Origin of the sequence: Ruicaihuangia caeni, from assembly GCF_029952955.1 — a bacterium.
GTDB lineage: Bacteria > Actinomycetota > Actinomycetes > Actinomycetales > Microbacteriaceae > Ruicaihuangia > Ruicaihuangia caeni.
The window spans coordinates 169,513-227,183 of sequence record NZ_JASATX010000002.1 but is presented as its reverse complement, the minus strand read 5'-3'; the positions used below and the strand labels follow the sequence as shown (position 1 = coordinate 227,183).

Below are 57,671 nucleotides of genomic sequence, written 5' to 3'. Positions count from 1 at the left end.
CATCCGTCAGGGCGTCACCGATCGGGATCTCGACGGTTCCCGGCAATTGAGCGGTGCGCGATGCATTGGTGACCGTGAGATCGCCGACGGCGGCATCGCCCGCCACCACGCGCGCCGCCCGCAGCTCGAAGCGGATGTCATAGGCGCGCCCTCCCGCGAGGAACGGCAGGGCGAACAGCACGAGGGCAGCGCCGATGGCGCCGGCGACCACGAGCTCGGTCCAGCCGAGCCCGAGCCCGAGCGGCAGGAGCACGAACGCTCCCGACAGCGCCAACCAGCCGATAGGCGTCACCGTGCCCGCCACCCAGCGCCGCGCAGCGCCCGCGGCGTCACGCAGACGCTGCCACGTGCGCACGCCCCGCACCGCCGTCTCGACGAACGCGCCGGCTCGCGTGGTCGCGTAATGCGTGCGCGTCGAGCCGCCCGTCGAGGTCGAGGTCGACGTCGAGGTCGTCGATGAGGCGGTGCGGCCGAGGTCGCTGTCGGTGCGGGGGCTCACCCGATGTCGCTCCGACTGGGGGGCACCGTGTCCATGAGGATCTGCCCGATCACAGCGCCGGCCGTGACGCCGTCGAACTCCGCCTCGGGGTCGAGCACGATCCGGTGGGCGAGCACGTGCTCGGCCAGTCGCTTCACGTCGTCGGGCGTCACGAAGACCCGGCCGTGCGCGGCGGCCCAGGTCTTCGACGCCTTGGTGAGCGCTCGCGCCCCGCGCACGCTCGACCCCATGCGCACCTGGCGCGCGGTGCGCGTGGCCTCGATGAGGCGGGCGATGTAGTCGTACACGAGCGGGTGCACATACACGGCCCGTGCGAGCTCGGAGAGCGTGAGGAGGCCCTGGGGCGTGATCACCGGTTCGAGGTCGTGACGGATATCGCTGGTGCCTTCGAGGATGCGGATCGTCGAGGCGAGGTCGGGGTACCCGAGCGACGTCTTCATCATGAACCGGTCGAGTTGCGCCTCGGGCAGCCTGTACGTTCCCGCCTGCTCGATGGGGTTCTGCGTGGCGATGACGAGGAACGGCGACCCGGTTGACCGCGTGACACCGTCGACCGTGACGCGACCCTCCTCCATGGCCTCGAGCAGCGCTGACTGGGTCTTGGGGCTCGCCCGGTTGATCTCATCGGCGAGCACGATGTTCGCGAACACCGGCCCGGGGTGGAACTCGAACTCCCCGCGCTTCTGGTCGTAGACCGTGATGCCCGTGACGTCGCCCGGCAGCAGATCGGGCGTGAACTGGATGCGGCTGCTGGTGCCCTGCACGGTCTGCGACATCGCGCGCGCGAGCGAAGTCTTGCCGGTGCCTGGGAAGTCTTCGAGCAGCAGGTGGCCCTCGCTGACCATGGCGGTGAACGCGAGTTCGATGACGTGCCGCTTGCCGAGCACCGCCCGTTCGACGTTGCTCGCCATCGCGTCGAACGTCGACTCGAACCAGGAGGACTGCTCGTTCGTGATCGTCATCGGACTGGTGATGGTCATCGTGTGGGTGCTTTCTCGGTGGGATGGGCGATGCGGGTGCATGCCGTCAGGAGGTGAGAGGCGACGGGCGGGCCGGCCATGGAGGTCATGGTGCGCATGCGACCTCCGCTGCGATCGTGCCAGCCTTGTCATCGAGGCCCTGAACAGCGGCTGCGGTCCAGGCCAGGTTCCACTGGACGTTCCGCACTCGCGTGGCGCCCGCGGGCCAGGTCGACGCGTCGGTTCCCGCGACCCACGCTCCGCCGCCCTCGGCGTCGGGCACGTACGCCTCGAACGCGGTGAGGGTCGCGGCCGCGAGCGATGCCTCGCCGCCCGTGAGACTCAGGGCGATGCCGGCTGGGGCGCTGACGCGACAGGTGACGTCGACCTGCGGCATCCGCACCTGCCATGCGCGGTCCGCCTGCACGGGGGTGACGGCCGACGTCGGCCCGCAGCGGGTGAGGTCGCCTTCGAGGCAGTATTTGACGCGGATGCCGGGGTCACGACCCCAGACGGTCGAGCCGCCGTCGTAGTTCTCGAAGACCGCGTCGAAGCCCTGCGGCGGCGCGGTCGCTGCGGTCGGTTGATCGATGGTGTACCGGTCGCCTCGATCGGTCACGGTGTACCGGTACGTGCTGTCTCCCGGCGCGGGCGGCGCCACCCACGTCGTTGCGGTGCCGAGCGTCTGCTGCGCGACGCCGTACCCGTTCGAGTAGCAGGCGATCACCGTGTAGCTGCGGTGCTTCGCCAGCGACCCGATCGTTGGCGAGGTCGAGACCTGCCCGGCTGCCGTCGCCTGCAGCCCGGTCCCATCGCGCCCGACCGTGCAACTGGCGATCCCCGATTGCGTGGCGATGTAGCGCACCTCGTCGGGCCGGTCGCTGCTGTTGCGACCGAAGGTCACACCTCGAACCGTGATCGAGTTCTCGGTGGTCGAGAACGAGACCCCCGCGGCGTCGATCAGGGGCGATCCGACTGCCCGTACGGTGACGGTCGCGGTCGACGCCGATGGTGCACGCCCCGGCGGCAGGGGAAAGTCGCTCAGTGGCGTCACCGTCAGCTCGTGCGAGCCGGGCGCGAGGGTGAAGCGCACGGTCGTCTCGCCGCGGCGCTCGGCGCGCACTTCGGCAGGGGCGCCCGCCGCACCACTGATGGCGTAGCGGTCAGCGCGCGGCTCCGATTGGGCGATCCTGAGCTCGACCGAGCCCGACGACGCCGTGGTCGCCGAGGAGTCGTAGCGGGATTCGGCAGCGACTGCGCCGACCGTGGGTGCGACATACGTCCAGGCTTCGATCGCGCCCGTCGCCTGCGACTCACCGATCGCGTTCACGGCGCGGGCCGTGTAGCGCTGCCTGTTGTCGTACCGCTCGCCGGGAATCGGGTCGCAATTGCCCGAGGTGCTGCAGGTGCCCACCTGACGCGATCCGTTGTAGAGCGCGAAGCCCTGCAGAGCCGGGTACGCGGCAGACGCTTCGCCCGGCGCGACAGCGAGTGTGACGGTCGAGGCATCGAACCCGACCTGGCTGACGGATGCCGGTGCCTTCGGGTAGCCGAGCAGGTCGACTGTGACCGAGCCGTTCCGCTCGCCGGCGCTCACCTTGCCCTGCGCGTCGCGCACGACGAACGACGTCTCGCAGGTCGCGCCCGGGGCTCCCGGCATCCATGTCGCCTTCACCCGGCGGCTGTCGGCGACCGAGAAGGTGACGCCGGGGCATGTGCCGGGTTCCACCGACGCGAGCTGCAGCGGTGTCGAGCGGTAGAGGTTCGCCTCGCCCGGGGCGCCGATGACGTCGATGAGGCAACTCGTGCCCTCCGAGGCCCTGCACTCACGGGCAGTCGTCCCGCCCTTGGGGAGCTCTGTGGGTGCCGGCCCGACCTTGAGCGTGATGAGTGCGGGCGCCGCGGCCGGATGACTCGGCAGCCGCACCGCGACGGTGTTCTCACGACCGGGCGACGCGGTGTCGAGCGCCGAGAGCACGAGTGTCGCCCCGCGCTGCTCGACAGTGAACTGGTCGCCCGAGTACTCGGCGATGAACCGCAGCGATTGCCAGTCCTCGCGTCCGTTCCACTCCACCATCTGCCGCAGGTCGTACTCGATCGGGGTTGCGGCGGGGCTGTGCGTGAGCGACGCGGGTCGAAGCTCGGGCTGCGGCTCGGGCGGGACGACCGTGAGCGGCACGACCAGGTCGGTGTACTCGGTCTGTCCGTTGAGCCGCACCGGCACCGTGCAGCTGTCGCTCCAGGGAGCGCCTTGGCCGGCTCGGTACTCCACACGCGTGCCGCTGCTCCCCGCACACCTCGCACCGGCTCGCTGCCCTGACGGGCGCACGCCGTCGCGCGCGAGCTCTAGCCGCTCGCCAGCCGGGTAGGCGACGAGGTCGGCCATGTCGAAGACGAGCGATTCGCCCTCGTCGACCGTGAGCGGGGCGAAGTCTGACTTGAGCGCCAGCACGATCTCCGAGGTGGCGGCGATGCGCAGGAACCCGTACGTCGTCATTTCGGTGCCGTCGAAGGCCGTGCCGGTGACGGCGAACGGCAGCAGCAGGCCTTCGTCCGGTGCGGTGCCGCTGATTCGCCAGCCGTCGACTGCGACACCGGCCGCGTCGCCCGCGGCGGTGTCGAGCACTCGCAGTCGCAGTTCGGTCAGGTCACCCGCCGACCACGACACCTTGCCGCTCACGACATCGATGCCGCTAGCGAAATCGCCTCGCTGCTCGAAGGAGACCACCGTGTCGGCCACGATCGGGTACTGGGGCACCGCCTCACGCACCGCGCGCAGCACGATGAGCCCAGCAGCCACATCGCCCCGCTCGTTCTCGGCGGTGTAGACGAAACTGCGGATGCCGGGCGTCTCGCCCGCGAGCAGCTCGACGCGGCCGTCGTCGATCACCCCGAGTTGCGCGAGCGCCTGCTGATACTCGTCGGTGCCCATCGCCGCGTCTGGGACGACGCTGAGCAGCGTGAGCTCTCCACCCGTCGGGTCGAGGTCGTTCGCCGTGGGCTCGACGACGACCCGGTTGCCCTCGCCCGCAACGACTTCGTAGTAGTCGCTGAATGTGACCGGGCTCGGGTCGGATTGCTCGTCGAGCACGCCGATGCGGGCGATGGCCACGCCGGTCGCCCCGTGCCGGTCGCGCACCCGGTACTCGAACTGCACCTCGCCGCGCTGGCCCCGCACGCTCGTGTACCTGATCGAGGTCGCGGTTGGAGAGATGGTGGCTGTGCCGGCATCCGGCTGGGAGACGATGCGATCGAGCTTCACCGAGTCGCCGTCGGGGTCGACGCCGAACGCCGAGAACGGCAGCTCGACGGTCTCGCCGGCCAGCACTCGGCCGACGAGCGTGCGCGGCCGTGGTGCGCGGTTCTCGCCATGCGGCAGCACCGTCACGGTGACATCGGCGGTGTCGGCGAGGTGCGGGGCTCCGGCGACCGAGACGCCGTATCGCAAGGTGTAGGTGCCGGGCTCGGAAGGGGCCAGGTACCGCAGCGTCTCGCCCGCGGCGAAGGCGAGCCCCGCCGATTCCGGATCGCCCGAGCCACTGCTGCCGGAACCGTCTGCCCCGACGCGCTCGATCGACTCGGGGTGCAGCACCAGCACGTTTCCGTCGGGCGCGACGTCATTCGCGAGCACTCGGATATCGACCTGGGCACCCGCACGCACGGTGACGGCGTCTTCGACCGCGATGGGGGCCTGTGGCACCGGAGCCGGCAGCAGCACGACGGTCGCCTCGCCCTCAGTCGTGAACGCTGCGTCACCTGACCCGTCGGAGACGGTATAGCGCACGACGCCGAGCAGCCCCGGCTGACCGTCGGCGGTGCTGCCTCGCACGCGCAGCATCGCTTGGCCGACCACGTCGACATCGAGGGACGCCCCGGACGCGGTTTCGGTGACCGCCTGGCTGAGCAGCAGCACGCGCCCGGCGGGGTTCGACACTGCGGAGAACACATCGACGCTCGTGTCGGTCTTCGGGCGCACGAAGACGGTGACGGGCGCCGTCGTAAGGGCACCGGCATCCGCATCGACCGTGATCCGGGCCTGCGCGACCAGTTCGCTCACGCCGTCGCCGACCACGTAGCTCACCAGGTACGAGCCTGGTTCGCGGGCGGTGAAGTCGAAGGTGCGGCTGCCCCTGTTGACGGTGACGGATGCCGCCGCGGCAGCGCTGTCGGGCACGCTCGCGGAAGCGATCGCCACCGGACCGGACTCTCCGCTGATGTGGGGCATGGGGTCGACGGTGAGGGTGCGACCGACCACCGAGGCGAGGGCGAAGGGCTCGGCCGTCAGCTCGGGCACCGGGCTCACCTGCATCACGAGCGGCCGCTCGGCGATCGCTCCTCGCGAGTCGGACACCCGCACGACGATGGTCACCGAGATCGGGTCGGATGCCGAAGGGTCAGGATGCTGATAGACGACGCGCCCATCCGGGGTCGTCGTCACCGATCCGACCCCGCTCTGGTTCACCGCGGAGTGCAGGTACACCGGGTCGCCGTCGGGGTCGACCCAGCCGTGCAGTACGGGCACGCGCACGGTGCCCCCCGCGCGGAGTTGCGGCTCAGGCCAGTCGAGCAGGCACTCCGCGACTCCCGCCGCACCCGATGCCTCGGCCGATGCGCTGTCGACTCCGCACCACTGCGGAGCGCCGTTCTCCTCGTCGCCGCGCGCGTGCACCGTGACAGTGGCCGGCTCCGATCGAAGCCCATCGGCGCGCGTGCCGTCGGTGACGGCGTAGCTGAACGTCGCACTCCCCTGAGCGCCTGGCGCGAGCCTGAGCGCCACAGCCTGCTGGTCGGCCACGAGGCTCACTTCGCCGAACTCGGCGGGCAATCGGGTGAGCGAGTCGGCGGCGATGGTGAGCACATCGCCGTTGGCGTCGTGATCGTTGAGGAGGACCGGTAGCAGCGTCAGGCGCCCCGGTCGCGCCCCGAAGACATCGGGCTCCGCGACGGGCGGTCGCGGATCGGTGATCTCGGCGACCTGCTCGGCGTCGTCGGCGCGCTCCTCACGCTGATCGCTGTCGAGCGACCAGCGCTGCGAACCGGCGACGAGCCTTCCGTCTGGAACGGTCCAAGTCCAGCCGGAGCGCACATCGTTGAGCACAACGGTGCCGCCGTTCCGCTGGAACACCGGCGTCGGCTCGAGGGGCGGGGTGGCACCCGCGTAGTCGAGCCGCCGTTCGGCTCCCGTTCCACCCTCGCTCGCACTGGGCCGGCCTTGGGTGTCGCCTGTGCTCGGGCCGGCGACGCTCGACCAGAGGACGCCGCCGGCGCCTGCCATGGGCAGCCATGCCGCATACCGCTCGGCCCCGACCACGATGGGGGAAGCAGGCGCGCCCAGGCGCCCAGCGCCGCCGAACACGGTCGCCAGGGTGCCGCTGTCGAGTTGCACTTCGAGGAGCGAGGCGGTGTCGGCGACAAGCGCCCGTGCACGATCGGGCGACGCGTCTTGCAGCATCGCCCCGACGCCGAGGCCGGTCTCGATCGGTTGAGGCAACGTCGACACCCACAGCCTGGCGGTCGCACTGTCGAGCAGCAACCACCGGTCGCCCGCTACAGAGAGCTGCAGGCCGCTCTGGCCCGTCGGGCCTGCGGCACCTCCGTCGTCCGTGCCTTCAGCCGCGTCGGACCCGGGGATCGCCCCCGGAGCGTCGGGCACCGCGTGCTCGGCGACGACCCGCTCCTCGGCGATGTCGTACTCGAGCACGGCGCCGGAACCGGGCGAGTAGCTGAACAGCCTGCCGTTCTCGGTCACGGCGATCGCTGCGGCGCGGTACTGCTCCGTCGGCTGCTGCGGGTCGTCGGTGGCCGCGATCCCTGCGCCCGGGTCGACGGATGCCGCAGCATCCGCCGATCCATCGATGCGGCCGGCGAAGACCTGACCCTCAGCAGTGAGGTATCCGATCCATTCGCCCTCGGCGCTGATGGACGTCGTGCCGGACGGTGTGCCGGCGAAGGCGGCGTCGTCGTCGTTGAGATCGGCCGGCCTGGCCGGATCGATGCGCGCCACGCGTTCGTTGTTCTGTGCGAAGAGCAGCGCCGCATCGGCATGCTGGGCGAGCGCTGTCGGCCGTGGCGCCGTCTTCACCGCATCGAGCTCGCCGAGCGTCGTGTTGACTCGCGCGTAGCGGTTGCCGTCACCGCTCTGCAGCACCCACACGCTGCCGTCTTCGAGCGGGGTCTTCTTCACGTCGTAGCCGGTCGCGAACACCGCTGCGCCCGTGGCGACGAGCACGGCTGTGGCGGCGGCGACCGGCGCGGTGAGGCGGTGTCGCAGGAGCCGACCGAGGGCACCGCGGCGGGGAGGGGCGCCGCCCAGACGAGCTCCGCCCCCAGGCGGAAGACGGTCTCCGGGCATCATCCGCCCCCGGTGACGAGGGCAATGCCGGTGCCGACCGCTCCCGCGAGCAGCAGCCCGGCTGCGGCGTAGCCCGCCACCATCGCGCGTCGGCGTCGGCCACTGCGACCGGGCTCACCGCCGGTGCCGCTCTCGTGGACGTCTCCGCGATCACGCCGCGCCGACGCCCGCTGCGACCGGGGCCGTCGCGCCGAATCGACTTCGACCTCGGAGATGGTCGCGCCGCGCATCACGGTGTCATCGAAATCGATGGGTGCCGCGGTCGCAGCCCACTGCTCGGATGCGATCTCGAGAGGAGTCGGTGCGATGCCGAGCTCGTACTGCACGAGCTGCAGGGCGTGCGCGACCTCCAACATGCTTCCGGGCCGGGCTGCTGGGTCTCGCTGAAGCATCCGGCGCAGCAGGGCGTCGAGCGACTCGGGGACAGCGGCCCCGTCGATCGGTTGGTACCGCGCGCGGAGGATGCGCGCCCGAAGCTGATCGCGCGACAGCTTGACCCCGGGGGCTTCGAATGGAGTCCGCCCGGCGATGAGCGAGTACAGGGTCGCCCCGAAACCCCAGACCTCGCTCGCGACGGTGCCGCTCGTGCGCTCGTCGACGACCTCTGGTGCGCTCCACGGGAGCGACATGGCGATGAGCTGCTCCGATCGCCCGCCGGCGAGCGAAGTGGCGATGCCGAAGTCGGCGAGCACAGGGGCGCCGAACTCGGTGGTGAGGATATTCGACGGCTTGATATCGCGGTGCAGCAGCCCGGCCCGGTGAGCGGTCTCGAGCGCGCTCGCGATCTTCACGCCGAGATGCAGCGCGGCAGCCGGCGGCATCCGTTCCTGGCGGTACCGGGCTGCGGCGGAACCAGGGCAGTACTCCATGACCAGGTACGGACGACCGTCGGCTGAGATGCTCGCCGCGTGCACCGTGACGATCGAGGGGTGAGCGCTGAGCCGCGCCATCACATCCGCCTCGGAGTTGAACATGCGGATGACGTCGTCATCGACCACTTCGCGCAACAGCACCTTGACCGCGACCGATCGCCTGGGCATGTTCTGCTCGAACAGGAACACGTCGGCGAAGCCGCCGGTGCCGAGCGGCCGCACGTAGCTGAAGCCGGAGAGCACGGGCGGCGCCGACGGCATACGACTCGCCACGAGACCCCCCGGAAATACTCGTCGACCGTCTGCGGTGTGCGTTGCGCTTCGATGCCACTCGAGCGCCGGCACGGGCGCTGATCGCGCGCTGACTGCGTGGCGAATCGGCCTTGTTCGAGCCTAACTTTCGCTGCCTGAGGCGGCAGGGGGAGGTGGAGAGCGCCGGTCCCCCAATGCGGGGTACAGGCGTGCGCCGTGCCAGATGCTCAGGCGACGGACTCGGCGTAACCGAGCTCGGCGCCGGAGCGCCACGAGTTGAGCGCGACGATCGCGGCAGCGACGGTCGAGAGCACCGCGACGAGGGCGAACACGAGCACGGCGGTGTCGTCGAGCGGCTGACCCGAGGCATCCGCGTCGCGCCAGAGCAACGGGAGCGCACCTGCGAACCCGAGCCCAGCGAAGCCCAGCCAGCTCTCGGCTCGGAATTGCGCCGAGACGAGCCGCCAGAATCGCTGAGCGGATGCCGGTCGATCGGGCGTAGCGTGCTGACGCGGCGAACGGTCCGGCGCGAACAGGGCGTATCCGAGCTTCTTCAGCAGCGATGCCAGCATGACGCCGAGTGATCCGGCTGCGACGAAGCCGTAGAACGCGGAGAGCACCCAGAAGTCGTCGGAGGCGTCGGCCACCCACGCCGCCGGCCCGTCGTCGGCGAGCGCGCCCAGCACCGGCGCGAGCACGATGAGCGACCACACGCCGACCGGCACGATGAGCCCGACGAGGTGCACGGTCAGCGGAACCGGACGCAACTCGAACGACACCGAGCCGCCTTCGAAGAAGCCTCGCTCGAGGTGCAGTTGCCACGCGGCCCGACGGAACATGATGCCGAGAAACAGCAGCACTCCGCCCAGCAGGAAGAGCACGCCGGGCAGTGCGATGGCGTTGTTGAGGAGCTTCGACGCATCGCCGGTGGTGAGCGCATCGCCTCGGAGTCCGGCGAATGCCGCGATGATGAGGGCCACCGTTCCGAGTGCCAGCAGTGCGATCCCACCCCAAATGAACGGGCCTGGCTTCGGCAGGGTCGCGGCACCGCTTCCCTGCTTGCGACGTTGCGCCTGCTTCGACCTTGCCGCGATCTGCTCGCGACGGCGCTTGGCCTCGCTCATCGTTCGACCGGTTCGGGCTCGGCTTCGGGCGCGGCGTTTCGGCCGGGCGCTGAACTGGGGGCGGCATCCGCTCGGTACCAGCGGATCGAGTCGACGATGGCGTCGAAGAGCGCCACGAGCAGTTCTGGGTCGCACTCGACCGGCACATCGGCGACCAGCTGCAGCAATTGCGTGCCGTCGGCAGTGGGCAGCAGGTACTCGAGCTTGAGGTCGGGCACGGGCTCCGAGCCGGGGCGCAATTGCACCGAACGCCAGGTGCGCGCAGTCGGGCCGGGCTCGAGTTCGAGCACCTCGGCGCCCGGCAGTTGCTTGCGCAGGGCATCGCTCACCCGGTCGTCGGGTGAGACGGCATCCGACCACGGGACGAACTTCATGATCATGGATGCCGGGAACGGCACATCGGGGAGGATCTCGAGCGACAGTGCCAGCTGCATCGCACCGTCGGCGCGGGCCCGCTGCACGACGTCGCGCAACTGATCGCGAGCCTGTCTCCGCGCTGTGGCGAGACGATCGTCGCGGCCGACCCGTTGCTTCACGAGCGCGACGACCGCGCGATCGGCCGCCTCGGCATCGTGGAGGGGAATGCTCGCCCACGTGCCGGGCAGCACGATCGTGAAATCGGCTTGCCCCACCGTCACCGCTCGCGTCATTCGAGCGCCCCGAGCCGGAAGGTCACCGTGTCGACGATCGCCTGCGTCTCGGCGCGCATATCGCCGAACGTCGCGAGGTCGGAGACGGTGAACGTGAAGTGAAGCATGTCTGAGGCGCCGTCGGGAAAGACGCCGAAGACCGTGCGCTGCTCGAGATGCCCTTCCGCCTGACCGGGCTCGAGGTATTCGAGGCGCTGCAGCATGCCCACCACCTCGCGATCATCACCGCGCAGGCGCCAGAAGTCGGCCTCGCGCGAACGCGTGCCGAGCGGCATGGTCTCGACCGACTCGGCGAGCGCACGCTCCAGCTCGTCAGGCCCGTCATCCGGTTCGAGTTCGAGCTGCTGCACCGTGATGAGGCACCCGATCGTCATGGTGAACTGCGCTCGCACCGAAACGACGGCCGTGAACAGCGGGTTCGCGCGGCTCAGCAGCCGGTCGCGGAGCTCGGCGAGCGACTCGATGATCTGGCCTGTGGCCCCGGCATCCGCCCGCTCGCGCACATCGTCGATGACCGCGCGCGCCCAGCGCTCGGAGTCAAGGTCGTCGTGACCGAACAGCGGGATCGGGTAATAGTCCTCCGGCACATCGAAGTCGAAGTCGAGGATCTCGAGGCGGCCGGGGGTCACCGTTCTCTGATCCGGTTCTCGATGCCGACGCTGATGTCCTTGAGGATCGAGTCGGGCTTGAGCGAGACCTCGAGCGGCGTGAGCGTATTGATGAGCGTCTGCCCTGTGCCGAGCACCTTGCGCCCGTCGATGATGGCGAGCGTGACCTGGCCGCCACGCGACAGCGACTTCCAGGCTTCGCCGGTGAGGTCGAGATCAAGCGTCTTCAGGCCCAGCGGGTTGCCGCGGAAGCTATGCCACCCCGTGGCGAAGCCGTCGGAGAAGCGGGCGCTGAACGTGCTGCCCTTGCCGAGGCCGAGCTTGAACGGGTTGAGGCCGTCGCTGAGGAAGGTCTTGAAGCTGTTGCCGTTCTTGAACAGGTTGCGGTACTCCCCGCTCTTGAAGGAGTTCTTCGACGCGCCGAACACCTTCTTGAAGGCCTTGGAGTTCAAGAAGTCATCGCCCTTCGTCATCACCTTGTTCATGGCGTTGAACTTCGCCAGCTTGCCGAAGTAGCTGAAGATCTTGCCGCCGAACGCCGCGAGCACGAGACCGACAGCGGCGAACACGACATCCATGATGCCGCCTTCGCCACGGGTGAGCTTCACCACCGCGTCGATCATGGCCATGATCGCGCCGAGGATCGCGAGCCCCACGAGCACCGCCCCGAGGATCGGCACCCACGAGAGGAAGATCGCGAGCACACCGGCGATCTCGCAGATGATCTTGAGCACATCGCGGATCTTGCCGATGTCGTCCCACCAGCTGTCGTTGAGCTGATCGCCGACCTTGCCGTTCACGACATCGTTGATGTCTCGGCTCGCCGCTTGAGCTGCGCTGTCCTTGTCGCGCTTCGCGGCGTGCCACTTCTGCAGAGCGGTCGTGACAGCGCTGCGCTTCCGGCTGACATCATCGGCGGCGTTCTGTGCGGCGGTCTTGGCCGCGGCATCCGCTTCGGGGTCATCGGCGGCGCGGTCGGCGCGGCGCTGAGCGGCTTCGGCCGTGTCGAGCGCGGAGCGAGCGGCACTGATCTCAGCGATGGCCGCATCGGCGTCGTCTTGCGCGTGCTTGAGCTTGCTCGAGTAGTCGAGCAGCGCAGTGGCAGTGAGGGCGTAGCGCTGCTGAGCCTTGCCGATATCGCGCGATACGTCGCTCAGCGACCCACGGAGCGCCTCGATCGCCTTGCTGCGCTGGTCGTCGGCATCCGCGAGGCGGTCGAGCGTGTTGAGGGACCGCGTGATCGCGTGACCGATCTCCTGGTAGTGCTGCGCCTTGGTGCGCACGAGGGCAGCGTCGCCGGTCAGCGGCTGCCCCTCGTAGTCTCTGTTGCTCACTCCCCCGCCTCTCGTTCGCCCCTGGCGACCTGATCCATTCTCGCCGCGGTGCCTCGGCGGCGCTCACGTCTTGCGTGTCTCGCTGCTGCGTCGAGGCCGCGTGTCATGCCGCTGCCCGCGCCGTCGTCTTCGATGTCGATCACGCCGGCACGGCGCTTGGGGCGTTGGCCGCGGTCTCGGCTGCTGCTTCCTCGAGCGCCCGCACGAGCTCCTGGTCGACGGCATCCAGGTTCTCGCGGATCGCCTTCACCTGCTCATAGAGCGCCTTGACCTGCTCGGTCATGTTCTTCCGCCGGTCGTTCCACTTCCGCGAGAACTCGCGCACACGATCCTCGAGGCCGTCATCGCCGACGGCAGCAGCGACCGAGGCGCTGAAGTCATCGGCGTTCTCGTACTCAGTGGCGATCGCGAGCAGGTCGTCCTCGAGCTGCTGCAACAGGGCGGTCTGCACCTGCAGGTCTGCCATGTGGTCCCCCTGGTGTTGTCTGAGCTGTTCAGTGGTGCGCGGTTGTGGTGGTGCGGTCGGTGGGTGGTGCGGTCGGTGATGCGGCGGCCGTTGGTGCGGTCGGTGGGCGGTGCGCGGTCGTGCCGCGTTCTGTCGTGCGGCGCCGGTGCCGGAGGCTGCGGGCCGGCGCCGGCAGCGGGTGCGTTGCCGCCGAGCGGATGCAGCACGGTCGGTCGGCGGATGCGTGCGGCCGGCCCGCGGATGCGATGCGCCGGTCAGCGCGGTGATCGTGAGGTGCTGCGGCCGACCGTGTCGCGCCTCGGCCCGGTGTGGGACCGGTGTCGCGGCTGGCGGAACTGCGCCTCGGCCCGGTGTGGGACCGGTGTCGCGGCTGGCGGAACTGCGCCTCTGCGCGGTGTGGGACCGGTGCCGCGTTGGCAGACGCCGCGAGCGGGTGCAGCGGCGGCGCAACGGCATCGGGATCGGCATCGGCATCGGCAACGGCAACGGCAACGGCAACTCACCGCGGCCCGCACGCGGCGACCCGCCAAGCAGACCGCATCCGCACCGCCTCGAGGCGCTGGTCCCGGCGCTGCGGCCGCGGCCGCCCGCGAAGCCCGCTGCGTCAGCCGCTGATGGCGCGGCCGAGCTCCTCGTCCACGTTCTTGAGCGCCTCTGCGGCCTTGATGAGGAACTGCGACATGCCGTCGAGGCCGCCGACCGTCTCGGTCGCGCCCTTGGTGAACTGCTCGTACGAACTCTGGAACGCGCCCGATGCGGCATCCGTCACGAATCCCGCGTTCACGAGGTTGTTGATGAGCACCTGCAGCTCGTTGAGCTTCGAGGTGAGCTCCTCCTTGCCGGTGGTGAGGCGGCCAGCGGCGTCGTTCATCTCCGAATAGGTGACATTCATGTTCGCCATATGCAAACTCCTTCGCTTCGCGGCAGGCCCCCTGACCCGGCCGATCGTCTTCCACGCTAGCGGGATCTCCCCAACCCGCCCATGGGGAGGACTCCCCATGCTGACTGGCCCCCTCAGCATCCGTCGCCCGCCTCGAACATGTCTGCGCCACTTACGGCCAAGCGCGCCACGTATACCTGGCGCGAATGTCCGCTGTTGGCGCAGACGTACGCTTTCCACCTCAGCGCGCAACTCTTGGCAGCCCCGCGGCCTCGAGTTTCGCGCAGAGTTGCTCGGGCTTCATCACATCGCGCCATCCCCAGCGCACCACGCGGAAGCCAAGGGCGCGCAGGCGATCCTCTCGGTACTTCTCATCGAGCACGACTTGCTCGACCGAGCGCCCGCCGCGATACCTCTCGTCGAGGTACTTGAGCTCCCCGTCCGCCTCTCCGACAAGGCGATGCTGTGGCCACGCGAAGTCGGGGCGGCCGATCAGCCCCGCGCCGTCGCAGAACTCGCGCTGCAAGTCGGGAAGTGGAAAGCCACATTCGATGATCACCACGCGGCTCGCCGATTCCAGCGGGCTCTCGGCACAAGTCCTCGCAAGCTCGATCATTCGCGCCACGCGGCGGTGTGCCCGCATCGGCCCGCGCCGCGCAAGCGCTTCGAGCACCTCACCAGCGGTGCAGCGAGCCTCACCACGGCCGACGAACAGAGCGCTATCGGCCATAGCGACACCGGCGGCGAGCGGCAGCACCGCTGCCATGTCGACGAGCGTTCTAGGAAGCGAGGTCAAGCGCAGCCCGTCGATCGTGGTGATGTCTAGCTCACTGATCGGCGCCACATGCTCAACTACACCGTTTCGCGAGCGTCCGCTGCGACTCCTGCTCAGAATGTGGACCTCGGTTGGCCACGTGCCGATCAGAGGGAGCCCATGGAGCGCTGCGGCCGACCAGTGGCTCATGACCACGTCGGAAGCGCGGGTGCCCGCGACCGCTCGCGCCCGGAGTTGCTGACGGTCGCCCTCCGGCATCCGTTGCCACACATCGCTGATCACATAGGCACCGCGTCGCACCCGGTGTCTCTCTCCGCGGGCGACCGATCGCGCGAGTTCTCTTGCAGTCATAGCGGGCGAAAGAAGCGTTGAATCGCGAACGAGCAAGAGCTCCGGATGCTGGGTCATCCGTACAGCGTCGCTCGCGATCGAGCGGTCGCAGGCGAGTGTCTGCCCAGGCGTAACCAGCCGTTCGGTGCGCGCGTTGTGGAGGGCGAGCGCAGCCACTGGCGGGAAGTGAACGCGCCGCGTACGGACTTCCGCGCCAGGTACACGTGGCGCAGAAGTCCTTACATGGCGCAGTCGCCGGTATGCAAGACGAGGGGCGCAGCCCCGCAGCCCGCGCGGTGCGGCGCGGCGCGGCGCGGCGCGGCGCGCGGCTACCCGGGCAGCGGGAGCTGCACGCGGCTGGCCTTGCCCTTCGCGACGAACATGCCGCGGCCGGGCGGGAACTCGGAGCGGGCGATGCGCGGCAGCGCCGTCTTCAGCAGCGCCTCGCCCTCGATGCTCTCGGGCTGCAGCAGCAGTCCACGGCGGGCGTTCTTCACCTCGCCCATGAGCGGCCACGACGAGCTCCACGCCGAGGTCTCGGCCTCGGCGATGAGCAGGTGCTCGCTACGCTTCGCGGTCTTGATCAGCTCGACGAGCGGCTGGTCTGCCGCTGACTGCAAGAAGTCGTTGATCGCCTCGACCACGACGACGATGCGGCCTTCAGTGTCGGCATCCGACATCGCCTCGGCGAGCACCTTCGCGAGTGAGGCCACCTCCTCCACAGTGGTCGCCGTACCGGTCCAGTGGTCACCGCTACCGACGACGGAGCGCGGGTTTCCGAAGTAGTACAGCCGCGTCTCCTCGTCGTGCCGGCGCAGGGCCGCCGTGAGCGTCTGCAACGCAGTTGTGCGCCCGCTCGCAGGTCCGCCCGCGACCAACAGCACTCCCTCAGGCTCGAGGGTCGCCGGCTCGAGCTCATCGTTGATGCCCACCACCGGAAGGCCGTCGATGTGCGTCGGCAGCTCGGCCTGCGCGAACTCCTTCGGCAGCGAGCCGATCGCGGCCGCCTCGGTCACGCCCGCCCGGCACATCGACTCTGCCAGTTGCTGCAGCGCGGCCGACTGCTCAGCCACACTGGCGCTGCCGCCGAGCACCGCGAGCTGGGTCTCGGTGCAGTCGATGATGGCGCGCCCGGGCGGTGACTTCGGTCCGAGCACATCGCCCGGCACGTCGAGCTGCGCGTACCCCGACTCGTCGGCGAGCCGCAGCACCACCTTGCGAGGGATGCTCGAGGCGATCGACGACGGCACTCCCGAGGCGCGGTCGGCTGTCAGCAGCACGTGGACGCCGAGGCGTCGACCGTCGGAGAGGATGTCCTTGAACACGTCGAAGTGCGCCGACCGCCCGCTGCCGATCTCCCAGCCGTCGCGGAACGACGGGAACCCGTCGATGAGCAGCAGCAGCCGCGCCTCCTCGGGCCGCCCGGCCAGCCTGCGGTACTCGGTGATGCTGCCGGCGTTGGCCTCAGCGAACAACGGGCCGCGCCGATCGAGCTCGTCCTTCAGCATCCGGAACAGGCGCACGATGCGTTCGCTGTCGTCGCCCGAGACGATCGACCCGACGTGCGGCAGCTCTTCGAGCATGCGCAGGCTGCCGGCCGCGAAATCGAGCCCGTACACCTGCACTGGTCCGCCGCGAGGGGTGATGCCCGCAGCCGCGGCGAGCGTGCGCAGCGCCGCACTCTTGCCCGAGCCGCCGGTGCCGTAGAAGGCGAGGTGGCCGTCGGCATCCGGTTCGAAGTACAGCACCCTCTGGTCTTGCACCTGCGGCATATCGGCCACGCCGAGCACGAGCTGCGAATCGGTGCGCTGCTTGAGCTTCACCAGGTCGTAGACCGGCGCCAGTTCGTCGAGCCAAGGACGGCGCGGGGCCGGGATGCCGGCGCCACCGGCCGCTGCCACGATCGAGCCGACGAGGCGCTGCTGGTCTGTCGGTCCGAGGTCGCGCAGCTCTTCGACCACGCCGCTGTCGGGTTCCGTCCAGCGCTGCTCCGACCCGAAGCGCAGCTCCGCCACCTCGATGCCCGCGCGCTCGGGCTCGCGGGTGGTCCAGCCGCCCGCGTAGGCCGATTGGAAGAGCGCGAGTCGCCCCGGCCCGGTCTTGGCGACGCCGCGGCCGGGTAGACCGGGGTCGAAGTGCGCGGCATCCTCGACGCCCACGACGTCCTGGCTGTCTGACTCGTCAGCCATGCGCAGCGCCACGCGGAGGTTGGTATTCGCGCGCAGGTTGTCACGGATGACGCCCGCGGGTCGCTGCGTGGCCATGATGAGGTGGATGCCGAGCGACCGGCCGCGCTGGGCGATGTCGACCACGCCGTCGACGAACTCGGGCACCTCCCCCACGAGCGCTGCGAACTCGTCGATCACGAGCACGAGCGCCGGCGGGCTCTCCGGGTCGCCGCGCTTCTCGAGCTCAAGCAGGTCTTTGGCCTTCTTGCGGTTGAGCAGGTGCTCGCGGTGGTGCAGCTCGGCGCGAAGGCTCGTGAGCGCGCGACGCACCAGGTGCGGGCTGAGGTCGGTGACGAGGCCGACGCAGTGCGGCAGCGAGACGCAGTCGGCGAACGCCGAGCCGCCCTTGTAGTCGACGAAGAGGAACGTGACCCGGTCGGGGCTGTACTCGGCTGCCATGCCGAGCACCCACGCCTGCAGGAACTCGCTCTTGCCGGCGCCGGTCGTACCGCCGACGAGCGCGTGAGGGCCCTGCGTGCGCAGGTCGAGGTGCATCGCGTCGACTCCGGCCGACCCCACCGTCGCGCGAAGCTTGCCGGCGCGCCTGGGCTTCAACGCGCGGCCCGGCGTGCGGTCATGAATCGACTCGTTCTGACGCCAGCGGTCGATCACGGCGTCGCTCGACTCGACGAGGTCATGGCCGAGCAGCGTCACCAGCGAGACCGAGCGCGGCAGGTCACTGGAGTCTTCGACCAGCGCCCCCGCATCGATGACCGGGGCCATGCGGCGGGCGAAGTCGAGCGCCTGCTCCGGCGACACGACCTCGGTCACGACGTCGGTGATCGTCTCGCCGAGCCGCACGAGGCCGACGGTGGCGTGCTGCCGCTCGGGCTCGATGTGCAGGTAGGTGCGGCAGACGGCGGGAAGCTCGTGCACGTCGGCGGCGAGCCAGACGGGGTAGACGCCGGCATCCGCCGCCGACTCGGCGAGCTGCACGAGCCTGGCGCGGTCGAGGTCCGCGTCGTTCGAGATGAGCACGACGACTGCGGGCACTGGGGACGGCGTGCCGGTGGATGCCGGCGAGCTCGACTGACCGACCTCGTTGCCCCGGTCGAGGGCCGCGCGCCGCTGCTCCATCGCCCCGCGGCGTTCAACCTTGTGTCCGGCGAGGCGCTGGGCGATGAGCCCTTCGATCGCGGAGAGCACGGCCGCACCGCTCGCGGCGCTGTCGGCGAGATGCGGCGTGCTGCCGAGGGGACTGTGCGCCGACGAGGTGTGCGGCATCCACTTGAGCCATGAAAGGGGTTCCGACCACCGCGGCGTGACGATGGTCGCGACTGCGAGCTCGGCGGGCGAGTGCAGCGCCGTGAGCTGCACGAGCACCGAGTTCACCGAGCCGATCGCGGTGTCAGGTTCACCCGCGACACCGAGCGCGCCGGCGTCGTAGAGGTTGTCGATGATCGGCACGCCGGGCACCCGCTTGGTGCGCTCGACGAGGGCGTCGAGCCGCTCTTGGAACTCGGGCAGCATCTCGGGGCTGTCGTGCGAGGCGATGCTGTTGCGCGACAGCATGGTGCCGATGCCCAGCCGCACGTTCAGGAACGACCAGTGCTCGGGGCGGCGCGTCCACAGCAGCGGGCTGCGGCGCACGGCAGCTTCGTATGCGTCGTAGGTCGAGGGCGATTCAGCGAGCCGCGCGGACTGCTCGACGACCGCCTCTTTCGACATGAGGCCTTCGAGGCTCTCGATGCGACTCTCGAAGCGCTCGATCATGCGCTTCTGCTTGCGCTTCTCGCGCTGCTTCTGGGTGAGGTGGTTGCCGAGCAGCATGAGCGGCGCCATGAACACGAAGAGCAGCGAGAACACGCGGCCGGTGAGCGCGAACATGCTCAACCCGAGCAGCACAGGCGCGATGAGCGCCAGGTAGGGGAACGGCTGCTCCTCGGGCTCGGTGGGCACATCGGGGGCGGCGAACTCGCGGCCCCGGTAGCGCTGCTCCACCTTGGGCGATCGGTTGAAGAAGACCGGACCGGCCTTGGTCGCGGCGGCGGCCGAGACGTGCTGGAGCACCGTGATGAGCACGCGGGTGTCGCCGAGCAGCAGCGTCTCTTCGCGCTCGACCCGCAAGCGGGTGACGATGCCGCCATCGACGACGACCCCGTTCGCGGACCCGAGGTCGACCACGCCGACCGCGTCGCCCACCTCGAGCCGCAGGTGGCGCTTCGAGACCAGCTTGTCGTCGAGCACGATGTCGCAGTCGGCGTCACGGCCGAGCGTCCAGCTGCCCGATGCGAGCGGAACTGTTCGCCCGGCGTCGGGGCCGTCGAGGATCTGCAGCGTCGCGACTGCCGGGCCCCGGCGGCTCTCGGCGGCCTCGAAGTGGTGGCCCGCGCGTGTGAGGGTCACGGTGGCGCCCGAACCGATCCAGGCTTCTCCGACCGGAGCGTCGGCCGGCAGCAGCATCGGCTCGGCGAGACCCGGGATGGTGGCACGCAGCGTCAGGTCGGTGTGCTCGAGCGGGGTGGCGAGCGGGTCGACCCGGTTGATGGTCTGCGCCACCTCGTTGATGGTGGCCCCGGCATCCGTGGTCACCACGATGTCGCTCGACGAGCCGGACGGGCGCGACAGGGTCAGCTTCAGACGCACCGTTCTACCCTACTGAGCGGGGTGCGATGCGGATGCCGGAGACCGGCCTGCGCTCACCGTGGCGCACGCCGAGATGACACAAAGCGCGATCGGCAAGCGCTTGACGCGTGCACATTGTGTCATCTCGACGAGCGAGCTGCGGATGCCGGCGAAGGGCGCACACCGGCGGATGCCGGGCGGCGGGGAGCGGGCGGAGTGATGGCGGATCCGGGGCGGGTCCGGATGCCGGGGCGCGCATCAATCCGCGGCGAGCGCCTCGATGGGTGACACGCGCGTCGCCCGGCGACTGGGCGCCCATGACGCGACCACGGTGAGCACCGCGCTGGCAAGCACCACCGCAGCGATCACGATCCACGGCACACCGGGCATCACGATGCCGGGACTTCCGTTGACCGACCCCATCATCGATTGCGCGCCGATCCACCCGTACACTCCGCCGAGCAGCAGACCGATAACCAGCGCCGCCGCGACGAGCTGGGCGCTCTCGGCGAGGATCATGGCGCGGATCTGCCGCGCCGAGAACCCCAGCGCGCGAAGCAGCCCCAGCTCGCGAGTGCGCTGCAGCACGCTCAGCGAGAGGGTGTTCACCAAACCCACCGCTGCGATCAGCGCACTGAAGCCGATGAGCAGCGAGACCACGCCTACGACCATCGCGAGCACCTCGGAGATGCCCTGGTAGAGCTCGGGCTCCGCTTCCATCGCCGCGCGAGTCATCTGCTCGAAGCTCGCCACCGCGACGCCGAAGGTCGTGACGAGGGTCACGCCGATGACGAGTCCCACGGTGGACCGAGCGCTGCGCTGCGGGTAGCGCAGCGCGTTGCCTGCCGCGAGTGATGCTGCAGGGCGGGAGCCCAGGAGACGGCCCATTAGACGCAGCACGGGCGGGATCACCGCATCCGCTGCGAGTACGACACCGGTGAACGAGATGATGCCGCCGAACAGGCCCACCAGCACCGCGAGCGGCGTGAGCAATCCGAGCAGGAGCGCACCCGCGAGCAGCACACCGCCGATCACGACCAGCGTGACCGCGGCGGCGTTGCGGCCCCGCCTGCCCGTGACCTCCTCGTGCCGAAGCTCGGTTGCGTTCGAGAGCGCCTGCAGCGGCGTGACGGTGAGCACGCGTCGGCACCCGATCCACGAGGCCAGCCATGTCGTGAGCAGCACTCCCACGATGGGCACGGCGAGCACCGGCCGTGCATAGGAGAAGCCGACATCGGGCAGGAATCCGGTGGCCACGGCGGTGCGGTCGAGCGCGACGGCGATCGCGGTGCCCGCCACCGCGCCCGTCAGAGAACCGATCACGCCGACTGCGAGCCCCTCGCGCGCGATGGTGTTGCGTTGAGCGCTCGCGGTCGAGCCCAGCAGACGCAGCAGGGCGATGGACCGCACCCGTCCGGCGACGATGGTCGCGAACGTGTTCGAGGTGACGACCGCTCCGACGTAGGCGGCGATCACGATGAACACGAAGGCGAGTAATTGCAGCATGAACGCGACAGTGCCGCTCTCGCCGGCGACGTCGTCGGCCGCGACCACTGCAGACAGCAGCCCGGTGATCTGCAGCAGGCCCACTCCGAAGGCTGAGGCGATGGCGGCAACAAGGATGCTGGCGCCGTGGCCGTGCATCGCCGAGGCTCGCGGTGCCCTCCGCGGCCGGCGAACTTCGGGACCGCGGGGCCGGTCGTGCTCAACACGCGCACGGCTCACACGGCGACCCCCCACGCGGTCGCCGCGCTCACCGATCTCATCGTGGAGAGCGAAGGCGCTGCGCCCGCTCATGCCGGAACCTCCATCGAGAGCATGAACTCGCTGATCTGCTGCGCCGGCATCCGCTCCCGATCGGCCACGAGCCGGCCATCGGCGAGAAAGAGCACCCGGTCGGCATAGGCGGCGGCGATCGGATCGTGGGTGACCATGGCGATGCTCTGGCCGTACCGCCGACTGGCGTGCTGCAGCAACTCGAGCACCTCACGGCCCGTACGCGAGTCGAGGTTGCCGGTGGGCTCGTCGGCGAAGAGCAGCGCCGGGCGGGTTGAGAGCGCGCGGGCGATTGCGACGCGCTGCTGCTGCCCGCCGGAGAGCTCGTGGGGGCGGTGCGCGAGGCGGTCGGCGAGGCCGAGCGTCCGCTCGAGCTCGGCGATCCAGGCGGCCTCGGCATCCGTCGGCCTGCGCCCGTCCAGTTCGAACGGGAGCCGGATATTCGCCCGCACGTCGAGGGTCGGCACGAGGTTGAACGCCTGGAACACGAAGCCGACGCGGCGGCGGCGCAGCAGGGTGAGCTGCGAGTCGCTCATGTCAGTGATCTCATCGTCGCCCAGCCAGCTGCGGCCGTCGGTCGCGGAATCGAGGCCGGCCATGATGTGCATGAGCGTCGACTTGCCCGAACCGCTCGGCCCCATGATCGCGGTGAACTCCGCCGCCCGGATGCCGAGGCTGATGTCGCGGAGGGCGTGGACTCGGTTCGGATCGCTGCCGTAGCTCTTGCTGAGATGCTGCACCCGGGCGACGAGGCCGAGGTCCGTCGTGGTGATTTCCATGCTTCGACGCTACGAAGCGGCTTCGGGCGGCGTCGTCATGCTGCGGTAGCGATCGCATCATCCTCGAGGATGATTCGCGCTCGGGCGCCGGTGCGCGGTCAGACGACCAAGCGGTGCTCGTAGGCGAAGACCACCAATTGCACCCGATCACGCAGCGCGAGCTTCGCCAGCACTCGACTGATGTGCGTCTTCACGGTGGCTTCGCTCAGGAACTCGCGCTCTGCGATCTCGGCGTTGCTCAGCCCCCGCGCGGCGAGCAGGAAGATGTCGCGCTCGCGCGAGGTCAGCGTCGAGAACGTTTTCGGCGGCGCCGGAGCGGTCGCCCGCGAATCGAAATGACGGAGGAGCTCACGGGTGGCGCCGGGCGCGACCACCGCAGCGCCCGCGTGCACGGTACGGATCGCCGCGAGCAGGAACTCCGGAGCGGCATCCTTCAACAGGAAGCCGCTCGCTCCACCACGAATGGCGCGCGTGGCCGCCTCGTCGAGGTCGAACGTCGTGAGCACGATGACCCTCGGCAACTCGCTGCCCCGCGCGCTGGCCGCCGCGACGATGCGCTCGGTCGCTTCGATGCCGTCCATGACCGGCATCCGGATGTCCATCAGCACCACATCGGGACGCGCCCGCTCGACAAGGTCGACCGCCTCGCGCCCGTCGGAGGCTTCGCCAACGAACTCGAGGTCGGGTTGCGAGTCGATGAGCATGCGGATGCCGGCTCGGAACAGCGCCTGGTCGTCGACCAGCACGACTCGGATCGGTGCACGGGTCATGCGGCACCGCCTGGGACGTGTTGCGTGGCGCCGAACGGGAGCCAGGCGCGCACGACGAAGCGCTCGCGCTCCGGCTCGGCGGTGAGGCTGCCGCCGACGAGCGCCATGCGCTCGGTCATGCCGGGGATGCCGTGACCTCGGTGGATCGCGAGGCTGTGCGAAGGGTAGGACTCTCGGCTCTCGCGAGCATCGCGACCGTCCCGAGCATCGCGACCGTCCCTGCCGCTGTGAGCGCGAAGCGAACTGGCGATCGTGATGGTGAGCCCGTGCGTCGCCCAGTCGAAGCGCAGCAATACCGGCTGGCCGGTGTCGGCATGACGCAGGGCGTTGGTGAGCGACTCCTGGACCACGCGATACACGGCGAGCTGCTGCACGATCGTCAGCGTTCCCGGCGCACCCGTCACCTGACGTTCGACCGCGAGTCCTGCGGCCTCCACCTGCGCGAGCAGTCGGTCGAGGTCGCCGAGTCCGGGCTGAGGGCCTTCGGCCTGGCGGTGCCGCAGCTGCTCGAGCAGCACGCGCACATCGGCCAGCGCCTCTCGCGACGTTGACGCGATGGTGGCGAGCGCGGTGTCGACGGCAGCGGGGTCGGATCGACCGACATAGCGTGCTCCATCGGCCTGCGCGACGACCACAGCGAGCGAATGAGCGACGATGTCGTGCATATCGCGCGCAATCCGCGTCCGCTCCTGCTCGATGGTCATCTCGCGCGCTGCAAGCTCGGCCTCGACGCGGTTCTGGCGGGCACGGCGCCATGTGCTCGCGAGGATGCCGAGCGTCCACGAGAGCAGGAACAGCGTCAGCGATCCGCCGAAGAGCAGCAGCGCCGGCACCACCGCGGAAGCGATTCCCGCCGCGCTGCCCAACTGCTCGGAGAGCGTCGCCACCGCCTGCGGCAGCGCGAGATGCACCGTGACGATGGCGGCTCCGACGAAGGCGGATGCGAAGCCCATCCACCGGGTCACTGTCGTGCCGTACGCGGCCGTCGAGTAGAGCACCACGAGCACCGCGATGTTCGCCGGATGGGGGCCCATGCCCGCGAGCACCTGGGCCAGACAGACGAACCAGGCGGCCAGCAGCGCGATCAGCGGGTTCAGCCGACGCACAGTGGCCGCCGACGCCATGCCGAGCAGCACCAGCACAGAGCCAACGCCGCCGAACCCGGCGATCGGCGCCGCCAGGAGCGCAAGTGATGCAGGAACGACGATGTCGACCACGAGCTGGGCGGTCGTGAGCCGTCGCGACGCGAACACCGACGATGGGTGTTCGGCCACGGCATCCGAAGCGGCTGAGAGGCTCACCCTCTCACGCTACGGCCCGCGCGACCCCTGGAACGTCGTTCGGCCCGCGGCGAGTGCCGACTCAGCGCGAAATCATCCTGCAGATGTAGACGCAGGCGCCACGCGCGAGCGCCGAGATGTCAGGTTCTGCATTCGTCAAGCGCTTTGAGTGCGCGAAAAGTGTCATCTCGACGGTGTACTCACGGCGTTCGCCCCACCGGAGGCGGTGAGGCCGCTCGGAGGGCGTCAGTGCGCCGGTTGCGGCAGGGCGGTGATTGGAGCGGATGCCGCGGGGTGCAGCGAGGCAGCTCACACGTCGTCGGGGTTCTCCCACGGCCAGCGCGGTCGGCCGGTGCGGTCGATGCGCAGCGTGAGCACCCACTGGTAGAGCACCGTGATGACGAACGCGCTGAGGCCCACAGTAATCGCGTAGGGGCTGATCAGCGTCGCGCCGACGAAGAGCACGAACGCCAGGGGCTCCCCTGTGCCCGTGGCGGTGAGCAGACCGCCGACGAGCACGTACACCGCGATCGCGGCGATACCCATCGCGAACGCGAACGGCACGGAGAGCCGCTGCTGGTCAGCGGGCGTGTTCATGCCGTTGATCATCAGGAAGACCAGAAGCACCACGGCTGAGAGCCCCACCATGAGCGGTCCCACGATGCGGCCGACATCGGGATCGCTGATCGGGTCGGTTCCCGAGTACAGGCTGATCAGCCCGAACGCGGCCACCACGATCGCCACGTGCAGCACGACCGCGAAGACCGCGAGAAACCCGGCGTACCGACGGTAGGGGTCCATGCCTCGAGCCTACGCCGAGCCCGCGAGCGCGAAGACCGGGCGCAACGTCGCAGCCGCAGCGCGACGGCAGGGACGCGTCGGGGCGCACTCCCGAGTTCCGAGACCGAGGCCGGAACGAACGAGGGCGCACGAGGGCGCCGAGGGCGCCGCCGTGACCACGCGGCGACGCGGCAACGGGGCGACGCTTCGCGCAGACGCGAAGAGGCCCCCGGCGTGGTGCCGGGGGCCTCTCGCTGAGTGCGACGACTCAATCGATCGAGCGGGGTCAAGCGGATCGACCCGCTCGATCGACGGATGCCGCTACTGCACGTTGTCGCTCGGGAACTCCTCCGACGTGAAGCTGTCGAAGTCGACGAAGCTGAGGTCCGCGTCGCTGAAGCCGCCGTCGTCCGCGAAGATGCGGTTCGGGTAGCGCTCGGCGCGGGCTTCCTCGGTCGGCTCGACCGTCACGTTGCGGTAACGCGACAGGCCGGTGCCGGCCGGGATCAGCTTTCCGATGATCACGTTCTCCTTGAGGCCGAGCAGCGGGTCGCGCTTTCCTTCCATGGCCGCCTGGGTGAGCACCCGGGTGGTCTCCTGGAACGACGCGGCCGACAGCCACGACTCGGTCGCGAGCGACGCCTTGGTGATACCCATGACCTCGGCGCGTGCCGACGCGGTCTTCTTGCCCTCGACGAGCGCAGCCCGGTTGAGGGTGTTGTACCGCGAGCGGTCGACCAGCTCGCCGGGCAGCAGCTCGGTCTCGCCGTGATCGATCACGGTGACCTTGCGCAGCATCTGGCGAACGATGACCTCGATGTGCTTGTCGTGGATCGGCACGCCCTGCGAGCGGTACACGCCCTGCACACCCTCGACCAGGTGCTGCTGCACGGCACGCTCACCGCGGACGCGCAGCACCTCCTTCGGGTCGAGGTTGCCGACGTGCAGCTGCTGCCCGAGCTCGACATGCTGGCCGTCTTCGACGAGCAGCGTGGCGCGCTTCAGCACCGGGTAGATCACAGGCTCATCGCCGTTGTCGGGCGTGAGGATCAGGCGGCGCTGACGCTCGGTGTCCTCGATCGTGATGCGGCCGGCGGCCTCGGCGATCGGGGAGGCACCCTTCGGGGTGCGCGCCTCGAACAGCTCGGTGACACGCGGCAGACCCTGGGTGATGTCGTCGGCGGATGCCGAACCACCCGTGTGGAACGTACGCATCGTCAGCTGCGTGCCGGGCTCACCGATCGACTGCGCGGCGATGATGCCGACGGCCTCACCGATGTCGACCAGCTGACCGGTCGCGAGCGAACGCCCGTAGCAGGCGGCGCAGACGCCGACAGCCGACTCGCAGGTGAGGACCGAGCGCACCTTGATGCTGCGCACGTCGGCGGCGACCAGCGTCTCGATGAGCACGTCACCGACGTCGGCACCGGCATCCGCGATCACTTCACCGGCCTCGTTCACCGCGGGAGCGGCGAGCGAGCGGGCGTACACCGAGTTCTCGACGTTCGGGTCGCGCGTCCAGGCACCGGTGTGGTCCTGCACGGCGATCGGCAAGTCGAGGCCCTTGCTGGTGCCGCAGTCGTCCTCGCGGATGATGACATCCTGCGAGACGTCCACGAGACGACGGGTCAGGTAGCCCGAGTCGGCGGTACGAAGCGCCGTGTCGGCCAGACCCTTACGCGCACCGTGCGTGGCGATGAAGTACTCCGCCACCGACAGGCCCTCGCGGTACGAGTTGATGATCGGGCGCGGGATGATCTCACCCTTGGGGTTGTTCACCAGACCGCGCATACCGGCGATGTTGCGCACCTGCAGCCAGTTACCACGAGCGCCCGAGGTCACCATGCGGTTGATGGTGTTGTCTTCGGGGAAGTGCTCACGCATGGCCGCCGCGACCTCGTCGGTCGCCTTGGTCCAGATCTGGATGAGCTCCTGGCGGCGCTCGAGGTCGGTCGTCAGACCCTTCTCGAACTGGTCCTGGATCTTCTGCGCCTGCTGCTCGTACTTGGCCACGATCTCGGCCTTGTTCGGAGGCGTGATGACGTCACTGAGGGCGACGGTCACACCCGAGCGAGTGGCCCAGTAGAAGCCGGCGTCCTTGATCGCGTCGAGCGTCGCGGCGACGGTCACCTTGGGGTACCGCTCTGCGAGGTCGTTGACGATCTGCGAGAGGCGGCCCTTGTCGGCCACAGCCTCAACCCACGGGTAGTCAGCGGGCAGCATCTCGTTGAACAGGGCGCGACCGAGGGTCGTCTCCTTGAGCACGCGCTCGCCGCCGACCTTCTCGCCCGACATGCGGATCTTCACGAGGGCGTTCAGGTCGAGAGTGCCCTGGTCCTTCGCGAGGATCGCCTCGGCGACCGAGGAGAACGCGCGGCCTTCGCCGGTAGCGCCCGCCGCGACCGAGGTCAGGTGGTGCAGGCCGATGATCATGTCCTGCGAGGGCAGGGTCACCGGGCGGCCGTCGGACGGCTTCAGGATGTTGTTCGAGGCGAGCATCAGGATGCGGGCCTCGGCCTGAGCCTCGACCGAGAGCGGCAGGTGCACCGCCATCTGGTCGCCGTCGAAGTCGGCGTTGAACGCAGCACACACGAGCGGGTGGAGCTGGATCGCCTTACCCTCGACGAGCTGCGGCTCGAACGCCTGGATGCCGAGACGGTGCAGCGTGGGCGCACGGTTCAGCAGCACGGGGCGCTCGCGGATGATCTCCTCGAGCACGTCCCACACCTGCGGACGCGAACGCTCCACCATGCGCTTGGCGCTCTTGATGTTCTGCGAATGGCCCAGGTCGATCAGTCGCTTGATGACGAACGGCTTGAACAGCTCGAGCGCCATCTGCTTGGGCAGACCGCACTGGTGCAGCTGCAGCTGGGGGCCCACGATGATGACCGAACGGCCCGAGTAGTCCACGCGCTTACCGAGCAGGTTCTGACGGAACCGGCCCTGCTTGCCCTTCAGCATGTCGCTGAGGCTCTTGAGCGCACGGTTGCCGGTGCCGGTCACGGGGCGACCACGGCGGCCGTTGTCGAACAGCGCGTCGACGGCCTCCTGCAGCATCCGCTTCTCGTTGTTGACGATGATCTCGGGAGCGCCGAGGTCGAGCAGACGACGCAGACGGTTGTTGCGGTTGATCACACGGCGGTACAGGTCGTTCAGGTCACTCGTCGCGAAGCGACCACCGTCGAGCTGCACCATCGGGCGCAGCTCCGGCGGGATCACCGGAACGACGTCGAGCACCATCGCCGCCGGCGAGTTGCCGGTCTGCAGGAACGAGTTGACGACGCGCAGACGCTTGATCGCGCGGATCTTCTTCTGGCCCTTGCCGTTGGCGATCTGGTCGTGCAGATCTTCTGCCTCGGCCTGCAGGTCGAAGCTCTGGAGGCGACGCTGGATCGCCTCCGCGCCCATGTACGACTCGAAGTACTGGCCGTAGCGGTCCTGCAGCTCCTGGAAGACGCTGTCCTCAGGCTTGAGGTCTCCGACCTTCAGGTTGCGGAAGTCGTCCCAGACGCGCTCGAGCTGGTTGATCTGCTCGTCGTAGCCCTTGCGGAGCTGCGCCATCTCCTTCTCGGCGGCGTCCTTGGTCTTGCGCTTCTGGTCGGCCTTCGCGCCTTCCTCTTCCAGCGCGGCGAGGTCGTCCTCGAGCGTCTTCATGCGCTCGGCGATGCGAGCGTCACGCTGGCTCTCGAGCGTCTTCAGCTCGAGACGCAGCTCGTTCTCGAGGTCGGGCAGGTCTTCGTGGCGCCCCTCCTCGTCGACCGAGATGACCATGTACGCGGCGAAGTAGATGACCTTCTCGAGGTCCTTCGGCGCCATGTCGAGCAGGTAGCCGAGGCGGCTCGGCACACCCTTGAAGTACCAGATGTGCGTGACCGGAGCAGCCAGCTCGATGTGGCCCATGCGCTCGCGGCGCACCGAGCTCTTGGTGACCTCGACGCCGCAACGCTCGCACACGATGCCCTTGAAGCGCACCCGCTTGTACTTGCCGCAGGCGCACTCCCAGTCGCGGCTGGGGCCGAAGATCTGCTCGCCGAAGAGGCCGTCCTTCTCGGGCTTCAGCGTGCGGTAGTTGATGGTCTCAGGCTTCTTTACCTCGCCGTAGGACCACTTGCGGATGTCGTCGGCCGTCGCGAGGCCGATCCGCAGCTCGTCAAATGAGGTTGCGTCGAGCAATGTTCTCTCTCTCATGAAAAACGTCGAACGTGTCCAGTGGTCCCGGCTCAGATCTCGTCGACCGACGAGGACTCGAAGCGGGCGGAGATGTTGATGCCGAGTTCCTCAGCGGCGCGGAAGACCTCGTCATCCGTGTCCTTGAGGCTCAGCGTGGTGCCGTCGGCCGAGAGGACCTCGACGTTCAGGCAGAGCGACTGCATCTCCTTCATGAGCACCTTGAAGCTCTCGGGAATACCGGGCTCCTGGATGTTCTCGCCCTTGACGATCGCCTCGTAGACCTTGACTCGGCCGAGGATGTCGTCGGACTTGATGGTGAGGAGCTCCTGGAGGGCGTATGCCGCGCCGTATGCCTCGAGCGCCCACACCTCCATCTCACCGAAGCGCTGACCACCGAACTGCGCCTTACCACCGAGCGGCTGCTGGGTGATCATCGAGTACGGACCGGTCGAGCGCGCGTGGATCTTGTCGTCGACCAGGTGGTGCAGCTTGAGGATGTACATGTAGCCGACCGAGATGGGGTCGGGGTACGGCTCACCCGAGCGACCGTCGAACAGGCGTGCCTTGCCGGTCTGGTCGATGAGACGCTGGCCATCGCGGGTCGGCAGAGTCGAGTCGAGCAGACCCGTGATCTCGGCCTGCGAGGCGCCGTCGAACACGGGCGTCGCAACCTTCGTGCCGGGCGCGACCTCGCGGGCACCCTCGGGCAGGCTCGCGGCCCACTCAGGGTTGCCCTCGATCTCCCAGCCCTGCTTGGCCGCCCACCCGAGGTGGATCTCGAGCACCTGGCCGAAGTTCATGCGGCCAGGAACGCCGAGCGGGTTGAGGATGACGTCGACCGGCGTGCCGTCTTCGAGGAAGGGCATGTCTTCGACGGGGAGGATCTTCGCGATGACGCCCTTGTTGCCGTGGCGGCCCGCGAGCTTGTCACCGGCGGTGATCTTGCGCTTCTGCGCGATGTAGACGACCACGCGCTGGTTCACGCCCGAGCCGAGCTCGTCATCGTTGTCAGCGGAGAACTCCTTGACCGCGATGACGGTTCCCTCTTCACCGTGGGGCACCTTGAGCGAGGTGTCGCGCACCTCACGGCTCTTCTCGTTGAAGATCGCGCGGAGCAGGCGCTCCTCGGCGCTCAGCTCGGTCTCGCCCTTCGGGGTCACCTTGCCGACGAGGATGTCGCCGGGGCGGACCTCGGCGCCGATGCGGATGATGCCGCGCTCGTCGAGGTTGCTCAGGAGGTCGAGCGACACGTTGGGCAGGTCGCGAGTGATCTCCTCCTTGCCGAGCTTGGTGTCACGGGCATCCACCTCGTACTCCTCGATGTGGATCGAGGAGAGGGTGTCGTCCTTCACCAGGTTCTGGCTGAGGATGATCGCGTCTTCGAAGTTGTGACCCTCCCACGGCATGAATGCCACGAGCAGGTTCTTGCCGAGTGCGAGCTCGCCGTTCTCGGTCGCGGGGCCGTCGGCGATGACCTCGCCGGCTTCCACGCGGTCACCGGCGTTGACCACCACGCGGTGGTTGTAGCTCGTGCCCTGGTTCGAACGGTCGAACTTGCGCAGGTAGTAGTACTGCACGCCGCCCTCGTCGAGCTGCACGCTGACCACGTCGGCCGAGACCTCGGCCACCACACCCGGCTTCTCGGCGGTGATGACGTCGCCCGCGTCGATCGCGGCGAAGCCCTCCATGCCGGTGCCGACGATGGGGCTCTCGCTGCGCAGCAGCGGAACCGCCTGACGCTGCATGTTGGCGCCCATGAGCGCACGGTTCGCGTCGTCGTGCTCGAGGAAGGGGATGAGCGAGGTGGCGACCGACACCATCTGGCGCGGTGACACGTCGATGTACTCGACGCGGTCGGCGTCGACGAACACGACCTCGGAGCCCTTCGGGCGGGCGAGGACCTTCGACTCGGCGAAGGTGCCGTCGGCGTTCACCGGGGTGTTCGCCTGCGCGATGAGGTACTCGTCCTCTTCGCTCGCGGTGAGGTAGTCGATCTGGTCGGTGACCTTGCCGTTCTCGACCTTGCGGTACGGGGTCTCGATGAACCCGAACGAGTTGATGCGCGCGAAGGTCGCGAGCGAGCCGATCAGGCCGATGTTCGGGCCTTCAGGCGTCTCGATCGGGCACATGCGGCCGTAGTGCGAGGGGTGCACGTCGCGCACCTCGACGCCGGCGCGCTCACGGCTCAGACCACCCGGGCCGAGCGCCGAGAGACGGCGCTTGTGGGTGAGGCCCGCGAGGGGGTTGTTCTGGTCCATGAACTGCGAGAGCTGCGAGGTTCCGAAGAACTCCTTGATCGCGGCAACCACGGGGCGCACGTTGATCAGGGTCTGCGGCGTGATCGCCTCGATGTCCTGCGTGGTCATGCGCTCGCGCACGACGCGCTCCATGCGGCTGAGGCCGGTGCGCACCTGGTTCTGGATCAGCTCGCCCACCGCGCGGATGCGGCGGTTGCCGAAGTGGTCGATGTCGTCGACGTCAGGGGTGATCTCGACCTTCTTGCCGCCGCGAACGCCGGTGATGGTCTGGTTGTCGTGCAGAGCGACGAGGTACTTGATCGTCGCGACGATGTCGGAGACGGTGAGCACCGAGTCGCTGATCGGCGCGTCGAGGCCGAGCTTCTGGTTGATCTTGTAGCGACCGACCTTCGCGAGGTCGTAGCGCTTCGGGTTGAAGTAGAAGTTGTCGAGGAGCGCACGCGCCGCCTCGGCCGCCACCTGCTCGCCCGGGCGCAGCTTGCGGTAGATGTCCTTGAGCGCGTCTTCCTTGGTGAGGATGGTGTCCTTCTCAAGGGTCAGCTCGATCGAGGGGAAGCCCTTGAACTCGTCGCGGATCTCCTCAGTGGTGAGACCGAGGGCCTTGAGGAACACCGTGACCGACTGCTTGCGCTTGCGGTCGATTCGCACGCCCACCTGGTCGCGCTTGTCGATCTCGAACTCGAGCCAAGCGCCGCGGCTCGGGATGATGCGCGCCGAGAAGATGTCCTTGTCGGACGTCTTCTCCTGCGTGCGCTCGAAGTACACGCCCGGGCTGCGGACGAGCTGCGACACGACGACGCGCTCGGTGCCGTTGACGATGAAGGTGCCCTTTTCGGTCATGAGCGGGAAGTCGCCCATGAAGACCGTCTGGGTCTTGATCTCACCGGTCTGGTGGTTCATGAACTCGGCGTTCACGTAGAGAGGCGCAGCGTAGGTCTTGCCGCGCTCCTTGCACTCGTCGATCGAGTACTTCGGCTCTTCGAGCTCGGGGTTCGCGAACGAGAGCTGCATCGTCTCGGCGAGGTCTTCGATCGGGCTGATCTCTTCGAAGATCTCCTCGAGCCCGGACTGCTGCCCGGCGTCGCCGACGCGGGCGCGCCAGGCGTCGTCGCCGATGAGCCATTCGAAGCTCTCGGTCTGCAGAGCGAGCAGGTCAGGAACCGCCAGCGTGTCGGAGTATTTGGCGAACGAGAGCCGTGATGCGGATCGGCCGTTCTTGAAGGACTTGGACTTATCAGGTGATGCGTTGCGCGCAGCAGCCAAGGGAAATAACCTCCGGAGGCCCAATGGGCCGTGGCATGTCGGAAAGGAGAATGCTCATCTCAGATCCACCCCGCCGCTATACTCGGGGTGCGCTGCCATCCGCAATATGACGGCATGAACGATCATGGAGCGCAAACAACTACTATAGGTCGGCTCGGCTCGCCGTGTCCACTTCGTTCTTGACCTTGCTGCGTTCCTGGGGTATTTAGGGGCTCACGCTCAGGAAAGAATAGGACCGTGCCCGCCACAACTCTCAAGCTGAGCGGCCTCAGAGCCGAGATCGCGCCGGACCGCTGGGTACCCGGCGCGTACCAGCTGGTGGTCGACGGCACCCCGCAGTCCCACGTCAATCTCGACGACCCGACGCAGCTGTTCTTCGAGTATGTGCAGCGCATCGGCCATGTCATCGACCAATTGCCGCCCGGACCGATCACCGCCGTCCACCTGGGCGCGGGCGCTCTGACGCTCCCCCGGTACGTCGACGCGACCCGGCCGGGCTCACGACAGCAGGTTATCGAGCTCGAACCCGATCTCATCGACTTCGTGCGCGAGACGCTGCCCCTGCCGCGAGGCGCGTCGATCCGGATGCGCTACGGCGACGCGCGGGAGGTGCTCGGCAAGCTGCCGCAGGGGCTGCGTCAGAGTGCCGATCTCGTCGTCGTCGACGTGTTCAGCGGGTCGCGCATTCCCCCGCATGTCACGAGTGTCGAGTTCTACCGGCTCGTCTCCGAACTGCTCACGCCCGACGGCATCGTCGTCGTGAACATCGCCGACGGTCCCGGGCTCGCCTTCGCACGCGGCCAGGCGGCGACCATGGCGGCGGTGTTCGCCGAGGTGGCGGTGCTCGCAGAACCACAGATCTTGAAGGGGCGCCGGTTCGGCAATGTGGTGCTCGCGGCATCCCGTTCGGAACTGCCCGTCGAGTGGATGCCGAGGCTCCTCGCAGGCGGGCCGCACCCCGCGAAGCTCGTGATCGGCAAGGAACTGCGCCACTGGATCGCGGGCGCGCGAATCGTGACCGACGCCACGGCGGTGGCCTCCCCTTCCCCCGCCACCTCGCTGTTCGGCCAGAAGCGGCCAAGCGACAAGCGGTCCGACGAGAAACGGCCCGGCGAGAATCCCGAGGACTGAACCGTGCGTCAGGCGAGACCGGGCACAGCCACCGCGAGAGCAGCGGCAAGATTCCTCGGAGCCGCCCTCGCCCTCGCCGCGCTCGTCGTGACGGGCTGCGCCCCGGCCGGCAGCGGGCCGACCTCGGACCCGAACCCGACCGACCCATCCTCTACGGTTCCGCCTACTGCGCCGTCGGCCCCGAATGGCGCGCAGCTGCTGCAGCCGGCGGGCGCGCCCCGGGACCTGGCGACGAGGCTCGAGGTGCCGTGGTCGGTGATCTCGCTGGGCGACGGAGCGGCGCTGATGAGCGAACGCGATACGGCCCGCGTGCTCGAGTTGACGGCATCCGGTGACGTACGAGAGGCAGGTGTCGTCGCCGGCGTCCAAGCCGGTGGCGAAGGCGGTCTGCTCGGCATCGCGCTCTCGCCGCTCGGCGATGAGCTGTACGCCTACTTCACTGCCGTAGATGACAATCGCGTGATGCGGATGCCGCTGCTCGGCGAGTCCGGCGAGCGCTCGCTCGGCGCGCCGACGCTCGTGCTGAAGGGCATCCCCAAAGCAGGCAACCACAACGGCGGGCGCCTCGCGTTCGGCCATGACGGGATGCTGTACATCACGACGGGAGACGCCGGTAGCACCGAGCACGCACAGAACCTCGATTCCCTCGGCGGCAAGATCTTGCGCGTCACCCCGGAGGGACGCGTGCCCGACGACAACCCCTTCGGACACAGCCCGGTCTTCTCATATGGACACCGGAACGTGCAGGGCATCGCGTGGGACTCCACCGGGCGGCTGTGGGCATCGGAGTTCGGGCAGAACACCTGGGACGAGCTCAACCTCATCGAAGCGGGCGGCAACTACGGATGGCCCGCTGTCGAAGGCCGGGCGGATTGCGCCGAGCCCGGGTCGCCCGCGTGCGAGTCGGCGCGATTCATCGACCCGGTGCTGCAGTGGCGCACTGACCAGGCGAGCCCCAGCGGGATCGCGGTCATCGGCGGCACGCTCTTCATCGCCTCGCTCAGGGGCGAACGCCTCTGGACGGTTGATGTCTCGGGGTCCGCGATCGGCGAGCCGCGCGAGTGGTACCGAGGCGAGTACGGCCGGTTGCGCGATGCGGTGGCCGGCCCGGGCGGCACGCTCTGGCTGCTCACGAACAACACCGCACGCGGCACGCCGCGCCAGGGTGACGACAGGCTGATGGAGGTGCGGCTCGATGTGAGCGGCCGGGGTTAGCCTGTGGAAGCACCACACCGGTAGGGACACATCGTGAGCATTGTTTTGGGGTACGACCCGGTCACGCTTCGAGAGAAGGTCGACCTGCAGGCGCTGGGCGCTCGGCTCGAGGAGATCGGCGAGCTTCGCAGCACGTCGGCACTCAATGAGAAGGTCGGGCTGCTGCGTCTGGCCGGCCAGCTCGACGAGGCGCTCGACGTGGCGAACGCCGCCGTGCGTCTCGCTCGCTTCGGCGGCGACCGTGAAGAGCTCGTGCTCGCACGGGTGCGCCGCGCTCAGGTGCAGCAGTATCAGGGCAAGTACGAGACGGCGCTCGTGGAGCTCACCGACTGCGCCAACGAGGCGAACGCGCACGACTGGCCCGCCGCAGAAGCCTTCGCACTGCAGCATCGCGGCAAGGTATGGTTCGACCAGCGCGAGTACGAGAAGGCGCTTCGTGATTTCCGTGAGGCGCTCACCATCCGGGTGCGCATCAAGGCGAGCGCGAACCAGATCGACAGCTCGATGGTCGCGGTCGCGGTCGCGGAGTCATTCGTCGCGCCGGAGCTAGTGCAGCACGGACGGGCGGATGCCGCCGGCGCCGGCACTGCCGCTCCCGACCTCGAGCACGTTGCGCCCGCGCACGCCGGTAGCCTTGCGCCGGTCGACATGAGCGCCGCGGCATCCGCCTTGCATGAGGGCGACGTCGCCGCGTCGATCGACGCCGTCGAAGGCGTGCGCCCTCGCGGAACCGACGCGCTGGTGCCGCGCACCGGCGCCGCCTCGGCGAGCGCTGGTATCGGAGCCGGCGGTGGACTCGGCGGTGGAGTCGGCGGTGGCCTGTGGTCAGCGGCCTCGGCGCCCTCGAGCGGCGAACCCGCTGCCGTCATCGATGCACCCGCGGTGGACCCCGCGAGCACCGACACCCCGCTCTTCGACCTGCGCGACGCCGACGGCCAGCGCCTCGACCAAGGAGGCGCTTCCGAGCGCGGAGCGCAGTAGTGGCCGAGCTCGACCGCGTGCGCCGGTGGGCAGAGGCATTGATCCGCTTGCACCTCGATGACACCTGGCGTTTCGAATTCGACCACGCCAAGCGTCGCGCCGGCGCGTGTCACTACGGCGACCGCCGCATCACGGTCTCGCGCCACCTCGCCGCCAAGTTCGACGACGATGCGATTCACCAGGTGCTGCTGCATGAAGTCGCGCACGCTCTCGCCGGGCCGGGCGCGGGTCACGGCAAGGAGTGGAAGCGCATCGCGGGTGAGCTCGGCTACGTCGGCGAGCGCACGCACGACGGCCCCATCGCTGACGAGTTCGCGTCATGGATCGGCACGTGCCCGCGCGGTCACCGGCACTACCGATACCGCCGGCCGAAGTCGAAGCTGGCGTGCGGCATCTGCTCACGCCGCTACGATCCCGCGAACACCATCAGCTGGCTGCGCCGCGAGCGCGCCGCCTGACACTGCACTGCTGACACCGGGCTGCTGGCCCACGCGCGCTGACACCGCGTGTCGGCATCGCATGTCGGCACCGCATGGTCGACATGCAGTGTTCGCACCCGCCGTCGGCGACGCACTTCCCGATTTCTTCATGGGCCGTCGTGGTCGTACGCTCACCGTATGAGCACCAACGTTGTTGTTCGACCTGTCCGCACCACCGATGCCGAGGCGCTCGGGCGTGTGCACGCCGCCTGTTGGCACGAGACCTACGACCAGCTCGTGAGCAAGGCCGCTCTCGAGAACCTCTCACCCCGTCGCATGGCCGAGCTCTGGAACCATTGGGCGAGTCTCGGCGACGAGTACAACCAGTTCGCAGCACTCGTCGAGGGTGAGATCGTCGGCTTCGTCGGCTCGGGACCCGCGCGGGATGAAGACGCCCCGCGCGAGCGCGAGCTGTACTACATCTATCTGCTGCAGCAGTATCAGGGCACCGGAATCGGTCAGCAGCTGTTCGACGCGGCGTGCGGAGACCGGCCCGGCTACCTCTGGGTGCCCAAGCAGAATGCTCGTGCGCACAGCTTCTACCGTCGCAACGGCATGGTCGCCGACGGCGCCGAGCGCATGGAGACGCTGCTCGGCGAAGAGATCTGCGAAGTGCGCTTCGTCCGCTGAGCCGCCCACGGCGGCGCGTCGATCGGACCGGCGCGCAGATCACCGGGGCGCACTGATCACCGCGGCGAGCGCAGCACCACCACGTCGTCTGATGGCGTGAAGTCGACCGTGGTGACGCCGTGCTCGACGACGGACGCCGAGTTCTTCACGAGATGCTTCATCGCGCCGCGCAGTCCCGTGTACGCCGCAGCCGCAGCCGCCGCCTCGGGCGAGCAGTGGTCGAGACCCACGGCGGTGAGCGCGTCGACGACCGCCCCCGCCGCGAACAGGTCTTCGACGGCGAAGCGAGGCTCCGCGGCATCCGTCTCCCCACCGGCGTCAGGATCGCGGGCCGGAACGACTGCGCTCACCGCATGACCCGCGGCGACCACGGCGACGGTGAACCGATCGCCGCGTTCCTCCTGACGCGCGAGCACCCACTGGGCGACGGCGACCGCGTTCTGCAGGGAGCCCTCGACGACAAATGGCGTGAAGGCGCTCGGCGAGCCCGCGGCATCCGTGCGCACCTGATCGACCCAGACCGTCACATCGGCGCCGTCTGCGATGCGAGCGGCGCCAGCCCCGCCCCAGTCGAAGCGCACCTGGTAGCGACGCTGACCGGCCCACGGGTCGGAGCTTGTGGGGAGAGTTTCGTCAAGGCTCACGCCGCGATGCTAACCGCGTCGCCGTGCCCACCCTGGAGTGTGACGCGACACTACGCGAATGTGCACAAGCACCGGTTCGGAGTGGTCATTCACGTAGTCTCGCCGCCGCCTCTGCTGGCCAGGCGGCTGCCCGGTTCGGGCGCGCGGGCGAGCGCCCAGCTTCGTGCCGCTAGACTTGAACCACTCTGAGCGCGATTCTGCGCTCGTGCGTCGCGAGCGCTTCCCTCACGGGCCCGGCCGATTCACTCTGATCCGGCCCGTTCGACACTTTCTCTCGGCGAACGAATATGCCGTCGGCATCTTCGCCTATCCGCTCTCGCGACCGGCACTGATCGTGCGCGAGGGTGCAACGAATCAGGAATTCCTCTTTGTCTATTACTTCACCGGCGACCGCTGCGTCGTCAACGTCCTTCCGCGCGCTCGGCGTGCCCGCTCCCCTCGCCTCGGTGCTCGAGGCCGAGGGCAAGACCTCAGCCTTCCCGATCCAGGCCGACACGCTGCCCGACAGCCTGAACGGCCGCGATGTGCTCGGCCGCGGCAAGACCGGATCGGGCAAGACGCTCGCGTTCTCGATCCCCCTCGTCGCCCGACTCGGCACCTCGCTCGCCGGTGGCAAGCGCCGCGCCGGGCGTCCGCTGGGCCTCGTGCTCGCACCGACCCGCGAGCTCGCCACGCAGATCGCCACGGCGATCGAGCCGCTCGCGAAGGCATACGGCCTCGTGACCACGACCATCTTCGGCGGGGTCTCCCAGAACCGCCAGGTCACCGCTCTGAAGGCCGGTGTCGACATCGTCGTCGCCTGCCCTGGACGGCTCGAAGATCTGATCCAGCAGGGCTTCATCAGTCTCGACGCGGTCGAGATCACCGTGCTCGATGAGGCCGACCACATGGCCGACCTCGGCTTCCTCCCGGGTGTCACGCGCATCATGAACGCCACCCCGGCGGGCGGCCAGCGTCTGCTGTTCAGCGCCACGCTCGACAACGGCGTTGACAAGCTCGTGAAGCGGTTCCTTCGCAATGAGGTGCTGCACTCCGTCGACGAGGCCAACTCGCCCGTCGCCGCCATGACGCACCACGTGTTCATGGCAGAGACCGCCGAAGCGAAGACGCAGCTCGTGCGCACGCTCGCTTCGGGCACCGGCCGCCGCATCCTGTTCATGCGCACCAAGCACCAGGCCAAGAAACTGGCCCGGCAGCTGACGCAGTCGGGCATCCCGGCCGTGGATCTGCACGGGAACCTTTCGCAGCCGCAGCGAGACCGCAACCTTCAGGCGTTCGGCAGCGGGGCGGCACGCGTGCTCGTGGCCACTGACGTCGCCGCCCGCGGCGTGCACGTCGACCATGTCGAACTCGTCGTGCACGTCGACCCGCCGGCCGAGCACAAGGCGTACCTGCACCGTTCCGGCCGCACTGCGCGGGCCGGTGCGGAGGGTGATGTCGTCACGATCATGCTGCCCTCGCAACGCGACGACGTGCGGATGCTGTTGAAGAAGGCGGCCATCACGGTGAGCCCGCTCGCGGTGCACCCCGAGTCGCCCGAGGTGGCGGCGCTCGTCGGCGAGGTCGCGGCGTATGTCGCGCCCGCCCCGGCCGGAGCCCCTCAGGCGGCTCAGCAACGATCGTCGACGCGCAACTCGAACTCGAGTCGCGATGGCGCTGCACCCGCACGCAGCCGCAGTGGTCGTGGTCGCCGCCGCGGAGGCAGCGCGGCGGCCGGCGCCAACGCCGCCACATCGAGCGCTTCCAGCACTGTCGGCGGCCAGCGCGGCGGAGCCACCGGACCCGCACGCTCCACCGCCACGAGCGGTCGCGCAGCATCCGCCGGTCAGCAGCGCGTTGCTGCGCCGCGGGTCGAGCGCCGTCCCGGCCGCCGCGCACAGGGCTGATCGCTCGAGGTGGTCGGCGGCGATCAGCTGTCGACCACCGATCGATCGGCTGGCTGGCGCGCTGGCTCGCTGGCTGCGGAACTGAACCGCACGTCGGCCGACCCCTCGCCCAAACGTGCGCGCTCGGCGAACTCGCGCCCGTTGCGCCCGGCCCTCGGGTAAGAATGGAACATGGCTTCCGTGGGCACTCCAGACCCCAACTCGGCGTGGCTCTCTGACGATGAGCTCGCGATGTACCGGCGACGGATGCCGGTGCTCTACGTCGAGGCCGTGCCGGTGCGGGTCGACGGACTCGGCGTAGTGACCGAGGTCGGCCTCCTGATGCGCGCGAACTCGGAGGACGAGATCACGCGCACCATCGTGTCGGGCCGCGTCATGTACGGGGAAACCCTGCGCGACGCGCTGTTCCGTCACCTGGAGAACGATCTGGGGCCGATGGCCTTCCCACAGTTGCCGGCGTCGCCAGTGCCGTTCTCGGTGGCCGAGTACTTTCCCCTGCCGGGGCTCACTCCCTATATGGACAGCCGCCAGCACGCGGTGTCACTCGCCTATATCGTCCCGGTCACGGGCACGTGCGATCCCCGTCAGGACGCCCTCGAGCTCACCTGGTTCACTCCAGAAGAAGCGGCCTCGCCGCGCATCGTCAGCGAGATGGAGGGCGGCCGCGGCACCCTGCTGCGGGCAGCGCTCGCTTCGGCCGGCGTGCTGCCCTGAGGTTTCGCGGCTGACTCACGGCTGAGTGGCGCGCACTGCTCCCTCAGCTCTCGGGTGGCCTCGGCGTCGGCTCGACGTCGCCGGCATCCTTCCGGAACGCCGAGATCATGCCGTTCGGCTCCAGGTAGGCCACGCGCACGTGCTGGATGTCTTCAATGCCTTGCAGCCGAAGCTGAGCGTCCAGCTCTGCACGGCTGAGGAACTGGCGACGCATCGCGTGCTTGTTCGGCGGGCCGTTCTCGATGAGCGGTTGCTTGCTCGGTTTGAGCACGCGCCTGACCCGAGGGAACCGGTATGCCAGCGCATCGAGGCGATGCTCCACGCGAGAATCGTCAGCACCGAGATGAACCCATCGGTGATCGAAGTGGACTCAGGGGCGAGCCCCTGCCCGATCGCTTGGGCGATGAGCACGATCACCAGCAGGTCGGTGAGCGCGAGCGAGCCGGACTCGCGCTGCCCGGTGATCCTGAGCAGGATCGTCAGTCCGATGACTACGAGAGAGCCGCGCACCACCGATTCCAGCACGGGAATCGACGGCACGAAGATCGAGGCCCAATCCATTGGGAGTTCCTCCTGCCTTGCAGCACGGACGAGTTCCGGCGCCCGACATGGACGCGGGCCGAGCGGCCGCTTTCACCGAATCGTGACCCGGGCGGCCGGGCGCTGCTGGCGGTCTCGGCGCTCGGGCAGACGGCATGCAGCAGAATCGAAGGATGCGAATCGATGCGGATGCTGTGCTCTGGTCGGCTGCCGAGAGCGAACGCGAGGGTCGACCCCTGCTGGTCGTCATGCACGGGCTCGGCTCTAATGAGGGCGACCTCTTCAGCCTGACTCCCTACCTGCCCAAGGAGCCGGTGGTCGCGTCACTGCGCGCGCCGAACCGCTACGGCGGCGGCTGGTCGTGGTTCGAGCCGAACCCCGACGACGAGGCGCGGGCGCGGGAGATCGACGCGGCATCCGCTGCCGTGCTCGAATGGCTCGACGCGCAGGCCTTCACCTCGGTCGGTCTGCTCGGCTTCTCACAGGGCGGCGCGATGAGCGCACAGCTCATGCGCCACCGCCCCGAGCAGTTCGGGTACGCGATCAACCTCTCGGGCTTCGTCGTGCCCACTCCTCACGAGGGGGATGCTGCGCTGGCCGAGCGCAAGCCACCGGTGTTCTGGGGCATGGGTTCGGCGGATCAGGTCATCAACCCGCGCTTCATCGAGTACACGCGGGAGTGGCTGCCGGAGCACTCGACGCTGACGTATCGGCCGTATCCGGGAATGGCGCACGAAGTCGTGCATCAGGAACTGCTCGACATCGCGGAGTTCATGGCGCCGCTCGTCGAGGGCTGAGTCGGATCGCTGCGGTGAGCGTGCTGCTGCCCTCGCGCGAGGGTTTGCTGCATGAGCGACGGTTACAACCCGCGCGGCTGCACCAAACCCTCGCGAGAACGCAACCGCTTGGCTCCGCTCCGGTCGCGTGACGGATTACCGAGGGTGGCGAGCGGTCTGCCCTCGCGCGAGGGTTTGCTGCAAGCGCGACGGTTACAACCCGCGCGGCTGCACCAAACTCTCGCGAGAACGCAACCGCTTGCCCCGCACCGGCCGCGTGCCGGACTACCGAGGGTGGCGAGCGGTCTGCCCTCGCGCGAGGGTTTGCTGCAAGCGCGACGGTTACTACCCGCGCGGCTGCACCAAACCCTCGCGAGAAGCGGATGCCGGGGCGGTAGCGCGGCCTACGGGGCAGTCTCGCGCGAAACGGATGTCGGGGCGACGGAAGCGCGGCCGGGTCCCGCGAGCGTAGGCCTGGCCGGAGACCGGGCAACGGCAACGGCAAGGGCAAGGCAAAGGCAACGGCAACGGCAACGGCAACGGCAACGGCAACGGCAACAGCAACAGCAACAGCAACAGCAACAGCAAGGGCAACAGCAACAGCAACAGCAACAGCAACAGCAACAGCAACAGCAAGGGCAAGGGCGAGGGCGAGCCAGTGTCGGCGGCATCCGTAAAGATGGTCGCGTGACCGCGCTCGATCGATTCTCGCCCGCCACCGCTGCGTGGTTCGCGGGCGCGTTCGAGGCGCCGACCGACGCGCAAGCAGGCGCATGGGAGTCGATCTCGACCGGCGCGCACTCGCTCGTGATCGCGCCGACCGGGTCTGGAAAGACGCTCGCGGCGTTCCTCTGGTCGCTCGATCGGCTCATGGTCGACCAACGCGACCTCGACCCGAAGCAGCGCACCAGAGTGCTGTACATCTCACCGCTAAAGGCGCTTGGCGTCGACGTCGAGCGCAACCTTCGGGCTCCACTGATCGGCATCACTCAGACCGCGCGCCGACTGGGGCAGCCCGCGCCGGAACCGACGGTAGGTGTGCGCTCGGGCGACACTCCCCCTCAGGAGCGTCGCGCCCTGCAGCGCACGCCGCCCGACATCCTCATCACTACGCCTGAGTCGCTCTATCTCATGCTCACGAGTTCGGCGCGTGAATCGTTGCGCAATGTCGAGACCGTGATCATCGACGAAGTGCACGCGGTCGCAGGCACGAAGCGGGGCGCGCATCTGGCGCTCTCGCTCGAGCGGCTCGACCTGCTGCTCGAACGGCCGGCCCAGCGCATCGGTCTCTCGGCCACCGTGCGTCCGCCGGAGGAAGTGGCGCGCTTCCTCGGCGGGGCGGCGCCCGTTCAGATCGTCGCGCCGCCCAGCGGCAAGCGCTTCGACCTTCGCGTCGTCGTGCCGGTCGAAGACATGACTGAGCTCGGCGGCACGGGCGCTGACGGCGAGCGATCCGGATCGATCTGGCCGCACGTCGAGGCCGAGTTGCTCGAGCGCGTGTTGGAGCACCGATCGACCATCGTGTTCGCGAACTCGCGCCGCATCGCCGAGCGCCTCACCGGGCGCATCAACGAGCTGTATGAGGAGCGGCTGGCAGAGGCGACCGCGGCAGAGCTGCCGCCCGAGCCACCGCCCTTGCGCGATGAAGCCGATGACGGCGCGCGTGACGCTGTCAACGCACTTCGGCCGCAGGGAGCCTTCACGTCGATGCCCGCCCAGCTCATGGGCCAGTCGGGACAGGTCTCGGGGGCCGAACCAGTGCTCGCCCGAGCGCACCACGGCTCGGTCAGCAAAGAGCAGCGGGGCGTGATCGAGGACGACCTGAAATCCGGCCGGCTGCGGTGCGTGGTCGCCACCTCATCGCTGGAGCTCGGCATCGACATGGGCGCGGTCGATCAAGTGATCCAGGTCGAATCGCCGCCTTCGGTCGCCAGCGGCCTGCAGCGCATCGGCCGCGCCGGTCACCAGGTGGGCGGCATCTCGAAGGGCATCATCGTTCCGCAGTACCGGGGCGATCTGGTTCCGGCAGCGGTCACGAGCGAACGGATGGCCGCCGGAGCGATCGAGCAGCTCGTCGTGCCGTCGAACCCTCTTGACGTGCTGGCGCAGCAGACTGTCGCTGCAGTGGCCCTCGAACCGCTCGAGGTGGAGACCTGGTTCGACACCGTCAGACGAAGCGCACCGTTCTCGGCGCTCCCCCGCAGTGCCTTCGACGCAACACTCGATCTGCTCGCCGGGCGATACCCGAGCGATGAGTTCGCGCAGCTCCGCCCGCGAGTCGTATGGGACCGCGTTCACGGCACACTGACCGGACGCCCCGGAGCACAGCGGCTCGCGGTGACCAGCGGCGGCACCATCCCCGATCGCGGGATGTTCGGCGTCTTCATGGTCGGTGATGCGACCGGCGGCACTCGCGTCGGCGAGCTCGACGAGGAGATGGTCTACGAGTCACGAGTCGGGGATGTCTTCGCCCTCGGCACGACTAGCTGGCGCATCGAGGAGATCACCCACGATCGCGTCGTCGTGAGCCCCGCCTTCGGCCAGGCGGCGCGAGTGCCGTTCTGGCGCGGTGACCGCCCGGGTCGGCCGCTGGAGCTCGGGCGGGCCCTGGGCGCGTTCATGCGAGAGATCGCGTCATCGCCCGGTAGCGCTGCGGAGCGGCTCCGAGGGGCAGGGCTCGACGAGCGCGCGATTGCGAACCTCACCGCCTACCTGCGAGAGCAGCAGGATGCGACCGGTCACGTGCCGAGCGATCGCGTGCTCGTGGTGGAGCGCTTCCGCGACGAGCTCGGCGATTGGCGGCTCGTGCTGCACTCGCCGTTCGGCTTGGATGTGCACGCGCCCTGGGCGCTCGCGGTGAGCGCACGCGTGCGTGAGCGCTACGGGATCGACGCAGCGGCGAACGCCTCGGACGACGGCATGGTCGTGCGCTTGCAGGAGACCGACGCCGAGCCTCCAGGCGCCGAACTGTTCGTGTTCGAGGCCGACGAGCTCGATCAACTCGTGACCGACGAAGTGGGCGGCTCGGCGCTCTTCGCGTCGCGATTCCGGGAGTGCGCGGCCCGAGCGTTGCTGCTGCCCAAACTCGACCCCGGCAGGCGATCACCGCTGTGGCAGCAGCGACAGAAGGCGTCACAGCTGCTGGCCGTCGCCAGCAAGTACCCGGCGTTCCCGATCGTGCTCGAAACCATGCGTGAGGTGCTGCAAGACGTCTACGACCTTCCCGGGCTGATCTCGCTGATGAAAGACCTCTCGAGTCGCAAGGTGCGCCTCGTCGAAACAGCCACCGAGCAGCCGTCGCCGTTCGCGAGATCGCTGCTGTTCGGGTACGTCGGGCAGTTCATCTACGAGGGCGATTCGCCCCTGGCCGAACGCCGGGCAGCAGCGCTCGCACTCGACACGACGCTGCTCGCCGAACTGCTGGGCCGGGCCGAACTGCGTGAACTGCTCGACCCCGCGGTGATCCGCGACGTCGGTCAGGAATTGCAACGACTGACACGTGACCGACTCGCGGCGGATGCCGAGGCTCTCGCCGACCTGCTGCGATTGCTCGGGCCGTTGACCGCCGAAGAGATCGCCGAGCGGGTCGAACCGGGCAGCACCCCCCTCGGCTGGTTGGACGAGTTGGAACGCGCCAACCGGGTGATCCGAGCCCGCATCGCGGGCGTCGAGCATTGGGCCGTCGTCGAGGATGCCGCTCGCCTACGCGACGCGCTCGGAGTGCCGCTGCCCATCGGAGTGCCCACAGCCTTCCTCGAGCCGGTGGCCGACCCGGTCGGCGATCTTGTGAGCCGGTACGCGCGCACGCATGCGCCCTTCACGATCGCTGATGTCGCATCGCGCTTCGGCCTCGGCACGGCTGTCGCTCACGACGCCTTGCGCCGGCTCGCCGCTGACCGTCGGGTACTCGAGGGCGAGTTCACGCCCGACGCCATCGGAACCGAGTGGGTGGACGCCGAGGTGCTGCGACGCCTTCGTGCCAGATCGCTGGCCGCGCTGAGGCGCGAGGTGGAGCCGGTGCCGCCCGACACCCTGGCGCGTTTCCTGCCCATGTGGCAGCACGTGGGCGGGCGACTGCGCGGAGTCGACGGGGTGCTGCAGGTCGTGGAGCAACTCGCGGGAGTTCCGCTGCCGGCATCCGCCTGGGAGTCGCTCGTGCTGCCGTCACGCGTTTCGGACTACGAACCGGGGATGCTCGACGAGCTCACCACCAGCGGCGAAGTGGTCTGGGCCGGGCATGGGGCGCTGCCCGGGCACGACGGCTGGGTCAGCCTGCACACGGCGGAGTCTTCGCCGCTCACGCTGCCCCTGGTGAGCACTGGTGTCGGCACGGCCCGTAAGGCGACAGGCGGGGGCACGACCGACGGCGCTTCGATCGACGGCGCAGCGATCGACGGCGGCATGACCGACGGCGGCACGACCGACGGCGGCATGACCGGCGGGGGTACGACCGACAAGGCTGCGATCGACGTCGACAGCCGCACCGACGCCGCGGGCGAGTCGAGCGGCGGTGTGGACGATGCTCTCGGCGAGCTCGAACTCGCCATCATGGCGGCGCTCGCAGGTGGCGGCGGCTACTTCTTCCGGCAGTTGTCGGATGCCGTAGGGGCAGGGCGCGGCGTTGTCGACGACGCCGACCTGGCCACCGCACTCTGGAACCTCGTGTGGGCCGGCGCGGTGACGAACGACTCGTTCGCGCCGTTGCGAAGCAGTTCGGGAGTGAGGCGCACGCCTCGCCCGCGAAGCTACCGCGGGCGAGGGCGCGCCGCACTGCCGAGCCGATCGGGTCCGCCGACGGTCGCGGGACGTTGGTCGGTGGTTCCGACCGCGCACGACGACCCGACGATGCGCGCGGCCGCCGCCGCCGAGCAACTGCTCGAGCGGTACGGGGTGGTGACGCGCGGATTCGTGCAGTCTGAAGAGCTGCCCGGCGGCTTCGCGCTCGTGTACAAGGTGCTGAAGCGGTTCGAGGAGTCGGGGCGTGCCCGCCGGGGCTACTTCGTCGAGGGGCTCGGAGCGGCGCAGTTCGCCACAGGGCCCACCGTCGACCGACTGCGCTCGTTCAATCGAGACGACGCGGCGGATGCCGACCGCCCGCCCACCGCGATCGCCCTCGCCGCGACCGATCCGGCGAACGCTTACGGTTCGGCGTTGCCGTGGCCAGAGGTTGAAGGTCACCGTCCAGCCCGCAAGGCAGGCGCCATTGTGGTGCTCGTCGACGGCGCACTCGCGGTGTACCTCGAGCGCGGCGGCAAGAGCGCGCTCACCTTCGGGCACGCCGCGTCTGAGCAGGGATTAGAGGCTGCGGCATCCGCTCTCGCCGGGGCCGTCCGGCGCGGAGCCCGGTCGCTGCGCATCGAACGCGTCAATGGCGAGTTCGCAATCGGCACCGCGTTCGGCCTCGCCCTCGAGCGCGCTGGATTCGCGCCAACCCCGCAGGGCCTCCGGCTGCGGGTGTGAGTGGGATGCGCGCTGGGTATGCTCGGCGCGTGGGCGGGGCGCGATGGTGGGGGCTGGGCGCGATCGCCTGCCTCGTTCTCGCGGTCTTCGCCGCGTCGCAATTGCTCGGCATCGGCACGGGCGATGCCGGCTCACCGGAACCTCCCGTCGGCACGACCGAGTACACGGTCGAGCATGTGCACGACGGTGACACGCTCTTCGTCAGAGCGGATGACGGCAGCGACATCAAGGTGCGACTGATCGGCGTCGACACTCCTGAACTCGAGGGCTCCGAACCCGCGGAATGTTTCGCTGCAGAGGCCCGTGACGACCTGCGTCGATTGCTGCCGGATGGCAGTTCCGTGCGAGCGCTCGCCGGCGTCGACCGCATCGACCCGTACGGTCGCGCATTGCTCTACCTGTGGAACAGCGATGGCGACTTCGTGAACCTCGAACTCGTGCGCGAGGGCGCCGCCGAGGCCGTGCGCATCGGCGCGAACGACGCGTATTGGCCCGAACTCAGCGCTGCCGAAGCGAAGGCGCGCGAAGCGAGAGCCGGACGATGGGGCGCCTGCACCCAGCCGGGAAGCGCTAGCGGTTGAAAGCGCCGGTGAGGGCGACGGTCAGGTCGGGCGATCAACGACCCCGCTTGCGCTTCGGCCGCGGCGGGCGACGGCTCCCCGTAGAGCCTTGAGCAGACGTCCCTCTCGTTTGCTGGCGCCTCGCACCAGACCCGCCGGATCGCCCGCCCGCAGAAGCGCTCGTCGACTTGGCGGCAGGCGGGGCCGACTCGCCATCGGCGCTCCCACGCGAGCTCTTCGCACCGCGACCCCTCACGATGCCGGCCAGGTCTTCGATGAGTGGTGAGGAAGAATCCCTTCGCCAGACCAGTGCCATGGCAGTGGCGCGGGCGTCGGTGAGCACCACCGCTCGTACATCGCGACGCGAGTACAGTCGGGCGACCGGCTGGGGCATCACGGCGATCCCGGCCCCCGATGCCACCACCTCGATCAGTTGCTCATCGCCGAGGGGGCCGGACTCGCCGTACTTCTCCCCCAGTGCGACCGGGTCGAGAACCTCGCCGGAAAGTTCGGCGAACTCCTCACCGCTCAGCTCACCGAAGTCGGCAAAGGCGTGATCGCGGGGAAGCACGGCGACCTGGGTCTCCTCGTAGAGCCGGATGACGTGCAGCTCCTCCACCGATGTCGGGTCGACCTCGGAGGGCAGGCGCAGCAGCGCCGCGTCTGCGCGACCGTCATCGAGTCGCGCGCGCACTTCTTCGAGCGGTACCCGTTCGGCATCCATCGGAGTCTCCGGATGCCGCTCTGCCCAGACGCGCAACCACTTCGCCGGGGTCGCGCCGGGCACATAGGCGAGCGTGAGCCGCGGCGAAGTCATGCGCTCAGGCTACCTGGCGGCTCCGGGCGCTAGTCGCGGGCGAGCCAGCGGAGCGTGAAGGCGCGGGCGAGCAGCCGATCGAGAGGAGGCAGGGCCAGCATCCGGATCGCGGCAGACCGCAGCGCGTGCATGAACGGGCCGGCGGCGCGGCCCATCGCCATGTTGAACTCGGCCTGCACCGCGGCTCGAAGTGCGTGACGGCGCTCGCGAGCCGCCCATGTCGCCAGGGTCGCGTCATCGTCGTCGGAGTGATCGTCCGAAGTCCCGGGCCCGCTGTGGCCGCTTCGGAGCGCGTGTGCGATCACCCGTGAGAGACGCTCGGCGCCGACGAGTCCGAGCGCCATGCCCTGCCCACCGATCGGGCTCAACTCGTGGGCGGCATCGCCCGCGAGCACGACGCGGCCCTTCACCATCGGCTCGGCGAGATGCTGCCGAGCGATGAAGGTGCTCGCCTCGGTGGGAGCGATCACGGCTCCCGTGCGCCTGTGGATCGCGGTCGCCAGCGCGGATGCCGCCCCCTGCCCGCTCGGCAGCCAAGCGGGCCGCGACCGATGCGGCGGCACGAGCCGCGCCACCCAACGCCTGCCGCCCGGCAGCGCGAACGACTCGGCGACGCCCTCGCGGTCGAACCACAGTACGGCCGACTCGAGCGGGGGCCCTGCTGCGCCGTGGGCCTCCCCATCGAGACCGGCGCCGGAAGACCCGTCGCCCAGGGTCGAAGAGCGTCCGATGGACGGTTCCGGCGACTCCACATCGGCCATGACGTACGCCGCTGTGCCGCGCAGTCGCCGCCATTCAGCGCCGATTGCGCGTCGTACCGCGCTCCGAACCCCGTCGGCACCGATCACATATCGGGCCGTGAGGCGGTGCTCTGTCTCGGCGTTCGAAGATCGGGCGTCCCTCCAGACGACCGCGACGGCGCCGTCGAGCTGCTCAAGTCGTGTCACCTCGGCTCCCTCGCGCAAGATGTCGGCGCCCAACGCGGCGAGCCGGTCGCGCAGCATGCGCTCGAGCTCCTGCTGAGGCAGCGAGAGCACTGCCTCCTCGAACCGCAACGAGCCGAGCACCCGATCGCGATCACGCGCCGATCCGCCTTCGATCGGGCGGCCCGCGCTGCGCGCCCGGTCGAGCACGCCTGCCTGTCGGAGCACGTGCAGCGCCGGCGGGTGCATTCCGATCGCGCGGGGTCGGTCCCAGATGCCGACCCGTCGTTCGAGCACCACCACATCGAGCCCCCGCTGGGCGAGCAGCACGGCGGCGAGCACACCGACCGGTCCGCCACCGACGACGGCGACGTCATGCTCAGGATGCGTCAGCGCGGCGTTCACCGCGGCATCCGTCATCGTTCCCTCCCGACGACGGCGTTCGCGGTGGCGGCCTGGTCAGTCTGGTCAGTCATGGCCTGCTGCGCGCTCGCTTGCTCTGTGCTTGCCTGTGCGGCGCCCACCCGCGCTCCGTCCGGTTCCGCGTCCGGGTGGCCGCCGCTGACCTCGCGCATCAGGAGCAGGCGCCCGGGTACTGCCCGGCGGAGCCGCCATCCGGGGCCTGCGACGCGCGCGAGTTCGGGCAGCGTGAAGCTCTTCCGAATCGAGGTGAGTCCGTCGTCGCGGATGAACGAGCCGGCGAACCATGGCCAGGTCAGCGCACCGAACGCGCGGTAGGCCCAGGCGCTGCGCTCGATATCGGAGTGCAGCACGAGTCGGCGTGCGAGGGCGAGCGTCTCGTCGAGGAACTCGCGCGGCGCATCGAGGTGGTGCAGCACATGGTTCGAGATGACGATGTCGAACCGCTCACCCGCGTCGAGAAGCTCCCGCGTGCTCGCCTGACGGAACGTCAGCCCCGTCGGTGTCGGGCGCGCACGGGCGAAGTCGAGGGCGCGCGGGTCGGGGTCGACCGCGGTGATGGCGACCGGCATCCCGTCTGCCCGTGCGAGCCTGCTGATGAGGCGCGCGATGTCGCCACCGCCGCTGCCGACGTCGAGCACCGTGGTCTCGCGCGCGGGATCCAGGCGCGGCCGAAGGTACCGCCTCCAGTTGGAGCGCCAGCCCGACACGATCGGGTTGACGATGCGGAAGCCGAGGTAGGTGCGTCGCAGCACCTCTCGGTCGCACTCGGGGTCGTCCATGTGCTCGCGAAGCTCCGGATGCCGGTGCGCCAGTTTCTCGGAGCGGATCGGCGCGAATCTGCGCGTCCGCGCCGAGGTCTGTGCCCGGTCCCGCCCGCCGGAACCGCTCGATGAGGCGACCATCAGCGCACCGTCATGAGACCGGACTCGACCGTGAGCCCGGGACCGAACGCCATCGCGAGGACCGTGTCGCCGGGGGCCGCCCGATCGAGCAGCGCGTCGAGCACGAAGAGCACCGTCGCGCTCGACATGTTCCCGAAGTCACGGAGCACATCTCGAGACGGTCCCACCTGCTCGTCACTGAGCTCGAAGCGTTGCTGGATGCGGTCGACGATGCTGCGCCCGCCGGGGTGCACCGCCCACCACTGCACATCGGAGCGCGCGCCGGAGCGCACGGCGTCGGGCACGTCGTCCGTTGCAACCGCAGCCGTCGCAGTGGCAGTGGCCGTCTCGGCTGCGGGTTCCGGGGCCGACTGAACTACGGGCGGCCCGGCGCTGCCGTCGAGCAAGCCGCTCGCGTCATCGGGCACCGGCGCGGTGAGATCGAGCAGTGAATCGGATGTCGCGCTCGGTGAGGCGGCGCTGAAGGGACGCTCGAGCAGCGGGGCGAGGGCAGCGTCGATGTGCTCGCCGATGATGTGGGGCACATAGCTGCTCAAGACCATTTCGAAGCCCTCGTCGCCGATGGTCCAGCTCATGGCCTCTTCCCCGACCGGCGTGACGCGGGTCTCGAAGCGGTCGAGCGTGAGACTCACCTGGTCGCCGACGTCATCGCGCGCCGTCACGAGCGCGGCGGCAGCACCGTCAGCGAACAGCGACGCAGCGATGATCTGGTCGGGATCGTTCGACGACCTCACGTGCAGCGTGCAGAGCTCGACGCTCACGACCAGCACGACTGCTTGCGGATCGGCGTCGCACAACTGGGCGGCGAGCCGCAGTGCCGGCATCGAGGCGTAGCAGCCCATGAAGCCGAGGTTGTAACGCTGCACGTCGGGGCGCAGTCCGAGATCCCTCGCGATCAGGAAATCGGGGCCGGGTGCGAAGAAGCCGGTGCACGACACCGTGATGATGTGTGTGACTTCGCCGGGCAGGATGCCGCCGCATCCGTCGATCGCCGCTTTCGCCGTCGCGACGAACAGTTCGCCTGCGGCGCGCGTGTACAGCTCGTTGCGCTCTCGCGTGCCGGGCATGTGCAGCAACCGCTGATCACGGTCGAAGAAGCGCGGGTCGTCGGCCTGCCGGTCGAGCGTGAGCTCGTCGATCACGGTGTGCCGCCGCTCGATGCCCGATTGGTCGAAGGACGTCGTGATGAGACGTTGCGCGAGCCGGTTCAAGCCGGGCTGCGCGAGGAACACGTCGCGCACCTGCTCCTGCACGAGCACGGTTTCGGGGACGGCGGTCTCGAGCGAGACGATTCGGGCGACCATGCCCCATGCTAGACACCGCAGCACGGAGCCCGGTAGCCCTTGCGGGCGTTCGAATTCCGTGCCGCCGGTGTCGAGCGAGAGGTGCTAGGCCTCGCGAGGCGGAAAGACCCGCGGGTGCGCGTTCGCCATGTGCTCGACCACGCGGATCACCTGGTTGCTGTAGCCGAACTCGTTGTCATACCAGACGTAGAGCACGAGGTTCTTGCCGTTGCTGATGGTCGCGAGACCGTCGACCACCCCGGCGCGGCGCGACCCGACGAAGTCGGTGGAGACGACCTCGGGCGATTCGATGTAGTCGATCTGCTGGCGCAGGTTCGAGTTGAGCGAGAGGCCGCGCAAGTACTGGTTGACCTCGTCCTTGGTGGTCTCGGTCTCGAGCGTGAGGTTGAGGATGGCCATCGACACGTCGGGGGTGGGCACGCGGATGGCGTTGCCGGTCAGCTTGCCCGCGAGCTCCGGCAGTGCCTTGGCGACGGCCTTGGCGGCACCGGTCTCGGTGATGACCATGTTGAGCGCGGCGGAGCGCCCGCGACGGTCGCCCTTGTGGAAGTTGTCGATCAGGTTCTGGTCGTTGGTGTACGAGTGCACCGTCTCGACATGACCGTGCACGACGCCGAACTTGTCGTTGAGTGCCTTGAGCACTGGCGTGATGGCGTTCGTGGTGCAGGATGCCGCAGACACGATGGTGTCGGCATCCGTGATGCTCTCGTGGTTGATGCCGTGCACGATGTTCTTCATGTCGCCCTTGCCCGGCGCCGTGAGGAGCACTCGTGCGACGCCCTTCGCCCGCAGGTGCTGACCGAGGCCGTCGAAGTCGCGCCAGCGGCCGGTGTTGTCGACGACGATCGCGTTGTCGATGCCGTATGCGGTGTAGTCGACGGTGGCCGGATCGTTCGAGTAGATCACCTGGATCAGGGTGCCGTTCGCGAGGATGGTGCTGTTCTCCTCGTCGACGGAGATCGTGCCGTCGAAGGGTCCGTGCACCGAGTCGCGCCGCAACAGGCTCGCACGTTTGACGATGTCGTTGTCGCTGCCCTTGCGCACCACGATCGCCCGCAGGCGAAGGCCCGCGTTCGGGCTCTCGTGGTCGACGAGCAGCCGGGCGAGCAGTCGCCCGATGCGGCCGAAGCCGTAGAGCACGACGTCGGTGGGCTCGATGCTCGCGGACGCGCCGATCACCGGGGCGAGCTCTTCGCGCAGGAAGGCGTCAAGGTCTGGTCGGCCGGCAGCCTGGTGGCGCAGCACGAGCTTCGCGATGTCGATCGAAGCAGCGCCCAGGTCGAGGCCGGCAAGCGCCTGAAGCAGAGCCAGCGTGTCGGTCGTCGCCAACTCCTCGCCCGAGTGCTGACGCGCGTAGCGATGAGCCTTGACGATGCCGAGTGCTGACTTGTGGACGAGCCGGCGCCCATGGATCGAAGTCACCACGCCGTGGTTGCGATGGAGGGCACCGATCAGCGGAATCATCTGTTCGGCTGCGGCCTCGCGATCCATCCAGTTCTCGAGCGCGGTTTCTGGCGACTTGGGCATGCTTTCCTTCCGAACAGCGGGATCCCTTCCATCCTGTCAAGACGGATGCCGTCGCGCCGCCGTTGCGCCGGGGAAAGGTGACTGGAATCCCGGCACGACGAAACTTTTCCCAATCTTTTCTAGGCGCGTGTGGTTGGAGACCGCGCCAGGCGGAGGAGCGATTGCGAGGCCAGCCCGGCTAGCACAGGCGGCGCACAGCACTACCGCCTTGTCTCGCGCAAGCAGCGGGTCAGGCGGGAAGCGCCGCAGTCTCCCGGTTCGCCAACGGCGCTACGGTCGCGGGTCGCAGGTCGAGGCGCCGCAGCAGTTGCGCGTTCAGCGCGACGACGATCGTCGAGGCCGACATGAGCAGTGCACCCACTTCCATCGGCAGCGTGAACCCGACCGGCGCGAGGACACCCGCCGCAAGCGGCACCGCCGCGACGTTGTATCCGGCTGCCCACCAGAGGTTCTGCCGCATCTTGCGGTACGAGGCGACTGACAGATCGCGCACAGACAGCACCGCCCGCGGATCGGATCCGGCCAGGATCACGCCAGCCGATGCGATCGCGACATCTGTTCCTGCGCCGATCGCCACGCCGACGTCGGCCTGCGCCAGGGCCGGCGCGTCGTTCACCCCGTCGCCGACCATCGCGACCACGTGCCCCTCGCGCTGCAACTCGGCCACCTTGTCGGCCTTGTGCTCGGGGCGCACGCCTGCGTAGACCCGGTCGATGCCCAGTTCGGCGGCGACCCGGTGGGCCGCGGGCTCCGCATCGCCGGTGATCATGACCACCTGGATGCCGGCCTCGTGCAGCGCCGCGATGGCGGCACTCGACTCCTCGCGCACGGCGTCTGCGAGCGCCAGCGCTCCGATGAGGCGGCCATCACGGGTCACGTGCAGCACGGTCATGCCCTCGGCAGCCCAGTCCGAAGTACCCGCTATCGGAGCGAGCCCGGCCTGGTGCAGCAGGTGCGGCCCGCCGACAGCGATGACGCTGCCGTCGACCCGCGCCCGCACTCCGACAGCGGCCGAAGCCTCGAAGTCGGTCGCGGTGCTGAGGCCGATTCCGCGTCGCTCGGCCTCTCGCACGATCGCCCTGGCGAGCGGGTGCTCACTGTCGCGCTCCGCCGCTGCGGCGAGCGCGAGCAGTTGTGACTCGTCTGCCTCGGCGCCGGGGACGACGAGCACTGCGGTGACTTCGGGCTCACCGAGGGTGAGCGTGCCGGTCTTGTCGAACAGCACCGCCGTGACCGACCGCATCGTCTCCAGTGCGCGCCGGTCTTTCACGAGCACGCCTGCGCGAGCGGCGCGTTCCGTCGCGATGGAGACGACGAGGGGGATCGCGAGGCCGAGCGCGTGCGGGCACGCGATGACGAGCACGGTGATGGTGCGCACGATGGCGTCGTCGGGCATGCCCAGCATCCACCACACGGCCGCCGTGATCACCGCCGCGCTGAGAGCGAACCAGAACAGCAGTGCCGCGGCCCGGTCGGCGAGCGTCTGCGCTCGCGACGACGAGCTCTGCGCCTGGTCGACGAGCCGACGGATGCCGGCGAGCGCCGTATCGTCGCCGACCGCCATGACCTCGACCCTGATCGCCGTGTCGGTCGCGACGCTTCCCGCCACCACCCGGTCTCCTGGGGACCGTGTGACAGGGGTCGACTCGCCCGTGATCATGGACTCATCGATGTCTGCCGTTCCGGTGACGATGTCACCGTCGGCGGGAACTCGCCCGCCCGGCCGCACGATCACCACGTCGCCCACGCGCAACTCATCCGGACGCACTTGCTCGATCGTGTCGCCGACCACGCGCTCTGCCTGGTCGGGCAGCAGCGCGGCGAGGCTGTCGAGCGCAGAGGCGGTTTGCGCGAGCGAGCGCATCTCGAGCCAATGGCCGAGCAGCATGATCACGACCAGCAGCGCGAGCTCCCACCAGAAGTCGAGATGGTGATCGAGGAAGCCGAGGGTCGCCCCTGCGGACGCGAGGAACGCCACGCTGATCGCGAGCGAGATGAGGGTCATCATGCCCGGTTTGCGCGAGCGCAGTTCGTCGACGGCGCCCGCAAGGAACGGACGCCCCCCGATGCCGAAGATGACCGTTCCGAGCACTGGGGAGACCCACGAGATCCCGGGTATGGAAGGAATGCTGTAGCCGACCAGGTCGGCGAACATCTGGTTGAGCAGCACGACGGGCACGGCGAGAGCCAGCATCAACCAGAAGAGTCTGCGGTACATGAGCGCATGCGATGCGCCGTGGGCCGCGTGGCCCATCGCGCCGTGGTCGCCGTGATCGCCGTGATCGCCGTGATCGCCATGATCGCCATGAGCGGCATCATCGCCGTGCGTGCCGTGTGCGCCGTGATCGGCATGCGCTGGCGAGAGAGCGTGCGTGTGGTGGTCGCTGTGCTCGTCGTCAGCGGTGCGGTTTTCGTGCTCTCCGAGCGCGACTTCGTGCTCGTGAGCGCCGTGACTTCCGTGCTCGCCGCTCAGCGGGCCGTGGCTCTGCTCATGGCGATCGTGCCCGAGGTGCTCATTGTGCGATGGGTGCTCGCGCTCGCCGCCACCCTTCCCGTGCTCAGACATACGACGACCCTATACCCACCCGGGGTATAGGGTCGTCGTCGTTACGGAAGTGTTCAGGAAGACGTCGCTACGAAGCCTTCACTTTCGACTTGCTGGAAGTGGCACTGCCCTTGCGCCCGCCCGACTTGGCGCCTGCCGACTTCTTGCCGGAGGCGGCCTTCTCAGTCGAGGTTTCAGCGTCGGCGGCTGCCTGCGGCATCCGATCCTCCGCGCTCACCATCCAGGCCAGTTGCTCGAATCGTTCGATGATCGCGTGCAGAAGGTCGGCGGATGTCGGGTCTTCTTCCTCGACCGCGTCGTGCACAGCGCGCATCGTGCCGACGACGCTCTCCAACCGGTCGGTGATCATCACGACCGCGTCGGTCGTCAGCACCTCACCGGTCGGGAAGTCGTCGAGGCTGGCGCTGCCGGCCACGGTCGCCGCGCTGCCATCCGGCACCGCCTGCAGGGCGCGCATGCGCTCGGCCACCTGGTCGGCGAATCGCCTGGCATCGACCGTCACCTCGTCGAGCTGCAGATGCAGCCCACGGAAGTTCGGGCCCACGATGTTCCAGTGCGCCTGCTTCGCTTGCAGGCTCAGCGCGATGAGATCGACGAGCACCGCCTGCAGAGAAGCGCTCAGGTCTCGCGAGGCCTTCACTTGGCCTCCTTCTCATCGATGAGCGACGGCTCGTCTTCGAGCATGTCGGCCAGCTCGGGGCAGCGCAGCTTTGCGAGCGCGCGCTGTTCGATCTGGCGCACTCGCTCGCGGGAGATGCCCAGCACTCCGCCGAGCTGCTCCAGGGTCATCGGTTCGCGATTGTCGAGCCCGAAGTGCATGCGCAGCACATCAGCGTCGCGCTGCGGAAGCGTCTTGAGCTTCTCCTGCAGCTTCTCGCGGCGCATGCCGGCGCTCACGATGTCGACCACGGGCGCGGTGTCGTCGTCCATGATGAGATCGCCGAGCTCCGAGTCGGCCTCGTCACCGACGGGGATGTGGATCGAGACCGGCGTGCGGTCGGCCTCGATGTAGCGCTCGATGTTCTCTGCACTGAACCCGGTCTCTTCGGCGAGCTCCTCCGCAGTGGGGGTGCGACCGGTCTCGATTTCGAAGAGGGCAGCAGCTCGACGCACTGCGGTGATCTTCTCTTCGGTGTGCACCGGAACCCGGATGAGGCGAGCCGAGTCATAGACGCAGCGGTTCACCGCATGCTTGATCCACCAGGTCGCGTAGGTGGAGAACT

The 57,671-nt window shown here is 69.0% G+C and carries 40 protein-coding genes (2 of these 40 only partly in view); 11 read left to right on the top strand and 29 right to left on the bottom strand.

The annotated features are described in order from the left end of the window. The 19 genes from QF206_RS06135 to rpoB all read right to left on the bottom strand — a co-directional run. Window positions 1-499: the start of a DUF58 domain-containing protein gene (locus QF206_RS06135; RefSeq protein WP_281488330.1), read on the bottom strand. The gene continues 884 nt to the left of window position 1, outside the view; the window shows 499 of its 1,383 coding nt (coding positions 1-499); it begins with the start codon at window positions 497-499; its stop codon lies beyond the left edge, outside the window. Further along, entirely contained in the window at window positions 496-1,461 is a 966-nt protein-coding gene (locus QF206_RS06130; protein ID WP_281488596.1) for an AAA family ATPase, read from the bottom strand. The genes QF206_RS06135 and QF206_RS06130 overlap by 4 nt, the downstream gene beginning before the upstream one ends. 103 nt (window positions 1,462-1,564) lie before the next feature. Then, window positions 1,565-7,810, bottom strand: coding sequence for an Ig-like domain-containing protein (locus tag QF206_RS06125; RefSeq protein WP_281488329.1), 6,246 nt, complete (start codon window positions 7,808-7,810; stop codon window positions 1,565-1,567). Further along, entirely contained in the window at window positions 7,810-8,943 is a 1,134-nt protein-coding gene (locus tag QF206_RS06120; RefSeq protein WP_281488328.1) for a serine/threonine-protein kinase, read from the bottom strand. Before QF206_RS06120 ends, QF206_RS06125 begins: the two co-directional genes overlap by 1 nt. A 218-nt stretch (window positions 8,944-9,161) precedes the next feature. Then, complete coding sequence (locus QF206_RS06115) at window positions 9,162-10,058, bottom strand: hypothetical protein (protein WP_281488327.1); 897 nt, start codon at window positions 10,056-10,058, stop codon at window positions 9,162-9,164. Beyond that, a complete protein-coding gene (locus QF206_RS06110) occupies window positions 10,055-10,708 on the bottom strand; it encodes a hypothetical protein (RefSeq protein ID WP_281488326.1) in 654 nt (217 codons plus the stop codon). The genes QF206_RS06115 and QF206_RS06110 overlap by 4 nt, the downstream gene beginning before the upstream one ends. Beyond that, window positions 10,705-11,337 (bottom strand): hypothetical protein, encoded by a 633-nt coding sequence (locus QF206_RS06105; RefSeq protein WP_281488325.1) that lies wholly within the window; start codon window positions 11,335-11,337, stop codon window positions 10,705-10,707. Before QF206_RS06105 ends, QF206_RS06110 begins: the two co-directional genes overlap by 4 nt. Then, window positions 11,334-12,650 (bottom strand): hypothetical protein, encoded by a 1,317-nt coding sequence (locus QF206_RS06100; RefSeq protein ID WP_281488324.1) that lies wholly within the window; start codon window positions 12,648-12,650, stop codon window positions 11,334-11,336. Before QF206_RS06100 ends, QF206_RS06105 begins: the two co-directional genes overlap by 4 nt. A gap of 139 nt (window positions 12,651-12,789) precedes the next feature. Continuing rightward, window positions 12,790-13,116, bottom strand: a complete 327-nt coding sequence (locus QF206_RS06095) for a hypothetical protein (RefSeq protein ID WP_281488323.1) — start codon at window positions 13,114-13,116, stop codon at window positions 12,790-12,792. Window positions 13,117-13,720: 604 nt separating this feature from the next. Next, window positions 13,721-14,017, bottom strand: a complete 297-nt coding sequence (locus QF206_RS06090) for a WXG100 family type VII secretion target (RefSeq protein WP_281488322.1) — start codon at window positions 14,015-14,017, stop codon at window positions 13,721-13,723. Between the two features lie 220 nt (window positions 14,018-14,237). Continuing rightward, window positions 14,238-15,071 (bottom strand): hypothetical protein, encoded by an 834-nt coding sequence (locus tag QF206_RS06085; protein WP_281488321.1) that lies wholly within the window; start codon window positions 15,069-15,071, stop codon window positions 14,238-14,240. 359 nt (window positions 15,072-15,430) lie between these two features. Continuing rightward, window positions 15,431-19,915 carry an FtsK/SpoIIIE domain-containing protein gene (locus QF206_RS06080; protein ID WP_281488320.1) on the bottom strand — a complete coding sequence of 1,495 codons (4,485 nt, stop codon included), beginning with the start codon at window positions 19,913-19,915 and terminating at the stop codon, window positions 15,431-15,433. Window positions 19,916-20,152: 237 nt separating this feature from the next. Then, window positions 20,153-21,538, bottom strand: coding sequence for an ABC transporter permease (locus QF206_RS06075; protein ID WP_281488319.1), 1,386 nt, complete (start codon window positions 21,536-21,538; stop codon window positions 20,153-20,155). Between the two features lie 149 nt (window positions 21,539-21,687). Continuing rightward, on the bottom strand, window positions 21,688-22,449 hold the full coding sequence (locus QF206_RS06070) for an ABC transporter ATP-binding protein (RefSeq protein ID WP_281488318.1): 762 nt from the start codon (window positions 22,447-22,449) through the stop codon (window positions 21,688-21,690). A 98-nt stretch (window positions 22,450-22,547) separates the two neighbouring features. Continuing rightward, window positions 22,548-23,219: a response regulator gene (locus QF206_RS06065; RefSeq protein ID WP_281488317.1), complete on the bottom strand. Its 672-nt coding sequence runs from the start codon at window positions 23,217-23,219 to the stop codon at window positions 22,548-22,550. Continuing rightward, a complete protein-coding gene (locus tag QF206_RS06060) occupies window positions 23,216-24,520 on the bottom strand; it encodes a sensor histidine kinase (protein WP_281488316.1) in 1,305 nt (434 codons plus the stop codon). The genes QF206_RS06065 and QF206_RS06060 overlap by 4 nt, the downstream gene beginning before the upstream one ends. A 288-nt stretch (window positions 24,521-24,808) precedes the next feature. Next, window positions 24,809-25,300: a DUF6121 family protein gene (locus tag QF206_RS06055; protein WP_281488315.1), complete on the bottom strand. Its 492-nt coding sequence runs from the start codon at window positions 25,298-25,300 to the stop codon at window positions 24,809-24,811. Window positions 25,301-25,600: 300 nt separating this feature from the next. After that, a complete protein-coding gene (gene rpoC / locus QF206_RS06050) occupies window positions 25,601-29,452 on the bottom strand; it encodes a DNA-directed RNA polymerase subunit beta' (protein ID WP_281488595.1) in 3,852 nt (1,283 codons plus the stop codon). A 47-nt stretch (window positions 29,453-29,499) separates the two neighbouring features. Next, entirely contained in the window at window positions 29,500-32,970 is a 3,471-nt protein-coding gene (gene rpoB, locus QF206_RS06045) for a DNA-directed RNA polymerase subunit beta (protein ID WP_281488314.1), read from the bottom strand. Between the two features lie 237 nt (window positions 32,971-33,207). Between rpoB and QF206_RS06040 the strand changes: the two genes are divergently transcribed. From QF206_RS06040 to QF206_RS06020, 5 genes are all read left to right on the top strand, one after another. Then, a complete protein-coding gene (locus QF206_RS06040) occupies window positions 33,208-34,101 on the top strand; it encodes a spermidine synthase (RefSeq protein WP_281488313.1) in 894 nt (297 codons plus the stop codon). 3 nt (window positions 34,102-34,104) lie between these two features. Continuing rightward, the gene (locus tag QF206_RS06035) at window positions 34,105-35,316 is read left to right on the top strand and encodes a PQQ-dependent sugar dehydrogenase (RefSeq protein WP_281488312.1); all 1,212 of its coding nucleotides are present in this window, start codon (window positions 34,105-34,107) and stop codon (window positions 35,314-35,316) included. A 33-nt stretch (window positions 35,317-35,349) separates the two neighbouring features. Further along, window positions 35,350-36,297, top strand: a complete 948-nt coding sequence (locus QF206_RS06030) for a tetratricopeptide repeat protein (RefSeq protein ID WP_281488311.1) — start codon at window positions 35,350-35,352, stop codon at window positions 36,295-36,297. Next, window positions 36,297-36,755 (top strand): SprT-like domain-containing protein, encoded by a 459-nt coding sequence (locus QF206_RS06025; protein WP_281488310.1) that lies wholly within the window; start codon window positions 36,297-36,299, stop codon window positions 36,753-36,755. The genes QF206_RS06030 and QF206_RS06025 overlap by 1 nt, the downstream gene beginning before the upstream one ends. 159 nt (window positions 36,756-36,914) lie before the next feature. After that, complete coding sequence (locus QF206_RS06020) at window positions 36,915-37,406, top strand: GNAT family N-acetyltransferase (RefSeq protein ID WP_281488309.1); 492 nt, start codon at window positions 36,915-36,917, stop codon at window positions 37,404-37,406. Window positions 37,407-37,462: 56 nt separating this feature from the next. On the opposite strand, the gene QF206_RS06015 is transcribed toward QF206_RS06020, so the two are convergent. Further along, window positions 37,463-38,050, bottom strand: coding sequence for a hypothetical protein (locus QF206_RS06015; protein WP_281488308.1), 588 nt, complete (start codon window positions 38,048-38,050; stop codon window positions 37,463-37,465). Between the two features lie 368 nt (window positions 38,051-38,418). On the opposite strand from QF206_RS06015, the gene QF206_RS06010 reads away from it, so the two are divergent. Next, window positions 38,419-39,936: a DEAD/DEAH box helicase gene (locus tag QF206_RS06010; protein ID WP_281488307.1), complete on the top strand. Its 1,518-nt coding sequence runs from the start codon at window positions 38,419-38,421 to the stop codon at window positions 39,934-39,936. A 171-nt stretch (window positions 39,937-40,107) separates the two neighbouring features. Next, on the top strand, window positions 40,108-40,650 hold the full coding sequence (locus QF206_RS06005; protein WP_281488306.1) for an NUDIX hydrolase family protein: 543 nt from the start codon (window positions 40,108-40,110) through the stop codon (window positions 40,648-40,650). A 43-nt stretch (window positions 40,651-40,693) separates the two neighbouring features. Here the strand turns inward: QF206_RS06005 and QF206_RS12470 are convergent, their stop codons facing one another. After that, window positions 40,694-40,921, bottom strand: a complete 228-nt coding sequence (locus tag QF206_RS12470) for a YetF domain-containing protein (RefSeq protein WP_422785370.1) — start codon at window positions 40,919-40,921, stop codon at window positions 40,694-40,696. Between the two features lie 442 nt (window positions 40,922-41,363). Here QF206_RS12470 and QF206_RS05995 point away from each other — a divergent pair, with 442 nt between their 5' ends. The 3 genes from QF206_RS05995 (at window position 41,364) to QF206_RS05985 (ending at window position 48,007) form a co-directional block, all read left to right on the top strand. Next, window positions 41,364-41,987, top strand: a complete 624-nt coding sequence (locus tag QF206_RS05995; RefSeq protein WP_281488304.1) for an alpha/beta hydrolase — start codon at window positions 41,364-41,366, stop codon at window positions 41,985-41,987. Between the two features lie 666 nt (window positions 41,988-42,653). Next, window positions 42,654-47,426, top strand: coding sequence for an ATP-dependent helicase (locus QF206_RS05990; RefSeq protein ID WP_281488303.1), 4,773 nt, complete (start codon window positions 42,654-42,656; stop codon window positions 47,424-47,426). Between the two features lie 29 nt (window positions 47,427-47,455). Then, window positions 47,456-48,007 (top strand): thermonuclease family protein, encoded by a 552-nt coding sequence (locus tag QF206_RS05985; protein WP_281488302.1) that lies wholly within the window; start codon window positions 47,456-47,458, stop codon window positions 48,005-48,007. A gap of 34 nt (window positions 48,008-48,041) precedes the next feature. On the opposite strand, the gene QF206_RS05980 is transcribed toward QF206_RS05985, so the two are convergent. From QF206_RS05980 to QF206_RS05955, 6 genes are all read right to left on the bottom strand, one after another. Further along, a complete protein-coding gene (locus QF206_RS05980; RefSeq protein ID WP_281488301.1) occupies window positions 48,042-48,803 on the bottom strand; it encodes a LysR substrate-binding domain-containing protein in 762 nt (253 codons plus the stop codon). 29 nt (window positions 48,804-48,832) lie between these two features. Next, window positions 48,833-50,146, bottom strand: a complete 1,314-nt coding sequence (locus QF206_RS05975; protein WP_281488300.1) for an FAD-dependent oxidoreductase — start codon at window positions 50,144-50,146, stop codon at window positions 48,833-48,835. Continuing rightward, window positions 50,143-51,051: a methyltransferase domain-containing protein gene (locus QF206_RS05970; RefSeq protein ID WP_281488299.1), complete on the bottom strand. Its 909-nt coding sequence runs from the start codon at window positions 51,049-51,051 to the stop codon at window positions 50,143-50,145. The genes QF206_RS05975 and QF206_RS05970 overlap by 4 nt, the downstream gene beginning before the upstream one ends. Beyond that, the gene (locus tag QF206_RS05965) at window positions 51,051-52,355 is read right to left on the bottom strand and encodes a type III polyketide synthase (protein WP_281488298.1); all 1,305 of its coding nucleotides are present in this window, start codon (window positions 52,353-52,355) and stop codon (window positions 51,051-51,053) included. Before QF206_RS05965 ends, QF206_RS05970 begins: the two co-directional genes overlap by 1 nt. A gap of 84 nt (window positions 52,356-52,439) precedes the next feature. After that, window positions 52,440-53,882: a glyceraldehyde-3-phosphate dehydrogenase gene (locus QF206_RS05960; protein WP_281488297.1), complete on the bottom strand. Its 1,443-nt coding sequence runs from the start codon at window positions 53,880-53,882 to the stop codon at window positions 52,440-52,442. 229 nt (window positions 53,883-54,111) lie between these two features. Further along, a complete protein-coding gene (locus QF206_RS05955; protein WP_422785364.1) occupies window positions 54,112-56,100 on the bottom strand; it encodes a heavy metal translocating P-type ATPase in 1,989 nt (662 codons plus the stop codon). 27 nt (window positions 56,101-56,127) lie between these two features. Here QF206_RS05955 and QF206_RS12465 point away from each other — a divergent pair, with 27 nt between their 5' ends. Further along, the gene (locus tag QF206_RS12465; protein WP_422785363.1) at window positions 56,128-56,478 is read left to right on the top strand and encodes a hypothetical protein; all 351 of its coding nucleotides are present in this window, start codon (window positions 56,128-56,130) and stop codon (window positions 56,476-56,478) included. Window positions 56,479-56,515: 37 nt separating this feature from the next. Here the strand turns inward: QF206_RS12465 and QF206_RS05950 are convergent, their stop codons facing one another. Further along, the gene (locus QF206_RS05950) at window positions 56,516-57,088 is read right to left on the bottom strand and encodes a Dps family protein (RefSeq protein WP_340309590.1); all 573 of its coding nucleotides are present in this window, start codon (window positions 57,086-57,088) and stop codon (window positions 56,516-56,518) included. Beyond that, window positions 57,085-57,671: the 3' portion of a sigma-70 family RNA polymerase sigma factor gene (locus QF206_RS05945; protein WP_281488295.1), read on the bottom strand. The gene runs 460 nt beyond the window's last position; 587 of the gene's 1,047 nt are visible here — the last part of the coding sequence; its start codon lies off the right edge, out of view; it ends in the stop codon at window positions 57,085-57,087. Before QF206_RS05945 ends, QF206_RS05950 begins: the two co-directional genes overlap by 4 nt.

Coding starts and splice junctions, on each gene's coding strand:
- QF206_RS06130 (WP_281488596.1), bottom strand. CDS start 1,461: ATGACGATCACGAACGAGCAGTCCTCCTGGTTCGAGTCGACGTTCGAC.
- QF206_RS06125 (WP_281488329.1), bottom strand. CDS start 7,810: ATGCCCGGAGACCGTCTTCCGCCTGGGGGCGGAGCTCGTCTGGGCGGC.
- QF206_RS06120 (WP_281488328.1), bottom strand. CDS start 8,943: ATGCCGTCGGCGCCGCCCGTGCTCTCCGGCTTCAGCTACGTGCGGCCG.
- QF206_RS06115 (WP_281488327.1), bottom strand. CDS start 10,058: ATGAGCGAGGCCAAGCGCCGTCGCGAGCAGATCGCGGCAAGGTCGAAG.
- QF206_RS06110 (WP_281488326.1), bottom strand. CDS start 10,708: ATGACGCGAGCGGTGACGGTGGGGCAAGCCGATTTCACGATCGTGCTG.
- QF206_RS06095 (WP_281488323.1), bottom strand. CDS start 13,116: ATGGCAGACCTGCAGGTGCAGACCGCCCTGTTGCAGCAGCTCGAGGAC.
- QF206_RS06090 (WP_281488322.1), bottom strand. CDS start 14,017: ATGGCGAACATGAATGTCACCTATTCGGAGATGAACGACGCCGCTGGC.
- QF206_RS06075 (WP_281488319.1), bottom strand. CDS start 21,538: ATGCACGGCCACGGCGCCAGCATCCTTGTTGCCGCCATCGCCTCAGCC.
- QF206_RS06070 (WP_281488318.1), bottom strand. CDS start 22,449: ATGGAAATCACCACGACGGACCTCGGCCTCGTCGCCCGGGTGCAGCAT.
- QF206_RS06065 (WP_281488317.1), bottom strand. CDS start 23,219: ATGACCCGTGCACCGATCCGAGTCGTGCTGGTCGACGACCAGGCGCTG.
- QF206_RS06055 (WP_281488315.1), bottom strand. CDS start 25,300: ATGGACCCCTACCGTCGGTACGCCGGGTTTCTCGCGGTCTTCGCGGTC.
- QF206_RS06020 (WP_281488309.1), top strand. CDS start 36,915: ATGAGCACCAACGTTGTTGTTCGACCTGTCCGCACCACCGATGCCGAG.
- QF206_RS06005 (WP_281488306.1), top strand. CDS start 40,108: ATGGCTTCCGTGGGCACTCCAGACCCCAACTCGGCGTGGCTCTCTGAC.
- QF206_RS05995 (WP_281488304.1), top strand. CDS start 41,364: ATGCGAATCGATGCGGATGCTGTGCTCTGGTCGGCTGCCGAGAGCGAA.
- QF206_RS05980 (WP_281488301.1), bottom strand. CDS start 48,803: ATGACTTCGCCGCGGCTCACGCTCGCCTATGTGCCCGGCGCGACCCCG.
- QF206_RS05975 (WP_281488300.1), bottom strand. CDS start 50,146: ATGACGGATGCCGCGGTGAACGCCGCGCTGACGCATCCTGAGCATGAC.
- QF206_RS05970 (WP_281488299.1), bottom strand. CDS start 51,051: ATGGTCGCCTCATCGAGCGGTTCCGGCGGGCGGGACCGGGCACAGACC.
- QF206_RS05965 (WP_281488298.1), bottom strand. CDS start 52,355: ATGGTCGCCCGAATCGTCTCGCTCGAGACCGCCGTCCCCGAAACCGTG.
- QF206_RS05960 (WP_281488297.1), bottom strand. CDS start 53,882: ATGCCCAAGTCGCCAGAAACCGCGCTCGAGAACTGGATGGATCGCGAG.
- QF206_RS05955 (WP_422785364.1), bottom strand. CDS start 56,100: ATGTACCGCAGACTCTTCTGGTTGATGCTGGCTCTCGCCGTGCCCGTC.